54 protein-coding genes (1 of these 54 running past the window's edge) are annotated in these 55,889 nt (G+C 64.0%); 41 read left to right on the top strand and 13 right to left on the bottom strand.

From position 1 onward, the window contains the following. The first annotated feature begins 318 nt into the window (after positions 1 to 318). The gene (locus tag AKG11_RS16160) at positions 319 to 1,821 is read left to right on the top strand and encodes a glucosamine inositolphosphorylceramide transferase family protein (protein WP_156334106.1); all 1,503 of its coding nucleotides are present in this window, start codon (positions 319 to 321) and stop codon (positions 1,819 to 1,821) included. Positions 1,822 to 1,952: 131 nt separating this feature from the next. On the opposite strand, the gene AKG11_RS16165 is transcribed toward AKG11_RS16160, so the two are convergent. Then, on the bottom strand, positions 1,953 to 2,465 hold the full coding sequence (locus AKG11_RS16165; protein ID WP_050744610.1) for a cupin domain-containing protein: 513 nt from the start codon (positions 2,463 to 2,465) through the stop codon (positions 1,953 to 1,955). 156 nt (positions 2,466 to 2,621) lie between these two features. Between AKG11_RS16165 and AKG11_RS16170 the strand changes: the two genes are divergently transcribed. Genes AKG11_RS16170 through AKG11_RS16185 form a run of 4 tightly spaced genes read left to right on the top strand, consistent with a single transcriptional unit; the run spans position 2,622 to position 6,685 of the window. After that, positions 2,622 to 3,602: a hypothetical protein gene (locus AKG11_RS16170; protein WP_156334107.1), complete on the top strand. Its 981-nt coding sequence runs from the start codon at positions 2,622 to 2,624 to the stop codon at positions 3,600 to 3,602. A 32-nt stretch (positions 3,603 to 3,634) separates the two neighbouring features. Further along, positions 3,635 to 3,892, top strand: a complete 258-nt coding sequence (locus tag AKG11_RS16175) for an acyl carrier protein (RefSeq protein WP_023512103.1) — start codon at positions 3,635 to 3,637, stop codon at positions 3,890 to 3,892. Continuing rightward, positions 3,889 to 5,412, top strand: a complete 1,524-nt coding sequence (locus AKG11_RS16180) for an AMP-binding protein (protein ID WP_050744612.1) — start codon at positions 3,889 to 3,891, stop codon at positions 5,410 to 5,412. Before AKG11_RS16175 ends, AKG11_RS16180 begins: the two co-directional genes overlap by 4 nt. Next, positions 5,405 to 6,685: a type III PLP-dependent enzyme gene (locus tag AKG11_RS16185; RefSeq protein WP_050744613.1), complete on the top strand. Its 1,281-nt coding sequence runs from the start codon at positions 5,405 to 5,407 to the stop codon at positions 6,683 to 6,685. The genes AKG11_RS16180 and AKG11_RS16185 overlap by 8 nt, the downstream gene beginning before the upstream one ends. A 99-nt stretch (positions 6,686 to 6,784) precedes the next feature. On the opposite strand, the gene AKG11_RS16190 is transcribed toward AKG11_RS16185, so the two are convergent. Continuing rightward, entirely contained in the window at positions 6,785 to 7,627 is an 843-nt protein-coding gene (locus tag AKG11_RS16190) for a MurR/RpiR family transcriptional regulator (protein ID WP_023512100.1), read from the bottom strand. A 160-nt stretch (positions 7,628 to 7,787) separates the two neighbouring features. On the opposite strand from AKG11_RS16190, the gene AKG11_RS16195 reads away from it, so the two are divergent. Beyond that, on the top strand, positions 7,788 to 9,245 hold the full coding sequence (locus AKG11_RS16195; protein WP_050744614.1) for an MFS transporter: 1,458 nt from the start codon (positions 7,788 to 7,790) through the stop codon (positions 9,243 to 9,245). Between the two features lie 7 nt (positions 9,246 to 9,252). Beyond that, on the top strand, positions 9,253 to 9,936 hold the full coding sequence (locus tag AKG11_RS16200) for an aspartate/glutamate racemase family protein (protein ID WP_050744615.1): 684 nt from the start codon (positions 9,253 to 9,255) through the stop codon (positions 9,934 to 9,936). On the opposite strand, the gene pncB is transcribed toward AKG11_RS16200, so the two are convergent. The 7 genes from pncB to AKG11_RS16235 form a co-directional block, all read right to left on the bottom strand. After that, positions 9,933 to 11,237, bottom strand: coding sequence for a nicotinate phosphoribosyltransferase (gene pncB, locus AKG11_RS16205; protein ID WP_050744616.1), 1,305 nt, complete (start codon positions 11,235 to 11,237; stop codon positions 9,933 to 9,935). The genes AKG11_RS16200 and pncB overlap by 4 nt on opposite strands. Before the next feature lie 193 nt (positions 11,238 to 11,430). Next, positions 11,431 to 13,878 (bottom strand): beta-mannosidase, encoded by a 2,448-nt coding sequence (locus AKG11_RS16210; protein WP_050744617.1) that lies wholly within the window; start codon positions 13,876 to 13,878, stop codon positions 11,431 to 11,433. 11 nt (positions 13,879 to 13,889) lie between these two features. Beyond that, a complete protein-coding gene (locus tag AKG11_RS16215) occupies positions 13,890 to 14,858 on the bottom strand; it encodes a DUF1839 family protein (protein WP_050744618.1) in 969 nt (322 codons plus the stop codon). A gap of 2 nt (positions 14,859 to 14,860) precedes the next feature. Further along, positions 14,861 to 15,775 carry an amino acid--[acyl-carrier-protein] ligase gene (locus tag AKG11_RS16220; RefSeq protein WP_050744619.1) on the bottom strand — a complete coding sequence of 305 codons (915 nt, stop codon included), beginning with the start codon at positions 15,773 to 15,775 and terminating at the stop codon, positions 14,861 to 14,863. A gap of 4 nt (positions 15,776 to 15,779) precedes the next feature. Then, on the bottom strand, positions 15,780 to 16,952 hold the full coding sequence (locus AKG11_RS16225; protein WP_050744620.1) for an acyl-CoA dehydrogenase family protein: 1,173 nt from the start codon (positions 16,950 to 16,952) through the stop codon (positions 15,780 to 15,782). After that, positions 16,949 to 17,203 carry an acyl carrier protein gene (locus AKG11_RS16230; RefSeq protein ID WP_023512092.1) on the bottom strand — a complete coding sequence of 85 codons (255 nt, stop codon included), beginning with the start codon at positions 17,201 to 17,203 and terminating at the stop codon, positions 16,949 to 16,951. The genes AKG11_RS16225 and AKG11_RS16230 overlap by 4 nt, the downstream gene beginning before the upstream one ends. 542 nt (positions 17,204 to 17,745) lie before the next feature. Beyond that, positions 17,746 to 18,645, bottom strand: coding sequence for a LysR family transcriptional regulator (locus AKG11_RS16235; protein WP_050744621.1), 900 nt, complete (start codon positions 18,643 to 18,645; stop codon positions 17,746 to 17,748). Positions 18,646 to 18,785: 140 nt separating this feature from the next. On the opposite strand from AKG11_RS16235, the gene AKG11_RS16240 reads away from it, so the two are divergent. Further along, positions 18,786 to 19,559 carry an SDR family oxidoreductase gene (locus tag AKG11_RS16240; protein ID WP_050744622.1) on the top strand — a complete coding sequence of 258 codons (774 nt, stop codon included), beginning with the start codon at positions 18,786 to 18,788 and terminating at the stop codon, positions 19,557 to 19,559. Between the two features lie 84 nt (positions 19,560 to 19,643). Here the strand turns inward: AKG11_RS16240 and AKG11_RS16245 are convergent, their stop codons facing one another. Next, a complete protein-coding gene (locus AKG11_RS16245; protein ID WP_050744623.1) occupies positions 19,644 to 20,681 on the bottom strand; it encodes a LacI family DNA-binding transcriptional regulator in 1,038 nt (345 codons plus the stop codon). Positions 20,682 to 20,997: 316 nt separating this feature from the next. Here AKG11_RS16245 and AKG11_RS16250 point away from each other — a divergent pair, with 316 nt between their 5' ends. From AKG11_RS16250 to AKG11_RS16385, 27 genes are all read left to right on the top strand, one after another. Then, complete coding sequence (locus AKG11_RS16250) at positions 20,998 to 22,275, top strand: amino acid ABC transporter substrate-binding protein (protein ID WP_023512129.1); 1,278 nt, start codon at positions 20,998 to 21,000, stop codon at positions 22,273 to 22,275. Between the two features lie 86 nt (positions 22,276 to 22,361). Then, a complete protein-coding gene (locus tag AKG11_RS16255) occupies positions 22,362 to 23,108 on the top strand; it encodes an ABC transporter ATP-binding protein (protein ID WP_050744624.1) in 747 nt (248 codons plus the stop codon). Continuing rightward, positions 23,108 to 23,836: an ABC transporter ATP-binding protein gene (locus AKG11_RS16260; protein WP_050744625.1), complete on the top strand. Its 729-nt coding sequence runs from the start codon at positions 23,108 to 23,110 to the stop codon at positions 23,834 to 23,836. Before AKG11_RS16255 ends, AKG11_RS16260 begins: the two co-directional genes overlap by 1 nt. A 12-nt stretch (positions 23,837 to 23,848) precedes the next feature. Continuing rightward, complete coding sequence (locus AKG11_RS16265) at positions 23,849 to 24,727, top strand: branched-chain amino acid ABC transporter permease (protein WP_023512132.1); 879 nt, start codon at positions 23,849 to 23,851, stop codon at positions 24,725 to 24,727. Then, positions 24,724 to 25,770 carry a branched-chain amino acid ABC transporter permease gene (locus tag AKG11_RS16270; RefSeq protein ID WP_050744626.1) on the top strand — a complete coding sequence of 349 codons (1,047 nt, stop codon included), beginning with the start codon at positions 24,724 to 24,726 and terminating at the stop codon, positions 25,768 to 25,770. The genes AKG11_RS16265 and AKG11_RS16270 overlap by 4 nt, the downstream gene beginning before the upstream one ends. 63 nt (positions 25,771 to 25,833) lie before the next feature. Continuing rightward, positions 25,834 to 26,619, top strand: a complete 786-nt coding sequence (locus tag AKG11_RS16275; RefSeq protein WP_050744627.1) for a glutathione S-transferase family protein — start codon at positions 25,834 to 25,836, stop codon at positions 26,617 to 26,619. 18 nt (positions 26,620 to 26,637) lie between these two features. Then, complete coding sequence (locus tag AKG11_RS16280) at positions 26,638 to 27,564, top strand: dioxygenase family protein (protein ID WP_050744628.1); 927 nt, start codon at positions 26,638 to 26,640, stop codon at positions 27,562 to 27,564. 3 nt (positions 27,565 to 27,567) lie between these two features. Then, a complete protein-coding gene (locus tag AKG11_RS16285; protein ID WP_050744629.1) occupies positions 27,568 to 28,329 on the top strand; it encodes an SDR family NAD(P)-dependent oxidoreductase in 762 nt (253 codons plus the stop codon). Beyond that, positions 28,329 to 29,207, top strand: a complete 879-nt coding sequence (locus AKG11_RS16290) for a beta-keto acid cleavage family enzyme (protein WP_050744630.1) — start codon at positions 28,329 to 28,331, stop codon at positions 29,205 to 29,207. The genes AKG11_RS16285 and AKG11_RS16290 overlap by 1 nt, the downstream gene beginning before the upstream one ends. A gap of 31 nt (positions 29,208 to 29,238) precedes the next feature. Beyond that, the gene (locus AKG11_RS16295) at positions 29,239 to 30,243 is read left to right on the top strand and encodes a quinone oxidoreductase family protein (RefSeq protein ID WP_050744631.1); all 1,005 of its coding nucleotides are present in this window, start codon (positions 29,239 to 29,241) and stop codon (positions 30,241 to 30,243) included. Between the two features lie 8 nt (positions 30,244 to 30,251). Next, entirely contained in the window at positions 30,252 to 30,584 is a 333-nt protein-coding gene (locus tag AKG11_RS16300) for a cupin domain-containing protein (RefSeq protein WP_050744632.1), read from the top strand. A 24-nt stretch (positions 30,585 to 30,608) separates the two neighbouring features. Then, positions 30,609 to 31,151 carry a gamma carbonic anhydrase family protein gene (locus tag AKG11_RS16305; protein ID WP_050744633.1) on the top strand — a complete coding sequence of 181 codons (543 nt, stop codon included), beginning with the start codon at positions 30,609 to 30,611 and terminating at the stop codon, positions 31,149 to 31,151. Between the two features lie 37 nt (positions 31,152 to 31,188). Continuing rightward, positions 31,189 to 32,241 (top strand): alpha/beta hydrolase family protein, encoded by a 1,053-nt coding sequence (locus AKG11_RS16310; RefSeq protein ID WP_050744634.1) that lies wholly within the window; start codon positions 31,189 to 31,191, stop codon positions 32,239 to 32,241. Between the two features lie 236 nt (positions 32,242 to 32,477). Beyond that, on the top strand, positions 32,478 to 33,698 hold the full coding sequence (locus AKG11_RS16315; RefSeq protein ID WP_197283988.1) for an acyl-CoA dehydrogenase family protein: 1,221 nt from the start codon (positions 32,478 to 32,480) through the stop codon (positions 33,696 to 33,698). 64 nt (positions 33,699 to 33,762) lie between these two features. Then, the gene (locus AKG11_RS16320; protein ID WP_050744635.1) at positions 33,763 to 34,515 is read left to right on the top strand and encodes an electron transfer flavoprotein subunit beta/FixA family protein; all 753 of its coding nucleotides are present in this window, start codon (positions 33,763 to 33,765) and stop codon (positions 34,513 to 34,515) included. Then, the gene (locus AKG11_RS16325) at positions 34,512 to 35,462 is read left to right on the top strand and encodes an electron transfer flavoprotein subunit alpha/FixB family protein (protein ID WP_050744636.1); all 951 of its coding nucleotides are present in this window, start codon (positions 34,512 to 34,514) and stop codon (positions 35,460 to 35,462) included. The genes AKG11_RS16320 and AKG11_RS16325 overlap by 4 nt, the downstream gene beginning before the upstream one ends. Before the next feature lie 48 nt (positions 35,463 to 35,510). Further along, positions 35,511 to 36,497 carry a helix-turn-helix transcriptional regulator gene (locus AKG11_RS16330; protein ID WP_023516436.1) on the top strand — a complete coding sequence of 329 codons (987 nt, stop codon included), beginning with the start codon at positions 35,511 to 35,513 and terminating at the stop codon, positions 36,495 to 36,497. Beyond that, positions 36,494 to 36,970, top strand: coding sequence for a (2Fe-2S)-binding protein (locus AKG11_RS16335; protein WP_050744637.1), 477 nt, complete (start codon positions 36,494 to 36,496; stop codon positions 36,968 to 36,970). The genes AKG11_RS16330 and AKG11_RS16335 overlap by 4 nt, the downstream gene beginning before the upstream one ends. Then, positions 36,970 to 39,066 carry a molybdopterin cofactor-binding domain-containing protein gene (locus AKG11_RS16340; RefSeq protein ID WP_050744638.1) on the top strand — a complete coding sequence of 699 codons (2,097 nt, stop codon included), beginning with the start codon at positions 36,970 to 36,972 and terminating at the stop codon, positions 39,064 to 39,066. The genes AKG11_RS16335 and AKG11_RS16340 overlap by 1 nt, the downstream gene beginning before the upstream one ends. Positions 39,067 to 39,398: 332 nt before the next feature. Then, entirely contained in the window at positions 39,399 to 40,184 is a 786-nt protein-coding gene (locus AKG11_RS16350; protein WP_023516439.1) for an ABC transporter substrate-binding protein, read from the top strand. Between the two features lie 74 nt (positions 40,185 to 40,258). Next, entirely contained in the window at positions 40,259 to 40,909 is a 651-nt protein-coding gene (locus AKG11_RS16355) for an amino acid ABC transporter permease (protein WP_023516440.1), read from the top strand. Between the two features lie 2 nt (positions 40,910 to 40,911). Continuing rightward, a complete protein-coding gene (locus AKG11_RS16360; RefSeq protein WP_023516441.1) occupies positions 40,912 to 41,571 on the top strand; it encodes an amino acid ABC transporter permease in 660 nt (219 codons plus the stop codon). After that, positions 41,568 to 42,332, top strand: a complete 765-nt coding sequence (locus AKG11_RS16365; RefSeq protein ID WP_023516442.1) for an amino acid ABC transporter ATP-binding protein — start codon at positions 41,568 to 41,570, stop codon at positions 42,330 to 42,332. Before AKG11_RS16360 ends, AKG11_RS16365 begins: the two co-directional genes overlap by 4 nt. A gap of 45 nt (positions 42,333 to 42,377) precedes the next feature. Continuing rightward, positions 42,378 to 43,748: an aminotransferase family protein gene (locus AKG11_RS16370; protein ID WP_050744639.1), complete on the top strand. Its 1,371-nt coding sequence runs from the start codon at positions 42,378 to 42,380 to the stop codon at positions 43,746 to 43,748. Positions 43,749 to 43,757: 9 nt separating this feature from the next. Next, positions 43,758 to 44,687: a 3,5-dioxohexanoate:acetyl-CoA acetone transferase gene (locus AKG11_RS16375; RefSeq protein WP_050744640.1), complete on the top strand. Its 930-nt coding sequence runs from the start codon at positions 43,758 to 43,760 to the stop codon at positions 44,685 to 44,687. Between the two features lie 9 nt (positions 44,688 to 44,696). Next, complete coding sequence (locus tag AKG11_RS16380; RefSeq protein ID WP_050744641.1) at positions 44,697 to 45,191, top strand: GNAT family N-acetyltransferase; 495 nt, start codon at positions 44,697 to 44,699, stop codon at positions 45,189 to 45,191. Continuing rightward, positions 45,188 to 46,216, top strand: a complete 1,029-nt coding sequence (locus AKG11_RS16385) for a histone deacetylase family protein (RefSeq protein WP_050744642.1) — start codon at positions 45,188 to 45,190, stop codon at positions 46,214 to 46,216. The genes AKG11_RS16380 and AKG11_RS16385 overlap by 4 nt, the downstream gene beginning before the upstream one ends. Here AKG11_RS16385 and AKG11_RS16390 read toward each other — a convergent pair. After that, positions 46,213 to 47,169 (bottom strand): LysR family transcriptional regulator, encoded by a 957-nt coding sequence (locus AKG11_RS16390; RefSeq protein WP_082342459.1) that lies wholly within the window; start codon positions 47,167 to 47,169, stop codon positions 46,213 to 46,215. The genes AKG11_RS16385 and AKG11_RS16390 overlap by 4 nt on opposite strands. Before the next feature lie 88 nt (positions 47,170 to 47,257). On the opposite strand from AKG11_RS16390, the gene AKG11_RS16395 reads away from it, so the two are divergent. Further along, a complete protein-coding gene (locus AKG11_RS16395; RefSeq protein ID WP_197283989.1) occupies positions 47,258 to 47,695 on the top strand; it encodes an acyl-CoA thioesterase in 438 nt (145 codons plus the stop codon). A gap of 24 nt (positions 47,696 to 47,719) precedes the next feature. Here AKG11_RS16395 and AKG11_RS16400 read toward each other — a convergent pair whose 3' ends face one another. Continuing rightward, a complete protein-coding gene (locus tag AKG11_RS16400) occupies positions 47,720 to 48,694 on the bottom strand; it encodes a threonine ammonia-lyase (RefSeq protein ID WP_050744644.1) in 975 nt (324 codons plus the stop codon). Between the two features lie 108 nt (positions 48,695 to 48,802). After that, entirely contained in the window at positions 48,803 to 49,705 is a 903-nt protein-coding gene (locus AKG11_RS16405; RefSeq protein WP_023514497.1) for a LysR family transcriptional regulator, read from the bottom strand. A gap of 259 nt (positions 49,706 to 49,964) precedes the next feature. On the opposite strand from AKG11_RS16405, the gene AKG11_RS16410 reads away from it, so the two are divergent. The 5 genes in view from AKG11_RS16410 to AKG11_RS16430 are tightly spaced (at most 25 nt apart) and all read left to right on the top strand, a layout consistent with a single transcriptional unit that may run on beyond the window. Further along, positions 49,965 to 51,479: a leucyl aminopeptidase gene (locus AKG11_RS16410; RefSeq protein WP_050744645.1), complete on the top strand. Its 1,515-nt coding sequence runs from the start codon at positions 49,965 to 49,967 to the stop codon at positions 51,477 to 51,479. A gap of 21 nt (positions 51,480 to 51,500) precedes the next feature. Continuing rightward, complete coding sequence (locus AKG11_RS16415; RefSeq protein ID WP_050744646.1) at positions 51,501 to 52,406, top strand: proline iminopeptidase-family hydrolase; 906 nt, start codon at positions 51,501 to 51,503, stop codon at positions 52,404 to 52,406. Between the two features lie 25 nt (positions 52,407 to 52,431). Then, positions 52,432 to 54,093, top strand: a complete 1,662-nt coding sequence (locus AKG11_RS16420; protein WP_050744647.1) for an ABC transporter substrate-binding protein — start codon at positions 52,432 to 52,434, stop codon at positions 54,091 to 54,093. A 21-nt stretch (positions 54,094 to 54,114) separates the two neighbouring features. Then, positions 54,115 to 55,131, top strand: coding sequence for an ABC transporter permease (locus tag AKG11_RS16425; protein WP_023514501.1), 1,017 nt, complete (start codon positions 54,115 to 54,117; stop codon positions 55,129 to 55,131). Then, positions 55,131 to 55,889, top strand: partial view of an ABC transporter permease gene (locus AKG11_RS16430; RefSeq protein ID WP_050744648.1) — the 5' portion only. It continues 213 nt past the right edge of the window; only the first 759 of its 972 coding nucleotides appear in the window; the start codon lies at positions 55,131 to 55,133; its stop codon lies off the right edge, out of view. Before AKG11_RS16425 ends, AKG11_RS16430 begins: the two co-directional genes overlap by 1 nt.

Genomic DNA, 55,889 nt, shown 5'->3' on the forward strand with positions numbered 1-55,889 from the left:
GCCTGACAATCGCAATCGCAAAGGGCATCTGGCGCGAAATCAAAAACGACAAAAATAATACAAATATCGCAGGGAATATAAATTCCGGGAGCTTGGGCACAGCAACCTGAAAACTGGCTGCTCTCCTTTTCTGTTTGGCTAACGGATGCCGGAGTATTTTAGACACGGCTTGTCATGCGTTTGTCCCGATTTAAAAGAGTGCGCCGGTCTGATTGCACGGTGTATGCGGCTGGATCGGAGATTTCACTTGACCTGCCAAAGTTTGCAACTATCAAGTGTTATATCATTTTTTTCATCAGCCTGAGATAAAGGAATCGTGTGAGCACAATCGATATATTAGTGCCTGCAAATGACGTTCGGCGCATCCATCTTCTTGTTGCCGATCGCCTTGCCGAGAAGGGCCACGATATTGTGCTCGCAGGGGTGGAAACACCCGATGAACCCCGCATGCTCAGCAATATTCTTAGGGCAGAAAGAAGAACATTGCGGATTCGCGGCAACGATCTTTTCGATGTCGTGTCCACTGTCGGACTGTCCTCCTCCCGTGCCGAGGCAGCGCTGCGGATAGATCTGACGGCGAGCGGGCGGAGTTTCGCATCGCCGACACTTGAACCGCGCTTCAACGGTTGTGCTTCCGTCGCGTCCGCCGCGAAAGCGTTGATGCAGGGATGTTTGCCCAGGATCGATATCGTTCTCAACGACGATGAGGCCATTGGTCATGCTGCGCCCATGGTCGACAGTCGCCTGTCGCTCGTCCGGGGGCTGGACGATGTTCTGGCGCGCATGCTTACCCTTTTGGTGGATGCGGCGGATCGCTACCTCAGGAGCGGGGCGCCGGCAGAAACACCCTACAAGCGCGTCACGCGATCGCCTCAGCCGACGGCCGGGCAGTTGCTCAATGCCTATATGTTCTCGATGATGCCGCGCCAGCTGGCGGGCGCGGCTCAGCGGGCACTGTTCAACATACACCGCTGGGATACGTACTATCGGTTCCACAAGGGTGTGCAGGTGGGCAGCACGGGGTCGTTGACGGGCGAGCCCTGGGCGATCCTGCCGGATGGCGGCAATCGCTTCTATGCCGATCCGTTCCCGTTCGACTGGAACGGGCGGCACTTCATTTTCGTGGAGGATTTTGCCGACGGGGATACGAAGGCCGTCATCTCCGTGGCGGAAGTGTTTCCCGATGGCAGGGCGAGCGTTCCGCGTACGGTCATCGAGGAGCCGCATCATCTGTCTTACCCGCAGGTTTTCAGCCGCGACGGTGAAATCTGGATGCTGCCGGAGAGTGCGGCGGGCGGCGGTCTCGTTCTGTATCGTGCGGCATCGTTTCCGCACGGTTGGGTACGACACGCCGTCCTGATACCGGATCGTGCGCTTTTTGATGCGACGCTCCTGGAGCACGAAGGGCGCCTGTGGCTGTTCGCCAGTGAACGCGACACCTATGGGAGCGCTGCGGACACACTCGTGGTGTATTATGCGGACCGTCTGGATGGCGAATGGACGCCGCACCGCAGCAATCCGCTGCAGATAGACCGGGCCGCCGCCCGGCCCGGCGGGAGTTTTATCGGCGTCGGCAATCGCCTCGTATTGCCCTTGCAGGATGGAACGCAGGAATACGGCGCCGGCCTCGGGCTTGCCGATCTTCTCGAACTGAACGAGGAGAGGGTGCGCCTTGCGGCCCCCGTTCCCATTCCGTCCCGTGACAAAGCGATTTCAAGAATACACACGCTCAACAGCAGCGAGCATCTCGAGGTGATCGACTGCAAGGTTCCACGGTTTCGCTGGAGCCTCAAGAGCCCGAGGCGCCTTGCTTCCCAGTGAAGCAAGGCGTTTTGTCAATCCGGAGATGCATGGCATCCGCTAAAGGACTTGCGCTGCTCATGCCAGGGTGCCCGCTTCCGGGGTGAGGGGCTTTCTCTGCGCCTGTAATCTTCTGCGCCAGATTTTTGACGTTACAGGCCGCCACCCGACTGCGTGCCCTTGATGGCCGACCGGAGCCAGCCAAGCGTGCGATAGAGCAGCGAAACGGGCAGCGGGAAGGGCTTTCTCATCACGGCGGCCTTCTTGACATAGCGATCGATACGCCAGGTCGCCCAGGTGCCGGCCTTGAAATAGGCCATGTCGCCGCTGGTCAGGAGGCGCGCACTGCCGTCCTCGGCTGTCACGTGAACCTCACCCTCGAGGATGACCACCATCTCGTCCCATCCGAAGAACCAGCGGAACTGGCCGGCCGTGCAATCCCAGACCGCCATCGTGGCATAGGTGTCCGCCGGCCGGGAGTGAAGCGCGGCGCGGGCAACGGGATTGCCTGCCATGACCCAGTCGGGATTGATCGGGCGCAGCTCCATCGGCAATGCATTGGAGCTGGCCGCAACGAACACGTCCGGCTCGGCGCGGTCCAAAAACTGGCCTCTGTACATTCCTGCTGCAAGCGCTGCGGTGGCGGTGAAAATATGCCAGCTCATGGGGTCCCCTTCGTCTTACTTCGGCGGAGCATAACGAGGCCGGGTCAGCATGCCGTTTATGCGAAAGGTAAAGTTGTAATTGTTTTCACTTCAATGGCGAAAGCGCTGTCGCGGGCGGGCCAAAGTTGAAGAATTGGCAAAGACAAGGCGCGGTGAATGGCAAATGTCGCCACGTCCGTTCACGTTCTCGTCATTTGCCGCTCAAGCCTTAATTGCAAGAAGGTGTGTTTACGCTTTCAGAAGGTGTCATCCCTAGAACGGTTCGACAGGAACGGATTTTCGATTGAGGAAATGCTGAAGCTTTGCGCCATTGACGAGGCTCGCCTGGAAGCGGCCGAGACCCTGCTCTCGAAGGGGTTCCCCTCCCGCTCTCGTGCTTTCTGGCGCAAGGGACTGCGCAGGCTTGCCGATCAGAACAGGGCGGCCGGCCAACCGTCGGTTGGCTTCTTTCTTCTGGCGGGGGAGACCCCTGTCGGCGTCCTTCTGACGATCTCCCGATGGGATGCGCAGACAGGTCGAAGGATCGTGAATCTTTCGAGCTGGTACGTGGAAGAGAATCATCGCTGGTCCGCCACACGTCTGATCATGGCGGGTTTGGCCGACAAGGAAGCAATCTACACGGACCTGACGCCGACCCCCGCCGCCGTTGAAATAAACAACCGTTTCGGATTCCGATCGATAGGGTTCGATCTTTCCCTCGTCGTCCTTCCCTGGCTGGCGCTCGCTGGTCCAAGGCAGGGGCGGCTTCGACCGCTCGAAGCTGTTCCGGCAGGCGCGCTTGCCGAAACCCTGCTGCGGGATCTCAGAAACCATCTGGCCCTCGGATGCATCGTGGTCGCGGTCGAAGTCAACGGGCGTTACCATCCGATCGTGCTCAGCGTCACCTCGCGCAAGCGCATTCCGGTCGCGCGGGTTGTTTTTGCCGAAAACCAGGACATCGTCGCTGACAATCTCGGGGCGCTTGCACGCCTGCTTGTCCTGCGTGGGGTGCCGGTTCTCGCGCTCCAGGTCGAGGAAGGTCGCAACGTCCCGCATGCCTGGGTCTGGAAACGCGGCCTTTGCTACCAGGTGAAGGGCGATTGGGACGACAGATTGATCGATGAGCTCTATTCCGAGCGCGTACTTCTGAAGATGTAGCCGGTGAGAGGCAAAGGAAGAGGAGACGGACGATGCAGAGTGCAGCAGTCCCCACAGACGACATCAGCGCCGAGATCCACGCCTATATCGATCGGCGTTTTCCGGCACTCGCGCCCGTTGCGCCAGACACGGCACTGCTTGACGGCGCGATCGACTCCCTTGGCTTTCTCGAGCTGATCATGTTCCTCGGCGAGCGCTTCGGGGTCTCCATGGAGGATGACGGGTTCGATTTCCAGGAGCTGGCGACACCCGCAAGCCTTGTGCGCTTCGTCTCGCAGGTTCGGGCGTGACGGGATCACCGGTTCTTCTTCATCACCTTCTTGTCCCGCATGCCGAGAGCGGCAGGCGTGCGCTGGTTCATGGCGAGAGGGAACTCGACTATCGCGCCTTCCACGAGGCTGTCGAGCGCTTTGCCGCGGCGCTGTTGCAAGTGGGCGTCGAGCGCGGGGACCGCGTCGCGATCTTCCTGCCGCGCAGTATCGAAGAATGTGTCTCCATCTTTGCGGCCAGCCGGGCTGCCGCCGTTTTCGTGCCGATCAATGCGCTGCTGCGCGGTCCGCAGATCAGCCATATCGTCGCCGATTGCGCGGCGCGTGTCGTCGTTACCAGCCGCGAGCTTGCGCCGATGGTCGCCGAAAGCCTGCATGGCGTTGCCGAAGCGCATATCCTGACCGTCGAGGAAATGGCGGAAGCCGCGCCTGTGGCTGTCCGTGAAAATGCCATCGGCGAGGATCTTGCAGCGATCCTCTATACATCGGGCTCGACCGGGCGGCCAAAGGGCGTGATGGTGTCGCACCGCAACCTTCTGGCCGGCGCGCGTATCGTGCGCACCTATCTCGGCATCACGCCGGAGGAGCGCATTCTTTCCATCCTGCCGTTCAGTTTCGATTATGGCCTCAACCAGCTCCTGACCGCGGTGGAGCAGGGGGCGACGACCGTCATTCTGACGTTCCGCTTCGGCGACGAGATCGTTCGCGCGTTGCGTGACCACAAGATCACCGCCCTTGCCGGCGTGCCGACCATCTGGGCCATCCTGACGAAGGCTGCGCCCCTCCTGCACAAGACCGCCTTGCCGGATTTGCGCTACATCACCAACTCTGGCGGGGCAGTGCCTTCGCAGACGGTCGCGGATCTGCGCAGGATGCTGCCGCAGACGAACGTCTTTCTGATGTATGGCCTCACCGAGGCTTTCCGCTCGACCTACCTGCCACCGGAAGAGCTGGACCGCCGCCCGACCTCGATCGGCAAGGCGATACCGGAATGCGAGATCTTCATCGTGACCGAGGATGGCCGCCGCGCGAGGCCGGGCGAGCCCGGCATCCTCGTGCATCGTGGACCGACCGTTTCGCTTGGTTACTGGAACCGGCCTGAGGAGACGGCCCGGGTGCTGCGGCAGAATCCGTTCCGCCCGCGGGATGAGGGCGGTGACATCGTCTGTTACTCCGGCGATCTGGCCGTAGAGGACGAGAACGGCTTCTTCTCCTTCATCGGCCGCAACGATGCGATGATCAAATCCTCGGGCTACCGCATCAGCCCGTCGGAGGTCGAGGAGGCGATCATGAGCACCGGGCGCTTCCGCCAGGTTGCCGTCATCGGCCTGCCGGATGATTTTGCCGGGCAGAAGCTCCATGCCGTGGGCGTGGCGCTGGAGCCGGATGTCAACGCGGCGTCGGTGTTGCAGGCGGTCGCGGGCATGCTCGCGGCCTATATGGTGCCGCGAGGCCTCGAACTCGTCGAGGCTTTGCCGGTGACGCCGAACGGCAAGGTGGACTACCGGCAACTCGTCAGGGAGCGCACGGAAAATGGCTGATCCCGCGGTGAGGATGACGCGTCACGGCTACCCGCTTGCAACAGAGCTTTTCGAGGTGCGAGGCGACGACCTCCATGTCGGTGAGCTTTCGGTGCGCGAGATCGTCTCGCAGATGGGGTCGCCCGCCTATATCTATGACGGTGCGGTCATGCGCCGGGCCTATCGCCGGCTGGCCGCTGTGCTCGACGGTTTTGCCGCCATCTACTACTCGGCCAAGGCCAATCCGGCCCGCAGCGTCATCCGTCTCTTCATCGAGGAGGGGGCGGGCGTCGAGATTGCCTCAATCGGCGAGTACCACGCGGCCATTGCCGCCGGTGCAAAGCCGGAGCGGATCCTCTTCGCCGGGCCCGGCAAGCGCCATGCGGAGCTTGCGGCGGTTATCGACGGCGGGATTGGTGAAATCCACATCGAAGGGCATGACGAGATCGCGCGGCTCCGCGCGATCGGCCGGCCGGTCCGAGCCTCGCTGCGCATCAATCCGGTTCCAGCCGTTCAGGTGGGCGCCATGCGCATGGGCGGCAAGGCGACCGCCTTCGGCTTCGATGAGGAAGACCTGGATGCGGCGATCGCGGCCGTGCTTGCCGTGCCGAACATCGAACTCGTCGGCATCCATGTTTATGGCGGCACGCAGATCCTCGATGCGGCAGCGCTGATCGAAAGCTGGCGGCATGCCATCACGCTGGCCGCGCGTGTTGCCCGCACGAGCGGGAGACCGCTTGCCACGATCGATCTCGGCGGCGGCCTCGGCATTCCCTATTATGACGGGGACAGGCCGCTCGATCTTGATGCCGTTGCAGCGGCCATTCCCGATCTGATGGCGCTGATACGCTGCGAACCGCTGCTCGCTGGTGCGCGGGCCATCGTCGAGCCGGGGCGCTTCCTTGTTGGTACGGCGGGCCTCTATGTCAGTGAAATCAACGCCGTCAAGACGTCCCGCGGCGTGCGGTTCCTTGTCCTGGAAGGTGGCATGAACCACCATCTGGCGGCTTCCGGCAATCTCGGCCAGGTCATCAAGCGAAACTATCCTGTCGTCGCGCCTGCCCATATGGCGGCTGGACCGGATCTGCCCGCAACGGTGGTCGGCCCCCTTTGCACGCCACTCGATACGCTCGCGCGTGACACGGGGCTGCCGGCGCTTGCCGCCGGGGACCTCGTCGCCGTTCTGCAATCCGGCGCCTACGGCCTGACGGCGAGCCCGGGGCATTTCCTCTCCCATCCGGCGCCGGCGGAAGCGCTGGTGGAAAACGGCAGGATCGAACGCATCGCCCGCTAGAGTCCGTCAGATTGATACTGACGGCTCTAGCGTTCTTTGTTTTCGTTTGTCTTTTCGGGAAAGCCGGGTTCCACTTTTTCCTGACAAACTCTAGGGGCGCTACAGCTCTTCCAGCGTGTCGCCGAAGCGCTCGATTCCGCGCAGGCGCGTGCGGCCGGCGGGGCCGGCGCGCTCGATCGCGCGCGTCGTGATGAGGTGACAGACGGCCATGACCGAGACGTGGTTGAACAGCGGTCCCGGCGCGAGCGTGTGACAGCGAAAATGCCAGGTGGCACTCGCCCGATGGGTGACGCCTTCATCGGTGAGGTAGAGCAGCTTGGCGCCGCTCTTTTCGATCGCGGTCAGGATGCTGTCCATCTGCGCCACGCGGCGACGCAGGCCGAAGACGATGGCGACATCCTTCTCCGTCACGCTGACGAGATGCTCGCCGAGCGTCTGGCCGGCGCCGGGGATGGCGACGATGTTTTCCACCACCTGCGTCATCTGCCATTGCAGGTAATCGGCAAAGGCATGGCTGCTGCGAAAGCCGACCACCCAGGTCTTGCGCGCGGCCAGGATCGCGTCGGCGACGGCGTCCACCTGCGCATCGGTAATGCTCGAGAAGGTGCCTTCGAGATTGGCGATGCCCTGGGCGACATGAGCGCCAAGCGACTGCGCGCCTGCAGCATCCGTCGAGGTGGCGAGGAACAGGCGCGATCCGGTCTCGCGCTCGTCGCGCGCATGGCGGCGGGCTTCCTCGTAGTTCTCGTAGCCGAGCCGGCGGACGAATCGTGTCACGGTTGCATTCGAGACCTGGGCCAGCTTTGCGAGCTCCGATGCCGAATAGCTGGCAAGCTCTCCTGGAAAGTCACAGACGAAGTCGCCGAGTCGCCGCTCTGCCGGATGCAGGTCGTCAAGCGCATCACGCACGCGAAACAGGAACGAACGATCCGTAGAGCCCATCGGAGCCACCGCCTTTCACTTCGAAATCAAGCTTGTAACGGACTTGCAGGACTACGCAAGAATGCCGCTGGGGCCGGGACACAAAGTTTCTTGAAAAAATGATTTCTCACGTGTATTATGAGAAAATTGATTTTCATGCTGATGCCAAGAGGAGGAGACTATGGCAGCAGAAGGTATGGTGCAGTCCGGCAAATCATCGCCGGCCATTCGGCAACTGGAGGGCGCGCTCACCCGTATCGGAGTGACGCGTGCGCACAAGCAGATCATCGCGCTGGTGCTGATCGGCTGCCTGTTCGACAGTTTCGAACAGAACACGATCGGCGTATCCGGCCCGCTCCTGAAGGAGCATTGGGGGCTGACGGGTACGGATATCGGCTTCCTGAACACGATTACTTTTGGCAGCGCCGCCATCGGCCGCTTGCTTTCCGGTATCCTCGGCGATCGCTACGGCCGCCGTGTCATGCTCACTGTCAATCTTTTGCTGTTTTCGCTCGGCTCCCTAGCCTGCGCGCTGGCGCCGGATTTCATGTTCCTGTGCATCGCCCGGGCCATCGTCGGCTTCGGCGTCGGTGGCGAGATTTCCACCGCCGTCACCATGCTGTCGGAATTCTGCTCGCCGAAATTCCGCGGAACGGCGGCCGGGCTCGTCAATGTGGGCGCGGGCGGCTTCGGCAATTTCCTTGCCCCCGTTTATGGTCTGATGATCTTCAGCATCTTCCCGGGTGAGGATAGCTGGCGCTGGCTCTTCGCCTCGCTTGCGCTGCCGGCCCTGCTGGTCGTCTTCTACCGCCGCTATGTGCCGGAAACGCCGCGCTTCCTCGCCTCGCAAGGGCGGATAGACGAGGCGAACAAGGTGCTCTCGGTGCTGGAATCCGGTTCGCTCCGGCCGAAGAACCTCGTGGTCCGCGAATATCTCTCGAAGGACAACGAGCAGGATGCGCCGCGCGCCAAGGGCGCCTGGAAGGAACTGTTCCGTGCACCCTTCCTCGGCCGCATCGTGCCCGTGTCCATCGCCATCCTGATGAGCTATGGCGCCCAGCTTTCCGTTCTGACCCTGATGCCCGTCATCTTCGTCTCGATGGGCTATACGCTGCAGGGCAGCCTGCTCTACAGCATGATCATCCAGAGCGGCAGCGTCCTTGGTGCCATCGCGGCCTCGATGTTCGGCTACTACTTCCCGCGCAAGCGCGTCCTGACCGTCGGTGCGATCTGCGCCTGCCTTGCCGCGCTTTCCATCATGCAGTTCGGCACCACCATCTATCTGGTGCTGTTCTTCGGCGCGCTGTTCCAGTTCTTCGTGCTTCTCCTGAACACGTCCATCTGGATCTATGCGCCGGAACTCTTCCCGACCCGCATCCGCGCCTTCGGCGTCGCCTTCATCCTGGCGGCAGGCTCGGCTGCCGGATCCTTCGTGCCGACCATCTCGGGTGCGCTGTTCGACAGCTACGGCATGGGTGGGGTCTTCGGCCTCGCCGCCGCCATGTACGCCATCTTCGCCATCTGCATCCGCCTCGGACCGGAAACCTATGGCATGTCGATGGAAGACATCACGCAGCGGGCGGACGCCACCACGGCAAGCGACAACCTCGTCGCAGAGCCCGCAAAAGCAGGAGCCTGACAAGAGCATGACCCCGCACATCCTGTTGATCAATCCCAACAGCTCCGAGCCCACCAGCGAGATGATGCACGCCATCGCGCTGGCCTCTTCGGCGGGCCGGCTGGTGGTGAAGACCGTCACCGCGCGCCGCGCGCCGGGCATGATCGTCACCCCCGAGCAACTGGCCGCCTCCGCCGCTGAAGTGGTGGAACTCGGCACCGCGCACGGGCGGGATTGTGCGGGGATCATCGTCAGCGCCTTCGGCGATCCCGGCCTTGCGGAGCTTCGTCGCAAGGTCGCGGTCCCGGTGGTGGGCATCTGCGAGGCCTCGATGATCGAGGCGTCGCGGGGCGGCCGGGCCTTCTCCGTCGCCACTTCGACGCCTGACCTGATCGAGGCCATCGGCCAGCGGGCGCACGATCTCGGTCTTGCCCATCTCTACAGGGGTATCCGCTGTACCGAGGGCGACCCCGTCGCGCTTGCATCCGATCCGGGCTTGCTCACCGAGGCGCTCTCCGGCGCGGTGCATGCGTGCATCTTCGAGGACGGAGCCGAAGCCGTCATCATCGGCGGTGGCCCGCTCGGCCAGGCGGCAGAAAAGCTGCGTCCGCGCTTCGATCAGCCCGTGCTCGGCCCGATCCCCTGTGCGGTCGAGCGCATCATCGGCCTCGTCAACGTGGCCAGCGATGCGCCGCAGGCGGCAGAGAGCTAAACTTCGACTGGCCGGGCATGCTCGGCCTTCGTGCCGAACACCCGGCGATACCGTTCGATTTCGGCGGGATCGCCGGTTGCTTTCAGCGGATTGTCCGAAAGCTTGACCGCCGGCCGGCCGTTGGCACTCGTCACCTTGCAGACGAGCGAGATCGGATCGAGCCCGCTGCCGCCATCCGGATCGCAGCCGCGGAAATCGTTGGTGAGATTGGTGCCCCAGCCAAAGCTCATGCGCACCCGCCCATGGAAATGCCGATAGGTTTCCTCGATCGTATCGACATCCATGCCATCGGAGAAGATCAGCAGCTTTTCCCGCGGATCGCGCCCCTTCTCCTGCCACCAGCGGATGATCTGCTCGCCGCCGGCGATCGGCGGGGCGCTGTCCGGCCGGAAACCGGTCCAGTCCGCCACCCAGTCCGGCGCCTCGGCCAGGAAGGCAGTGGTGCCGAAGGCGTCCGGCAGGGCGATGAGGAGATTGCCGTTGTAGTGCTGCCGCCACTCCTCCAGCACCTGGTAGGGCGCGGCGGCAAGCGCCTTATCATTCTCGGCCAGTGCGGCTGCGACCATCGGCAGTTCATGCGCATTGGTGCCGATGGCCTCGAGGTCCGCATCCATCGCGAGCAACACGTTGGATGTGCCGATGAAGCGCTCGCCAAGCCCTTCCTTCAGGGCCTCCACGCACCAGCGCTGCCATAGAAAACCGTGCCGGCGGCGCGTGCCGAAGTCGGAGATGACGAGATCCGGCAGATGCCGCAACCGCTCGACCTTCTCCCAGAGCCGGGCCTTGGCGCGGGCATAGAGCACGTCGAGCGCAAAAAGCCCCTTGTCGCGCATCGCCGCCCGGGATTTCAGCTCGTTGATGATGACGAGTGCCGGGATCTCCCACATGCTGGTATGGGTCCACGGCCCTTCGAAATGCAACTCGTACTGCCCGTCCACCTTGCGCAGCTCGTAGTCGGGCAGGCGGAAGGCGGCGAGCCAGGCGATGAAGTCCGGGCCGAACATGCGGGCCTTGCCGTAAAAACTGTTGCCCGCCAGCCAGATCAGTTCCTTCTTGGTGAAACGAAGCTGCCGGGCATGGTCAAGCTGTGCCCGCAGTTCCCCTTCGTCGATGACTTCGGCAAGCCGCACGGTTTTCGTCCGGTTGATCAGTGAAAAGGTCGCTTGGACATCCGGATGCAGCTGGCGGATCATCTGGAGCATCAGCAGCTTGTAGAAATCCGTGTCGAGCAGGCTGCGCACGATCGGGTCGAGCCGGAAATTGTGGTTGTAGGTGCGGGTCGCGAAATCGGTGACGGCCATCCGGCTCCTCCTGAACGATGCTCGAGAGGGGTATAGCGCACCGCCAAACGCTTCGGAATGCTTCTCTGGCTTCAAGAGCAGTACGGGCAGCATCCGGGCTGATGTTTGGGGTCGGGAGTCTTGCGCACTCTCTTGGGGCATGGGTGACCTCGACACGAGGCCGCCACCCATATCGCCTGTAAATCCCCGATGCTCAGATGGAGATGACGGCTTCGGCACCGATGCCGCGGATCGTGCCGTGCGGTGTTGTCTCGGGGGACGTGCCGGCAGACGGAAGAAGGCGGATGCTTTTCACGTTGCCGGGGGCCAGATGGAACCAGTTGTCGGAAGGCCGGAAGCCGTCGATCTCGATGGCGACCGACTGGGCGAAACGATCGGCCGAGAGGTCGAGCAGCCAGCCATCCGTGTCCTGCCGGAGCGTCGCCGTCAGGCTGGCGGAAAAGAACGCCTCTGCCCGGCCGAGCGGAAAATGGAAGGCTTCCGCGGCCACCGTCCCGTCCGTATCGATGAGCCGGCCGACCGTGACGTCATGGGAGGGCGGGCCGAAGCGGTACGCGTAGGTCGTGTCGAAGAAGGCGCCGAAGAGCGCGGTTGCCGGCAGCGTTTCGGCGGAATGCGGGGCGAGCGCGATGTCTCTGCGACCGGAGACCACCGGCTGCCGTCCATGGCGCAGGCAGGAAAGCTCCAGCATCAGCCGCCGCTCCTCCGGGCCGTCGTTCCTTACATGGATGTCGAGGCCGTTGGTGCCTTCGTCACAAAGCGTGATCTGCACGGGCCGGAAGGCGCGGCGCAGCGCATGCCAGGCGGATTTCGGCAGGCCGGTCGCATCGATGATACCCCAGCCGGCGCCGGGCAATAGATCCTGGAACGTCCAGACGAGCGCGCCATTGCAGGTGGATTGCTCCCGCCGCCATTCGGCGAAGATCGCCTCCATCACTTCGCCGACGACGGCGCGGGAGAGATCGAGATAGCGGGCCGGGTCTTCGCGCCGCAGACGCGCCGGCTCGTGTCCGTAAAGTTGGGTGAGGTAATGGTCGCGCACATCCTCGAAATCCCAGGAGGCGCCGCGGTCGCGCGGCACGCGGGCCTTCCAGCGCGGATCGTGCACGGCGGGCACGGGCAGATGCGCGTCGAGCGTTGCTTGTTCCGGCACATTGGCGAAGGCGAGGCATTCGGCGGAAAAACGCACGTTTGCGCGGCGCGCATCTTCCAGCGGCCGGCAATAGGCACCGACGCCGTAATAATGCGTGACGCCGGCACCGGGTGAAAAGGGCATTGCCCCGCCGCTCGGCGAATTCTCGACATAGGGCACATCGGGACGATGAGCGGCAACGAGCGCGGGCAGGATATCGAGCGTCAGCGGCCCCGCCCAGGCCGTTTCCGGCAGGCCGAGCATCGCCGCCTGCTGGTCGATCTCGCTGCCGCCGCAGAGCACGGCGAGCGACGGCGAGGCGGCGGTGGCATCGAGGAACTGCGCGACTTCGGCCCTGACATTCTCGAGGAAGGCCGGATCGTTTGCCGGGTAATCGAAATTGGCGAACTGGAAATCCTGCCAGACGAGAAGGCCGAGTTCGTCGCACAGCGCGAAGAAATCCGGCGTCTCGTAGGCCATGGTGCCGCCGATGCGCAGCATGTTCATGTTGGCCTCGGCTGCAAGCGTCAGCAGCGGTTCGTAGCGCGCGCGCGTGCCCGGCAGATCGACGATATCGGCATTGGTCCAGACCGCGCCGCGGCAGAAGATTTTGACGCCGTTGACATGGAGGGCGAAGTCGCGGCCATCGGCGCCGCGATCGATCTCGATGCGGCGAAAGCCGGTGCGGCCGAGTTTTTGGCGCGCGCCGTCGACAACGAGGGTGATGTCGTGCAGAGCCGGCTTGCCATGGCTGCGCGGCCACCAGGCTTCGACATCGGGAATGCTGAGGCTGGCGCTAAAACTGTGCGCGCCGTTCGGGATCGCTTCGACGGCAACGCCCGCACATTCCACGATCGGCGCGACTGCACCCGGGAACGTGAAGCCGATTTCGAGCTGGCCCTTGCCGTTCTCGTGCAGGCGCGCGGAGAGGCGGATTTCCGAGGCAACGGCCGGGCTCGGCCGTGTGAGGTGCACGGGGCGCCAGGGGCCGGCGGCGTGGACCTCCGGGCACCAGCCGGGCATGCGGCCGAGCAGAGTGGTGCGCACGAGGCGCAGGCCCTGCGGCGTAATCATCTGCGGCCGCCAGCGGGCGCGGGGGCCGCGTTTTTCCAGATGCGGTTTCAGTGCGCGGAAGCAGAGGGCCAGGCGGTCGTTGCCGGTTAGGGTGACGGGCAGGCTGTGGCGCACGAACATGCTGTCGGAGGAGAGAACCAGCGTGCCGTTCCACCAGACCTCGGCGATCGTCGCGAGGCCGTCGAACTGCAGCAGGGCCTCCCCCGGTGCTTCGCCGGAGAGGTCGCGCACGTACCAGGCGTCCAGATGGTCGAGCGGCTGCGGGGCGGCGCGGTCGAAACGGCCGGCCCGTTCAAGCGCGCCGGCGACAGTGCCGGGCACGGGGGCGTCGAGGAAATCGGAAAGGCTGTCCAGCGCCACCGGATCAGCCGCAGCGTCGGCCACTGTCAGCGCCATGCGCCAGCCGGTGGAAAGCGCCTTTCCGGTTTCGGGCATTCCGTCTTCCTTCAGTCGATGCGGGTGGCCAGTTGAGCCATCAGACTATCCCACGCTTCGATCGCCGGATCGAGTGCCGTTGCCAGCGGATCGAACTTCCTGCGCGTCACGGCACGGGCAAGCTGGAACTGCACGGACTTCGCCGTTTCCGAAATTTTGCGCGCGGCCTCGGCCGCCTCGTTCAGGCTGCCATCCGGCGCGAGCCAGTCGAGATGGCTGCCGGCGAGCTCGAAATTCGCGCCGAGCTGGCGCAGCGTGTTGAAGGCGTATTTGTGGAAGAAGCCGAAGGGGCGATCGGCCACCGCTTCCACCTGGCCCGGAAAGGCCTTTGCGAAGGCCGCCACCGGGTTTTCGGCGGGGCGGCGGGCGAAATGCACGGCGGCGAGGCGTTTTGCCTCGCGGCGCAGATGGGCCTCGTCCGGCCGCTTTTCCGGGAATTTGGCGAATTCCGTGTAGGGCAGGAAGGGCAGGTCGTCGGGGCCGTCGTTCAAGTGGAACAGGCCGTCGAAATCCGCGCCTTCCAGCCGGAAGAAACCGGCATTGTGGAAGTAATCGAGCCGCTTTGCCTGAACGTCCAGCCGGTTGATCGCGACCGTCGTCTTGCCGTGCTCCTGGCCGTAGGCGACGCCGCGGGTATCCGGCATGTAGAAACTGTCCATCTCAACGAGGCAGAGGCGACCGCGCGCGATCTGGGTCGCGACATGGCTCTCCACTTTGTCGAAAATGGCAAGTTCCGTACAGCGGATGCCGTAGAGGCTTTCCAGGTCTTCCAGCGGCACCTTGAAGAAGGTGAACTGGTCGCCCTCGAAATCCTGGGTCAGGGAGAAGCCGAGCATCGCCTCGGGCGAACTCCCGAAGGCGTTCAGCACCTCGATCCAGAGATCGACGTAGCAGTTCGTCTCCGGCCACATGCGCTCCGCATCGTGCAGCGCATGGGGCTGGTAGGTCTCGGGGTCGGCCCCGGGGAAGACGGCAGCCATGCTCAGTCCTGATATCCGAGCGTCTTGCGAACGTCTTGCGGCCAGGCGGCGATATCCATGCCGTGGCGGGCGAAGAGCGCGAGCGCGATGCGCTCCAGGCCGAAACCGACGCAGGCGGTGTGCGCGACATCGCCGTTTTCGAGGTTGAGGCCCCATTTCGCGCCAAAGGCGTCCTGGTGATAGTTGAAGCTCATGCAGGCCGTCGGCTTGGCGGCCGAGGTCACGGGGATGAGCAGCTCGAACTTCAGGTTCTGGTCGCGCTGATTGTTGGCCAGCATGCGGCCGGCGCGGCCGAAGAACGGGTCGTTGGCCACGTCCATCGTCACGTCGAGGCCGACTTTCGCCATCATCTCCAGGCCGCGGTCCATCCAGGTCTGGCGGAAGGTCGTCACATGCTCCTGCGTGCCCATGCAGACATATTCGCGCATGCGGAAAAGCTGCTGGCGGGCCGGGTCGTTGGAGGGCTCGTGGCGGAAGCAGTAGGACTGCAGATCGTAGAGGCCGCCCTTGGCCGGCAGGCGGCCGCGCTTGGCAATCGTCGGATAGAGCGGATAGCAGGCCGCCGGCGTCAGCACGATGTCGGTCGCCTTCTGGTCCTTGGTCCAGTCGCCGCCGACCTCCATGCATTGCAGGAGGCTCATATGGTCGAGTTCGCCGCCGCAAAAACTGTGCACGGTGCCGGCGAGCTGCGGAAAGCTCTTCATGTAGCCGCTGCTCTCGAAATGGGCGCGGTTCATGCCGGGCGGAAAGCGCATGGCTTCCGCGCCGTCGGCGCCGCCATAGGCGTCGATCAGCCGCTCGAAGCGGGCGATGACATCCTCGAAGGCGCCGCTGCGGCCGTAAAGGCCTTCGACGCCGGTGTCGATGAGGAGGCCCGAATCGAAGAGCCGGTCGAGAAGGGAGGTCTGCATGTCCATGGTGTCACCCGATCAGGCTGGTGTCCTGCTTGTGCACAAGCAGGAGGTTCGACGTGTTGCCGAGGATGCGGTCGTTGGAGATCATGAGCTGGGCGGAATGCGCATCGCGCAGATGCCGGCCGAGGCTGAAGGGTGTGCCGTTCTTGTAGCCCATGATGCCGCAGATCAGCATGGCCTGGTTGATGATGGTGAGGATCGTTTCGGAGGAGGCGATCTTCACATTGTTCATCGCCACGGCAAAGCCCATGGAGGAGAGGCGGTCCGGATCGGCCTTGGCCGCTTCATATTCCTTGAGGCCCGCAATCGTATTCGACTTGACGAGCTGGAGAAGATTCGAGGCTTCCGCAAGCCGCAACGCGCCGGGTGGTGTCACGCCGGGGCTTTTGCGCGCGGCGGCGCGCACGAAGGCCTGTGCGCGGGCGACGGCGTTGACGGCGATGCCGTACCACACCGCGCTCCAGAGCAGGTGCGAGGTTGCGAGCATCGATTGGGCGGCGATCTCGGCAAAGGGTTTTGGAAGGATCTGCGCCTTCGGCGCTTCGCCCTTGAACAGCCAGCCGTCCGAGCAGGTGCCGCGCATGCCGAGCGTATCCCAGACATGGGTTTGCTCGAGCGTATACTGGTCCCTGGTGAAGACGGTCATCACCTGGTCGGTCGAGGCGGCATCCGCATGGGCGCGCGAGGTGATGAGGATTGCGTCGGCATGGGCACCGTAGGAGATGACGGTGGCGTCCTTGGTGAGGCGGCAGGTGTCGTCGGTTATCTCGATGGCGCAGATGCTGTTGCGCAGGTTGCCGCCGATACCGCCCTCGGTCGTTGCCGAGGCGAGGAGAAGCTGTTCGTCGGAAACGCGGCGCATGAAGCCCGAGTGCCAGGCATCGCCGGCGCCGTGTGAGACGAGGCTCGACAGCTTGATATGGTGCATGGCGAAGACCATGGCGGCGGCCGAGCAGGTCTGGCCGAGCACCGAGCAGATTTCGGCGATTTCAGAGACGGAGGCGTCCTCGCCGCCGAGCGCGGCGGGAATCTGAATGGAAAGCAGCCGTTCGGCGATCATCGCGTCGACGGCTTCCCGCGGGAAGCGGCCCTTGACGTCCACGTCGTCGGCATGCGCTGCCGCCACGGCGGAGACGCGCTCGGCGCGTTCCGTCAGCCCCTTTCCGACGGTGAGTGTCATTCGGCGGCCTCCGTGCTCCCGACAAGGCCCGACACCGCCTTCGTGATCGCGTCGATGCTTTGGAAGGACTTGCGGTTGAGCAGGTTGTCGGGGAATTCGACGTCGAAGGCGTCTTCGATGCCGAGCATCACCTGCACGGAAGCAAAGGAGGAGAGGCCGGCTGCATAGAGATCGGCATCGTCCGCGAGCTGATCGACCGGCGTCGGCAGGCCACCGTGTTTCGCCAGGATATCACGAATCTTCTGCTTCATGGTCTTCTCCGTCGTTTTCATTGCCGGCCGGACAGCGGGCTCTTGGCTTATCGTTCCTCAAAGGCATAACCGACGGTTGATAAGATCGGCTGAAAGGACATGGATAAGATTTCGTGAAGCGGGTGGGATTGTTGGATTGAACCGAGGCGTACCATTGCGGTGCTTAGTGAAGAAGGTGGTAACAGTCCTGGTTTTTCAGGGCGTTGAGGGAAGTGTGCGATGTCCTGAAATGGTGCGTCCCGTCGGCGTAAAAACTCCGTTAGCCATAAACGTAGGACGTGTAGGATTGAATGACAAAGAGGGTTGAAGTGGCCGTTTCCGGCGGTTCGGGGAGAGCGGTTTGCGGTTGCCAACGACGATGCGACCCTTCGGTATCTGGATCGACATCGCCTTTCAGCGCCTGCGCCTGAAGCCGACGGCAGCCTTGAGCAGCCGGTCGTGGCGCTCCGGTTGAACTCTTGCCGGAGGTGCTCTTTCGGGATTGCGAGACGGGATACGGGCGACCTCTGCCTCGTACAGGGAAGAAAAACCGTTTCGGAGGACTACAAAAGTTGTCGCCTGAGCAGCGCCTCGAGCCAGTCGGCGAAGACCTGCAACCGACGGGAGAGGTGCTGGCGGTGCGGGTAGAGCAGGGCCATCGGCATCGGCTCGGCGCGGTGATGGGGCATGATCTCGACCAGTTCTCCGGCTTCCAGGTGTCCTCTGACGTCATAGGCCGGTATCTGGATCAGTCCGAGGCCGGCGAGACAGCAGGCGATATAGGCCTCCGCACTGTTGACGGTGACGCGTCCCTGCATCTGCATCCTGTGCAGCGTCCCGTTTTCAAGCCATTCCCAGTCCTCGACCCGACCGCTGGAAGGCGAGGCGTAGTTGATCGCCCGGTGATCCCGGAGATCGTCTGGCGTGTGCGGCGTTCCGTGAAGCGCCAGATAGGCCGGGCTGACGACGTTGATGAGCGGCAGTCTGCCGATCGGGCGTGCGATCAGGCCGGAATCACCGAGCGAACCGACGCGCAGAACACAATCGACGCTGTCTTCGACGAGATTTACCGCGCGGTCGGTGACGCCGAGATCGATGTCGATCTCGGGATAGTCGTCAAGGAAGCCGGGCAGGGCCGGCGCGACGATCAGGCGTCCGATCCGGCCGGGCACGTCGATCCGCAGCTTTCCCGATGGCCGTGCGGATGTCTGGCGGAACAGGTTTTCCGTGTCCTCGACATCGGCGATGACACGCTGGCAGCGCTCGTAGAAGGCGACGCCGTCCTGGGTCGGGGAGACCTTGCGCGTGGTGCGATAGAGCAGCCGCGCGCCGACGCGGCCCTCCAGTTCCTGAACGGCCGCCGATACGGAAGAACGGGCAATCCCCAGCGTATCGGCGGCGCGGGTGAAGCTTGCCTGCTCGACGACACGCGCGAAAATGCGGAACAGATCGATACGGTCCACGTGTTCTACCCACTCGATTGCACGGAATTTCTGACAAGTGATGTCAGAATGGCCGTCTTTATCGGCTGATCCTAGACGATATGTTCTTCCCAAGAAAGCGATCGCTCATGTGATCGCGGAACCGGCAAAGGAGGCCGCCCATGACCGACCACAGCATCAAAGGCAAAACCGTCATCATCGCCGGAGGCGCGAAGAACCTCGGCGGGCTGGTCGCCCGTGACCTCGCGGCGCATGGCGCGAAGGCGATCGCAATCCACTACAACAGCGCCGCCAGCAGGGCGGAGGCCGACGCCACCGTGGCCGCCGTCAAGGCCGCGGGCGCCGAGGCCGTCGCCTTCCAGGCCGACCTGACGACGGCCGGTGCCGTCGAAAAACTGTTCGCCGATGCGGTCGCTGCCATTGGCCGGCCGGATATCGCCATCAACACGGTCGGAAAGGTGCTGAAGAAGCCCATGCTCGAGATCAGCGAAGCCGAATATGACGAGATGAGCGCCGTCAACGCCAAAACGGCCTTCTTCTTCATCAAGGAAGCAGGCCGGCATCTCAACGACAATGGCAAGCTGGTGACGCTCGTCACGTCCCTGCTCGGCGCCTTCACGCCCTTTTATGCGAGCTATGCCGGCACCAAGGCGCCGGTCGAGCATTTCACGCGGGCCGCGTCCAAGGAGTTCGGTGAGCGCGGCATCTCGGTAACGGCGATCGGGCCGGGCCCGATGGATACACCCTTCTTCTATCCGGCCGAGGGAGCCGATGCGGTTGCCTATCACAAGACCGCCGCAGCCCTGTCGGGGTTTTCGAAAACCGGCCTCACCGATATCGAGGATATCGTCCCCTATATCCGCTTCATGGTTTCCGATGGCTGGTGGATGACCGGCCAGACCATCCTCGTCAACGGCGGCTACACGACGAAGTAGGGGCGAGGGGCGGCCTTCCTCCCACGGGATAGGCCGCCTTCTGTCCGCCGGGATGGTCGTGGCGGCGCATTCCGGTTTTCGGGATCACACGAGGTTGCTGACGGGAGCGGTGCTCTCGCGGACGATGATCTCGACCGGCAGGATCGTCTCCGCGGGGATGTCCTCCGCCTTTTCGCCATTCATGAGTTGCAGCAGCACGGTGGCCGCGGTCTGGCCGGCACTGTGCTGGAGGATGCGGACGGTCGTCAACCGGGGGCGGATGAGGTCGAGAAACGGCATGTCGTTGAAGCCGGTGACGGAAACCTCACGCGGGCAGTCGATGCCGCGCTCGCGCAACTCGTCGATCGCGCCCAGTGCAAGACGGTCGTTGGCGCACAGGACGGCCGTGAATTTCCGGCCCGGTACCAGGAGATCCCGGATGCAGCGTGCGCCTTCCTGCTCGTCGAAGCGCCGGGCGGTTGCCACGAGGTCGGGGCGGAACTCCAGTGAAAGGGCAGCAGCGGCGTTGCGGAAGGCGGCAAGGCGAAGCTGGCCGGTCGACAGGTCCTGTGGACCGGCGAGATGGGCAATGTCGCGATGGCCGAGATCGCGCAGGTGGCGCAGCATCTCGCAGATGCCGGCGTCCTCGTCGTTGATGATATAGGGAATCTGCGAGTTCTCGACCATGCGGTTCAGCGTCACCACCGGCAGGCCTTCGGCTGCGGCCCGCGCGATGGACGGATCGCTTCTCAACACGGCCGCGTGAATGATGCCATCGACGCCGCGGTCCCGCAGCACGTCGACAAGACGGCTTTCCCGATCCCGTTCGCTATCGGTGTTGACGATGATCGATGCGTAGCCCAGCGGCTCGAGAACGCTCTCGATACCGCGCAGGATAGGCGGAAAGATCACGTTGGTGATGTCGGGAATCATCACGCCGACGGTCATCGTGCGATTGGTCCGAAGCCCGGCGGCGATGCGGTTCGGCCGATATCCCAGGGCATCCGCCGCAGCCTGGATGCGGCTAGCAACCTCTTCCGTGATCGACTTGCGCTCCACAGGATCAAGCGCCCGGGAGACGGTGGATACGTGTACGCCTGTCTCCCGGGCGATATCCTTCAGCGTAACCCGTTTCTGCCGCATCTGATCCCCTCTGATTTTTCCATATTAGCAGATGACGGATGGCGCACGCAATCGTTTGCGAAAATCCTTGACCAAACGCAAGTGCCATGATACCTCATCTTCGCAATCGATTGCATGAGCACTTGGAGGAGAGCTCCTGCATCGGGCAGATACCGGTTCGTCGTGGAGGGCGGCCGGGAAAATACCCCTAATGATCCCGGACGGGGAATGCGGCAGCGTCCGCTGGGCTTCCTTTACCGGGCACGAAATTCAGCCGGGCTCCCCGCGGTGGGCGCCCGGTCGCGGATACAATCGATCGCTAACGGGAGGAAGGCGTATGAGATTGAATACATTGCTCGCGGCAACGGCCGCTGTGGCGATTACGGCCAGTGCGGCCCATGCGGAAAATCTGAGGATAGGCGCTTCGCTGCCGATTACCGGGGGACTCTCGGTCAGTGGCGAAAAACACAAGCGGGGCTACGAACTCTGCACGAAACTGATCAACGAAGCCGGCGGCATTCTCGGCCGGCAGGTCGAGCTGATCGTCAGCGACAACCGGTCCGACACGGCGACCGCGATCAACCAGTACGAACGTTTCATCAATGTCGACAAGGTCGAGGCGGTATATGGCACGTTTTCGAGCCGCCTGACCTTCCCGGTCGCCAGCATCCTTTCGAAATACAACATGGTGCACGCCATTCCCTCGGGCGGGGCGCTGCGCATCTACGAGCAGGGCTACAAGAACCTGTTCTACTTCCAGGTCAACGCCGCCGAATATACCGGCAAGGACGTGGCCGCGGTGATCAAGCAGCTCATTCCGGCCGGCGAAGCGCCGAAGAGCGTGGCCGTGGTTTCAGCGGACGACTTCTTCGCCAATGCCATCGAGGCGGGTCTGCTCGGGCAGAAGGTGAAGGACCCGGCGACCGACAAGGAGATCGCCGATCTGGCACCCGGCTACCTCGCGGATGCGGGTATCGAGGTCCTGATGAAGGAGAAGTGGCCGGAGGAAGGCTTCAACGACTGGCTGAACCTTGCCAATTCGGTCAAGCGCTCCGGTGCCGAGATGGTCATCGGCCTCACGGCCTCGGCGGAAGAAGCGGTACAGTTGACCCGCAGCCTCAAGACCGTCGGCGCCACCCCCAAGCTGGTCTATCTCAGCCAGGGAGCGCAGACGGAGTTCATCGAGGGCGTCGGCAAGGAAGCGGCCGATGGCGTGCTGATCCACACCACCTGGCACAAGGACGTGCCGTTCGAGAGCACGCTGGCCGGCAAGCCGTTCAACAACGCTGACTTCGTCAAGGCCTTCACCGCCGAATACAGTGTCGAACCGGACGAGGACAGCGCCATTCCGTTCGCAGTCTGCCAGGGTATCGAGCAGGCGATCCTCGGAGCGGGGACCACCGACAATGCCAAGATGGGCGAATGGCTGCATGCGCGCACCAAGGAGGACCCGGTCCGCACGGTGCTCGGCCGCTTCTCCTGGGATGACGTCGGCCTGCCGGTGGAGAAGTCCCACATCATGACGCAGTGGCAGGATGGCAGCCTGAAGTTCGTCTACCCCACGGGCGAATTCGAGGGCGTATCGCCGTTCAGCTATCCCAAGAACGGGTTCTGAGAAGACAGGCAGTGGAGGGGTGCCCGTCCCGGGCATCCTTCCCGTCGCCGGCCATTGTCAGCGCAACTGCGAAAGGTAGATGGCGCATGCTGGAAGTGAAGAACCTCTGTAAGCATTTCGGCGGCATCAAGGCTGTCGACGGTGCGACGTTCACGGTTGAGAAAGGTGCGATCACCGCCCTGATCGGACCGAACGGCGCCGGAAAGACGACGGCGTTCAACTGCATCAGCCGGACGGCGGCGCCGACATCCGGCGAGGTCTGGCTCGATGGCGAGCGGATCGACCACCTCCGGCCGCACAAGATCACGGCCAAGGGCCTCAGCCGGACGTTCCAGATCTCGCGCAACCTCGGCGACATGACGGTAATCGAGAATGTCATCGTTCAATCCCGGGTCGAGGGCCTGCGCGGCCTGTTCCGCCCCGCCATGTCGCGGGAGGAGAAGGACAAGGCGATGTCGATCCTCGATTTTCTCGGCATCACCCGCATCGCCCACGAGGATGGTCACAATCTCTCCTACGGGCAGAAGAAGCTCATGGACCTCGCCGCACTTTTGATGTCCGACCCGAAGATCATCCTGCTCGACGAGCCGGCCGGCGGGGTTAACCCGTCGCTGATGGAAGAGATCGTCGGCCATATCCGCGCGCTTAACGACAAGGGCCTGACGGTGCTGATCGTGGAGCACAACATGGACCTGATCATGCGCCTCTCGCACAAGGTCGTGGTCATGGCGCACGGCAAGGTCATCTGCGCCGGCACGCCCGACGTCGTGCGCAGGGATCCCCACGTGCTGGATGCCTATCTCGGCGGCGTCCTGGAAGATGAGGCCGCCTGATGACGAAACTTCTTGAGGTCACCAACATCACCGCCGGCTACGGCGACGGCCCCGCCATCATCGATGGGGCGCATCTGACCGTCGAGCCCGGCAAGGTCCATTGCATCATCGGCCCCAACGGTGCCGGCAAGTCGACGCTGCTCAAGGCGATCTGCGGCATGCTGTCGATCCGCAAGGGCGACGTTCTGTTCAAGGGCGAGCGGCTGAACGGGCTGCGCCCAGACCAGATCCTGCGCAAGGGCATCTGTTTCGTGCCGCAGGAGCGGGCGCTGTTTGCGAAGATGACCGTGCGGGAGAACCTGCGCATGGGCGGTTTCATCCTTGACGACAAGAAGGAGCTGGAGCGCCGCATCGAAGGCATTCTCGAACGTTTCCCGATCCTTCGCGAGCGTGCCGACCAGCATGCCGGCACGATGTCCGGCGGCCAGCAGCAGACGCTCGCCATGGCCCGCACGCTCATCATCAAGCCGGACATCGTCATGCTGGACGAGCCGTCCCTCGGTCTTGCGCCGAAGGTCGTCCAGGAGATGTTCGACATCATGAAGATGATGTCGGCGGAAGGCGTCACCGTCCTCCTCGTCGAACAGAACGCGCTGATGGGGCTCAGGAACGCCGACTGGGGCGTGGTGCTCGATCTCGGCCGGACACTGTTCGAAGGCCCGGCCGCCACGGTGCTGGCCGATCCGCGCATCCAGGAACTCTACCTCGGCGGCAAGAAGGCCGCCTGACGAGGAACAGACATGGCAGAGATATTGCAGATACTGATCCTGGGCCTGGCGCTTGGCGGCGTCATCGCTCTCATGGGCTCCGGCCTGTCGCTTGTCTTCGGCGTGATGCGCATCGTCAATCTCGCCCATCCCGCGCTGATCATCGGCGGCGCCTACATCACCTACCTGGCGTTCAAGACGTTCGGTATCGACCCGATCGCCATGCTGCCCGTCGCGGCCGTTGCGATGGCGGCCGTCGGCGTGGTGCTCTACCGGCTGCTGTTCCAGCGAGAGACCAAGAGCGCCAAATACTCCGAGATGACCGTGCTGCTCACCTTCGCGCTGGCGATGATGGTGGAGGGGCTGCTTGGTGGCCTGTTCACAAACACGCAGCGGGTGACGTCGCCCGACTACGCCACCGCGGCGTTCTTCATCGGCGACGTCTTCATCCCCAAGGGGCAGCTCTATGCCGGCCTCGTCTCGCTGGCGATTATCGCGGCGCTGTCCCTGTTCCTCAAATATTCGCGGCTCGGTTATGCCATCCGTGCCACGACGCAGAATCGCGAGGCGGCCGAACTCCTCGGCGTCAACGTACAGTTCATCAGCGTGCTTGCCTTTGCCATCGGCATCGGTCTTGCGGGCGCTGCAGGATCGCTGGTCAGCTTCGTGTTCAGCTTCTTTCCGGCCAAGCACTGGGAGTGGATCGCCATGCTGATGTCGGTGGTCGTTCTCGGCGGCATGGGCAGCATTCTCGGCACGGTGGTCGGCGCGCTGGTCTTGTCCGTCATCGCCGCCTTTGTCGGCACCTGGATCGGGGCGACCTGGTCGACGCTGACCTTCTTCCTCGCCCTTTTCATCATTCTGCTGGTTCGGCCACAGGGCCTGTTCGGCGAAAAACCGGAGATGGCATGATGGCCGTTACCCTTCAGGATTCCAGCGCCAGCGCTGTCATCGAGGCGCGCCGCGCCCACAACGAGAAACTGTCGCGCAAGGCGGACCAGACCCGCGCGACCTGGTTCCCGCTCACCTTGCTTGCGCTGCTCGCCGCACTGCCGCTGCTGCAATTTACCGGGAACTACAATTACGTCTTGCACCTGGTGCTGTTCACCGCCTCCTACGTCGCCATGGCCTCGGGCTGGAACATCCTCGGCGGCTTTGCCGGTTACGTCTCGCTCGGCCACGCGGTGTTCTTCGGCGTCGGGGGGTATTTCTCCGGCATGCTTCTGGCGCGCTACGGCATTTCCACGCTGATCACCGCGCCGATTGCCGGCCTCGTTGCCGCAGCCCTCGGCTATGCCGTCGGCATGGTCACGCTCAAGGTACGCGGCCCGAGCTTCATCATCTCGTCGATCGCCCTTTTGATGATCGCCCGTATCCTGTTCGACAACTGGCACTTCATCGGTGGTGCCAACGGTCTCACCCTGCCGCCGAACGACCTGTCGGTGCAGTGGGCGAAGGTACCGTACTACTATGCCATGCTGGCGATCGCGGCCTTCACCGTATGGTCGGCCTACAAGATCAAGCACTCCAAGTTCGGCCTTGGTCTGCGGGCTCTCTCCAAGGACGAGATCAAGGCGGAAAGCGCCGGCATCGACACGCGCTTCTACAAGGTTTCGGCTTTCGCACTCTCGGCCTTCTTCGTCGGCATGGCGGGTGCGGTATGGGGCGAGTACCTCACCTATCTCCGGCCGAACATTTTCCTGCTCATCCTGATCTCGGCCAACATGGTGCTGATGTGCATCCTCGGCGGCAAGGGCACGATCGCCGGACCGGTGATCGGCGCGGTCCTCATCGTCGCGCTCAACGAGCTCTTCGTCGCCACCATGGGGGCATCCGAAATCAACATCCTCGGCACCGGCCTGGTGATGGCGCTCGGCCTGATCTTCTTCCCGCTTGGACTGGTCGGGACCCTCGCCAGAAGCGGAAGGCTGCCGCGCGTCCTCAACTGGGACTAGCCGGGCACCGCACGGCCCGACATCAGAGAAGACGGCTCGTATCATCAACGAGAGGAAACCGACATGCCCGAATTCGTGCTTTACAACGCGCCGCAGTCCACATGCAGCCAGCGGGTTCGCTATGTCCTTCACGCCAAGGGCAAGGCCTTCGAGGAACACAAGCTCGATCTCTTCAAAGGGGATCAGCTGAAGCCGGAATATCTCGCGATCAACCCCAATGGCGTGGTCCCGACCCTGCTGCATGACGGTGCCCCGGTCACCGATTCCGCCGTCATCATGGAGTATCTGGAGGATATCCTCGGCGGCTTGGCACCGCTGAGGCCCGGCGATCCGCTCAAGGTGGCGGAGATGCGCGCGATGATGCGTTTCATCGACGAGGTGCCGACACCGGCGATCCGCGTGCCGTCGTACAATCTGGCTTTCCTGCCGCACTTCCAGGCGATGGGCGATGAAGAGTTCCAGGCGTTGTGCGACAGCAAACCCCTGCGCCGCGAGTTCCTCATGAAGATGGGGCGCACGGGGTTCCCGAAAGCCGAGATGGACGAGGCCCTGGCACGTCTGCAGCGCGGCATCGACCGCATGGCGGCCTGGCTTGCAGCCAGCGGCGGGCCCTGGCTGATGGGCGCGGACCTCAGCCTTGCCGATATCGCGATCATGCCCGTCATCGTGCGGATGGACGATATCCGGCTTTCCGGCACATGGCATGGCGCCCCGGCGATTGGCCGCTGGCTCGAGAGGATCCGGGAAACGCCCGCCTTTTCAGCGACCTATTACCACGGGTCGTTGTTGACCGAAAAATACCCACACCTCAAGGCCGGCGCGAAGCAGCCCGAGCCCGTGAATGCCTGAACGCAGTGGAGGATCATCATGGACTATATCAGCAGCCCCCCCAAGCTCATCACGAAGGAAGCGGATGTCACACCCACGGTGCTTGCGGCGATGGCGAACACCGACAATCCGCGGCTGAAGGAAGTCATGACCGTGCTGGTGGAACACCTTCACCAGTTCATTCTCAAAACCCGCCCGACCGAGGAGGAGTTCGAATATGCGCTGCGTTGGATCGTCGAGATCGGTCAGCTGACGAACGAGTTCCACAACGAGGTGGTGCTTGCCGCCGACGTGGTCGGCGCATCGACGCTGATCGACCTCATCAACAATGATGGCATGCAGGGCGAGACGATGTCGGCGCTGCTCGGTCCGTTCTACCGCGGCGGCGCGCCAATCTGCACCAATGGCGACTGCATCGCGCGCTCGCAAACGCCCGGCGCCACGCTCTTCTTCTCCGGCAGGGTGATCGGGGTCGACGGCGCGCCGGTCGCCGGTGCCGTGCTCGATGTGTGGCAGGCGTCCCCCGTGGGTCTCTACGAGAACCAGGACGAGACCCAGGAGGACTGCAACCTTCGCGGCAAGTTCACGAGCGAGGCCGATGGGCGGTATCATTTCCGCTCGGTGAAGCCGGCAGGCTATCCGGTGCCGACGGACGGTCCCGTCGGTGTGCTGCTGCGAGCCCAGAAGCGCGAGCCGATGCGGCCGGCGCACGTTCATTTCATCGTTTCAGCGCCGGGGCACAAGACCCTGATCACGCAGATCTTTTCCGACACGCCCGAGGCACTGGCAGCCGATGTCGTGTTCGGTGCCAAGCAGCAGATCGTCGGCAACTTCGTCATGCATACCGAGCCGCATCCCGATTATCCTGACGCGAGCCTGCCCTTCTACACCTGCGAATACGATTTCAAGCTGGTGCCCGGTAAATCGACAATGCCTGTGCCGCCGATTTCGGGAAAGAAGAGCTGATCCATGGCCGCGCACAATTCCCATCAACCGCTTGAGGGCAAGGTGGCCGTCGTCGTCGGGGGCTCCGGTGGTATCGGCCGCGAGGCCTGCCGGATGCTCGCCGCCGCCGGTGCGGCCGTTGTCGTCGGCTACCGTTCGGGTAGGCAGAAGGCAGAGGAAATCGTCGCTGGACTTGCCGGCGAAGGCCATGTCGCGCTGCCGGTCTCGATCGAAGAGACCACGACGATCGAGGCGTTCCGGAATGCGGTGCTGGAGAGGCTTGGCCGAGCGGACATCCTCGTCAACACGGCAGGTGTCACGGAACCGGTGGCGCATGGCGATCTCGATGCCCTGACGGACGCGATGATCGACCGTATCTTCGTCAACAACTGGCGCGGCGTCTTCGCCACGATCCGCGCCTTCGCGCCGGCGCTGAAGGCGAGCGGTGACGGCCTGATCGTCAACGTCTCGTCGATCGCCGCCTTCACCGGCATCGGCTCGAATGTCGCCTATTGCGGCGCCAAGGCGGGCGTCGACATCATGGCGAATTCGCTCGGCCGGGCGCTTGCCCCCGAAATCCGCGTCATGGTGGTGTCGCCCGGCGCCGTCGACACGCAGTTCGTCCCGGGCCGCGGCAAGGAGTTTGCCGACAAGGTCGCCGCGACCACTCCGCTCAAGCGGATCACCAGCCCGGCGGACGTCGCCGAGGCGATCGTCTCCTGCGCCACGCATTTGAAGTTCTCGACCGGCAGCCGGATCGTCGTCGATGGAGGAAGGCACCTGTAATGCAGCCGAAAGTCATCATCACCTGTGCCGTGACCGGCAATCTGACGACCCGGGATAACCATCCCGGCCTGCCGGTGACGCCGGAGGAGATTGCGAACGCCTGTCTCGAGGCGGCGGATGCCGGGGCGGCCATCGCCCACATCCATGTCCGCGATCCCGAAACGGCAAAACCGTCGATGGAGCTGAAGCACTACCGCGAGGTGGTCGAGCGGATCAGGGCGAAGAACAACGCGCTGATCCTCAACGTGACCACGGGACCGGGCGGGCGCTACCACCCGAGCGACGAGAACCCGGCGGTGGCCGGTCCGCGCACGACGCTGATGCGGCCGGAAAAGCGTGTCGAGCACATCACCGCGCTGAAGCCCGACATTGCCACGCTCGACCTCAACACCATGACCTTCGGCAACGAGGTGGTGATCAACACTCCCGCCAACGTCAAGATCATGGCCGAGATCATCAACGCGGCCGGCTCCAAGCCGGAGCTCGAAGTCTTCGACACCGGCCACATCGTGCTTGCGCAGGATCTGATGAAGGCGGGCGTGCTGACGTCGCCTGCAATGTTCACCATCGTCACCGGCGTCAAATACGGCTTCCCCTCCACGACAGACGTGATGGCCACCGCCGCGCGCATGCTGCCGCGCGATGCCGTCTGGACGGGCTTCGGCGTCGGCCGGATGTCGTTCCCGATGGCGATGCAGGCCTATCTGCTCGGCGGGCACGTCCGCGTCGGCCTCGAGGACAATTCCTACATCGCCAAGGGCGTGCTGGCGAAAGGCAATGGCGAGCTGGTGGAGCGCGCCCGCGATCTGATCGAGAAACTCGGCGGGCAGTTTGCCGATCCGTCGGAAGCCAGGGAAATCTTGGGGCTTGCGGCCTGAGCGGCGCAGCTGGAGCAAAGGAGACGAAGACATGAACATTCAAGCAAGCGCCAAAGCCGGCAATGCCCTCAGGGTTTCCCAGAAATCGCCGGATCTCGATAATCTTCTGATCGATGTCGTCGAGGTGGCCGTACCGCGCCCGGGCCCCGGCCAGGTTCTGGTCGAGATCATCGCGGCGGGTGTCAATCCCAGTGACGTCAAGGCTTCGCTCGGCCACATGCCGCACGCCATCTGGCCGCGCATACCCGGGCGCGACTTCGGCGGCATCGTGCGCGAGGGGCCGTCGCAGATGATCGGCATGGAGGTCTGGGGCGGCGGCGGCGAGCTCGGCATCAGCCAGGATGGCAGCCACGGCAAATGGATGGTGCTCGACCAGAAGGCCGTGCGCGCCAAGCCGAAGACCTTTTCGATGGAGGAGGCGGGCTCGGTCGGCGTGCCCTTCATCACCGCCTATGAGGGCCTGCGCGAGGCGGGCGGCGCCCAGCCGACCGATGTCGTGCTCGTCTGCGGCGGCAATGGCAAGGTCGGGCAGGCCGCAATCCAGCTCGCCACCATGGCCGGGGCGAAGGTCTTCGCCGTCGAGTACAACGAACAGCCCTTGATGGGCCACACCAACGGCCCGGTCACGATGCTGAACAGCGCCGTCGACGATGTCGCGGCCATCGTTCGCGACATGACGGGCGGTCACGGCGCCGATATCGTCTTCAACACCGTCGGCAGCCCCTATTTCGAGATCGCCAACAAGGCGATGGCCAAACAGGCGCGGCAGATCTTCATCTCGACCTTCGACCGCGCCGTGCCCTTCGACATCTTCAACTTCTTCCGCGGCCGCCACAAATATATAGGCATCGACACGCTGGCGCTTTCCTCCGTCGATGGCGCGCGGATATTCGACCGGCTGAAGCTGAAGTTCGAGGAGGGCCTGCTCAAGCCGTTCCCGATCAATCCTGACTGCTGCTACGACCTCAAGGACGCCGCGAAGGCCTACGCCTCAGTGCTGCGCGGGACGCCCGAGCGGGTCCTGCTCAAGCCGTAGGACGCATCATGCAGGTCACGCGCTACAGCGAGGCGAAGCCCTATGAGGCGGCCGAGCACTACGACATGCACTGCCTGCGCCTGCAGGGCAAGGAGGCGACGGCGACGGACTCGATCTGGATCGGCCTGTCGCATCTCCTGCCGGGCGGACGCACCTCGCTCAAGGCGGCGGCAGTGGAGAAGATCTACATCGTCGTTGCCGGCGAGGTCACGGTCGAAACCGCCGATACCGCCGTTACGCTCGGTGTGCTCGACAGCTGCCGGCTGGCGCCGGGCGAAGCGCGCGCACTCGTCAACCGCACCAATGCGCCGGCATCGATCCTTCTCGCAATGCCGACCTGAAGCCGAAGGGATAGGCCGGAAATCATGCACAATCCGACACTGTTCCGGCTGGGCGACCGGGCGCCCAGCCTGCCGGCAGACGGCGAATTCTACATTGCCCCGGGCGCCGCCGTCATCGGCGACGTGCGCATCGCCCCGGGCGTCAGCATCTGGTTCAACGCTGTCCTGCGCGGCGACAACGAACCGATAACCCTCGGTGCCGGCTCGAATGTCCAGGACGGCTGCGTCATCCATACGGATCCGGGGTTTCCAGTCGCGATCGGCGAGGACGTCACCGTCGGCCACAATGCGATCGTGCACGGCTGCAGCATCGGCAGAGGCAGCCTGATCGGCATGGGTGCGACCATCCTCAACGGCGCCCGCATAGGCGAGCGGTGCCTGGTCGGGGCGAATTCGCTCGTTCGCGAAGGCATGGTGGTGCCGGACGGATCGCTCGTCATCGGTGTTCCGGCCAAAATCGTCAGGACGCTCGATGGGGATGCGGCGGAGAACCTGTCACGCGGCGCGGAACGATACCGTGCGAAGGCAGACTCTTATTCCCGTGACCTTGAAATGTTCGACCCCTGAAAACGAATATGTTCGGCAACGCTGGAAGGACGAGAGAATGAGCGAGACGGAAAACAGGTTGCTGAGTGTGGTGGAACATTGGCTGCCGCGCATGGAGGTCGCCGGCATACCGTCGGCAACGGCGAGGGCGGTGATCGACAGCGCGGGCGTCTGGGAGAACTGGCTCACCGCCTGGAGCGCCGAAGGCGACCGCCATGCCGCGATGGGCGAGGCGGCCCTTGCGCAGGGCCGCGAAGTCACTGCAGGCGAAGCCTTCGCCCGCGCCAGCCTGTTCTACCACTTCGGTCAGTTCATGGCTTTCGACGACCTTGATGCGAAGGAGCGCGTCGCGGCGCTGAAGGTGGCAACCTTCCGCAGGTCCGCACCGCTGCTGGAGTACCCCGGAGAACTGGTCGAGATGCCGTTCGAGGGCGGTGTGCTGCGCAGCTATCTCCGCCGGCCGGCCGGAGCGGGGCCACATCCGCTGGCGCTGATCATCCCCGGATCGGATTCGACCAAGGAGGAGTTCCCGGCCTTCGAACGGCACTTCCTCCTTCGCGGCGTGGCGACGCTGTCGCTTGACGGTCCGGGACAGGGCGAGGGGCGGTCCCACGGCCACCTGCGCGCCGACATCGCGCCGGCGGTCACTGCTACGATCAAGACGCTCGAGGGGCGGCTCGGCCTGACGGGTGCCGTCGGCCTCGTCGGCATGGCCTTTGGCGGCTTCCTCGCGTTGCGGGCGGCGGCCGCGCTGGAGGGGCTTGCCGCCGTCGTCTCCATCAACGGTTTTTACGATCTCGGGGCGCTCTGGCCAACGCTGCCGAAGGTCTATCAGGACAATATGACCTTTGCGCTGGGGGGCGGTGACGTCGTCGAAAGCGCACGTTGCTTCACCCTGTCGGGCATCAGGGGACCGGCAGTTCCCGCGCTCATCCTGCATGGCGGTCGCGACAGGATCTTTCCGCCGTCGGAAGCGCAAAAATGTGCCGACATCTGCAGGGCGGGTGCGGAACTACACGTCTTTCCGACCGGAAACCATGTCTGCAACAACATTCCCTGGATGTATCGGCCCCTCGTTGCCGATTGGCTCGCGGAGCGGCTGAAAGTCTAGCGCTGCCGATTATGGCAGCGCTTGCGCGAAGCTGACGGCTTCGGGTGACAAGTCGATCGGACGGGGTGAGGTAGAAAATGTCCACTTGAAGCTGGACGATTGTCCACCACAAGCGGACACCACCGCCTGATCAGATATCCAGGGTGCTGATACCAATTGAGGCGCAGCGGAAGACCAAGCAGCCGACCGCTTAGCACTCAAGGGGAGCGACGATGATACACGCCGATGACGGGATCTTGTCCCAGGAACAGCGCCTGATGCGCGACAGCTGCCGATCGTTTGTCGACGATGTGGTGACGCCCTTCATCCGGTCGAACTGGCAACGCGAATGGGACATGAGTCCCGGCGAACGGTTGCCGGGCGCGATCCTCGAAGGCGCCGAGGCGATCGGCATCCGTACCCTTGGCGTGCCGGAGGCGTTCGGCGGCATCGATCTTGAGCGGGAGACCGAGGTACGGACCTTCGCCCTGATCTCCGAGGAAATCGCCCGCGGCGATTCCGGCCTCGCCGACAAGTTGGTGCAGAACTGGAAGGTTTCGATCGTCATCCGACAATTCGCTGCCAAGCACCTGCAGGAGAAGTGGTTTCCGCGCCTGCTGGAGGATCCGAAGTTCCTTCTGGCGCACTGCCTCACCGAACCGAGGGGCGCCTCCGACCGCTGGCTGCCCTACAATGTGCCGGAAGCCTCGATGCACACCAAGGCGGTGCTGGACGGTGACCACTGGGTCATCAATGGTCGCAAGCAGTTCATCTCGAACGGTTTCGACGCCAGTCTCTATGTCGTCTATGCCAACACCGATCCCTCCGTCGGCATGCTGCAGGGCACGTCGAGCTTCCTGGTTCCCCGCGAAACGCCGGGCCTGACCGTCACCAAGTGCAACGAAACCATGGGCTGCCGGTTCATGAACAACGGCGAGCTGGTTTTCGAGGATTGCCGCATTCCGGCTGACCATCTGCTCGTCAAGAGCACGGCGCTGGCCTCTGCCGGCCAGTATTTCCGTGCCGGCAAGATCATCCAGGCCGCCAAGAACCTTGGGGTCGGCGTTGCCTGTTTCGAGCGCACAGCGGACTATGTCCAGAACTACGTCCAGGGCGGGCGCATCCTCATCAAACACCAGGCCGTGGCGTTGCGGCTTGCCGACATGGCAACGCGCATCGAAGCCGTCCGGTCACTGGTCGAGCGGGCGTCGAAGGCGGTGGACGAGGCGCATCCCGATGCCGACGTTCTCTGCAACATGGCCAAGGTCTATGCTTCGGAGGAGATCATGAAAGTCGCGACCCATGCGCTGGAGCTTCATGGCGGTAACGGTGCCATGCTGGAATTCGGCATTGAAAAGCTGTTCCGGGATGCAGCGATCTTCCTGCACATGGATGCGACGGTGGATGTCAGCCGCATGAAGATCATCAAGAACATGTTCCCCGCCACCGCCGGCAAATATGCCGGCCCGGAAACCTGAAGCGAAGCGGGCGCTGGGGCAGGACGGTTCGCCTGCCCCAGCGCCTGTCAAAGGAGGAACGGAGATGAAGATACTGGTTGCCGTAAAGCGGGTCGCCGATCCCAACGTGAAGGTGCGTGCCCTGGCGGACGGCTCGGGCGTCGACCTTGCGAATGTCAAGATGACGATGAACCCGTTCGATGAGATTGCCGTCGAGGAGGCGGTCCGGTTGAAGGAGGCGGGTCAGGCGAGCGACGTCGTCGTCGTGTCGATCGGATCGGAAAAATCAGCCGAAACGCTGCGCACGGCCCTCGCGATGGGCGCGGATCGCGGCCTCCTGATCCGCACGGAGGCGGTGGTCGAACCGCTCGCCGTCGCCAAGATCCTGAAAGGCGTCGTGGAGGCCGAACAGCCGGATATCATCATCACCGGCAAGCAGGCGATCGACGACGACGCCAACCAGACCGGCCAGATGCTGTCGGCATTGCTGGGATGGGGGCAGGGAACATTTGCCTCGAAGATCGTCGTCGGCGACGGGACCATCGAGGTCACCCGCGAGGTCGATGGCGGCCTGCAGACGGTCAGCCTGCTGCTGCCGGCGCTCGTCACCGCCGATCTCCGGCTGAACGAGCCGCGCTACGCCTCGCTGCCCAACATCATGAAAGCCAAGAAAAAGCCGATCGATGAACGCACGCCCGCGGATTATGGTGTGGCGATCGAGCCGCGCCTGACGGTCGTGCGGGTCCACGAGCCGGCAACCCGCAAGGCCGGCATCAAGGTTGGATCGGTGGGTGAACTTGTTGCGCGCTTGCGCACGGAAGCAGGAGTTCTCGCATGACCATTCTCGTACTTGCAGAGCATCACGACACGCTGCTTGACGAAGCGACCGGCAAGGCGGTCTCCGCCGCGGGAAGAATGGGGGGCGATGTCCACGTCCTGGTCGCAGGTGAGGGGTGCGGCGCGGCCGCCGAAGCAGCGGCCCGGCTGACCGGCGTCGCCAGGGTGCTCGTCGCGGACCACGCTGCCCTGTCGAACCGGCTTGCCGAGCCGGTGGCAGCGCTGATCGTCGGTCTCGCCGCCGGCTATGACGCCATCCTCGCCCCCTCCACCACCAGCGGCAAGAACATCCTGCCGCGCGTCGCTGCGCTGCTCGACGTGATGCAGATATCCGACGTCATTGCGGTCGACGGGCCGGACCTGTTCCAGCGCCCGATCTATGCGGGCAACGTCATCCAGACCGTTCGCTCCACGGACGCGAAGACGGTGCTGACCGTTCGTGCGTCGTCCTTTCCTGCTGCATCCATTGCAGCTGCGGCGGTACCGATCGAAGCCGTTGCCATTCCGGCAAATCCGGGGCGGTCGTCGTTCGTCCGAAGCGAACTGTCGCGATCCGAGCGCCCGGAACTGGCGGGCGCGCGGACCGTCGTGTCGGGCGGGCGGGCGTTGGCGTCCGCTGAAAACTTCGAAACGGTGCTGGCCCCGCTGGCCGATGCGCTGGGGGCGGCGATCGGCGCGAGCCGCGCGGCCGTCGATGCCGGCTATGTCTCGAACGATCTCCAGGTCGGGCAGACGGGCAAGATCATCGCGCCCGACCTCTACATTGCCTGCGGCATTTCCGGTGCAATCCAGCACCTCGCCGGCATGAAGGATTCCAGGGTGATCGTTGCGATCAACAAGGACCCGGACGCGCCAATCTTCCAGGTTGCCGACTACGGTCTGGTCGCGGATCTGTTCGAAGCCGTGCCGGAGTTTCATGCCGCGGTTGCCGAGGGTGCAAAAACCTAGGCGATCGGAGACCACGTTTCTTGAGAGGATTGCAGGACAGGAGCGCACATGGCCAAGGGAAGCGGCAGGACGGAGCCACCGCAAGTGGACCCGGACGACGATCGGCAGGATCGGGGCGAGGTCGCCCCCTTCCGTTCCTATGCGCTCGACCGATCCGGCAGCCCGCGTTTCCACATCAGGCTCGTGGAGAACACCCAGCGGCTCTACCCCGCCCACAAGCACGATTATTTTCAGATTCTTTACTTCCTATCGGATGCGCCGGCGATCCGGATCGGCCTGACGTCGCACAAGCCCAGAGCCGGTTCCATCTACTTCATCGCACCGATGGTGCCGCACCAGATCCGTTTCGACTATGCGACGCGCTGCGTCGTTGCCTATTTCGATCTCGATTTCCTGCGCCCCAACATCACGCGCTCCTACCCCGTGGCGGAGCTGGTGCGGCTGGCGCCGGAACTGACTCCCTTTGCGTGGCAGAACCATGTGAACTTCGATCTCGATACCGCACAGAGCGAACGAGCGGAGCGCGCAATCAGGTCGATGATCGACCAGCACGGGTCCGAGCGCATCGGCGCAGCGGAGATTGTGCGTGCCGAGCTGACGCTGATGCTTGCCACGCTGTGCCAGGATCACGAGGCCGAATTCGCCGAACTGTCGAGGACGCTGCCGGTGGTCGGTCGCGACAGCGGGCACATGCGCCGCATCGCCGAGTTCATAGGCGAAAACTATACACGTGGCCCGAGCCTCGATGAAGCGGCGGCCGCCGCACGTCTCTCCAAGAGCCGGCTGTGCGCTCTGATCCGCCAGTATACCGGCACCAGTTTCCAGGTGCTGATCCGCGAAATGCGGATCGAGGACGCCCGGGAGCGTCTGGTCCTCACCGACGATACGATCGGTCAGATCGCCTACCGCGTCGGGTACAACGACGAGAAGTATTTCCTTCGGGCGTTCAAGAGTTCGGCGGGGATGACGCCGACGGCCTACCGGCTGAAGCGGGCGAAGGAAGACCGCGCCGCGACTGCGGAGCGCAAACCATGAGCGCGCCCGTCTCCTTCCGACTCAACGGATCGCCGGCGCAGATTGATGAAACCGGTGAGGCGCCGTTCCTCTTCGTGCTGCGCAACCAGCTCGATCTCAAGGCGACCCATTTCGGCTGTGGCCTGGAGCAGTGCGGGGCATGCGTGCTCAGCATTGACGGGCAGGCCCGTTATTCCTGCACGCTGCCTGTGTCTGCCCTGGCTGGGGCTGACGTGACGACGCCCGAAGGATTGGCGAACGACCGTGTCGGCGCGATCCTGCTCGCGTCCTTCGAGGTGGAACAGGCCGGCCAGTGCGGATACTGCATCTCCGGCATCCTGATGTGTCTCCATGCGCTGCTCAAAACGGAGCGCCGGCCGAGCCGGGACATGATCCTCGCGGCGCTCGACAAGCACCTGTGCCGCTGCGGAGCGCATGGCAGTATCCTGCGCGCGACGGAGCGTGCCGTGGCCCGTCTCGGCGAGGCGGTGTGATGGCGGACAACGCGCTTCCCAAAAGCCTCCAGGACAATCCCGAACTGGGTCGCTGGGTCTCCTTCGATGAGCCGGGTGTTGTTGCCATCCGCTCGGGCAAGGTCGAACTCGGCCAGGGCATCCTCACGGCGCTTGCGCAGATTGCTGCCGATGAACTGGGTCTCCATCCAGGGCTGGTGAGGTTGGCCCCGTGCGATACCGATTGCTCGCCGGACGAGGGCATCACCGCCGGCAGCCAGTCTGTCGAGGTCTCGGGCGCCTCCATCCGCATCGCCATGGCGCAGGCGCGTGCAGCGCTGATCGATGCCGCTGCCGCCCGCCTTGGTGCGGATACCGCCCGTCTCTCGTGTCACGATGGTGTCGTGCTTCTCGAGGGTGCACCGACGGGCCTCGATTTCTGGTCGGTCGCCGCCCTGGTTGATTGGAGGCAGCCCGTCAGTGGCAATGTGCCTGTCCAGCCCATTGCCGCGCGCTGCGCCGTGGGCGCCGACCACGCGCGCATCGATATGGCGGCAAAGCGCGGTGGTGCCGGCTTCATCCATGATCTTTCCCTGCCGGGGCTGCTGCATGCCAGGGTCATCCGGCAACCGTTCCGGCTCGCTCGCCTCGCCGATGTCGATGAGGCATGGCTGCAGCGCCGCTATCCCGGCATCGCGGTTCTGCGAAGGAACGACCTTTTCGCCCTCATCGGACCGGACGAATATGGTGTTCATGCCGCACATGCCGATGCGAGCAGGTTCACCACATGGGAAGAGGTGCCCGGCCGCTGGCGGCCGGCGGAAACCGCCGGGGAGGTTGTCACCCGGGTTGGATCGGCCCCGTCTTCTCGCGGGGCGGCGAGGCTTGACGAACGGTACTCGCGGGCACATGTGGCGCATGCATCGATCGGCCCGTCCTGCGCCCTTGCCCTGTTCGATGCCGGCCGGCTGACGGTGTGGAGCCATTCGCAGGGTATTTTTCCGCTTCGCGCGCAGATAGCCAGATGCCTCGGGCTCGCGCTGCCGGCGGTTCGGGTCGTCCATGCGCACGGCTCCGGCTGCTACGGTCACAACGGTGCCGACGACGCCGCGCTCGATGCGGCCATCATCGCACTGGAACGGCCGGGCCGGCCGGTGCGTATCCAGTGGTCACGGGAGGATGAGCTCGGACGCGGTCCGTTGGGGGCTGCCATGTCCGCGGCCGTCGAGGCGGAGATCGATGCCGCCGGCAGGGTTATGTCCTGGAACCTCTCGGTGGTGAGCGAACCGCATGCCCAGCGCCCGGGCTTCGGCGGCCATGTCAATCTCAGTTCGGCCGAGGCGCTCGACAGCGCCCATTTGCCGGGCAAGGTTGCGGACCTTCCCGCCGCTGCCGGTGGCGGTGCCGCGCGCAATGCCGTGGCGATCTATGACTTCCCGGGCCAGACCGTGACAGTCCGGCTCGATACGCGCAGCCGCATCCGCACCTCTTCGCTGCGTTCGCTCGGCGCCCATCTCAACGTCTTTGCCATCGAATCGGCGATGGACGAACTGGCGGATCTCGCCGGTGCCGACCCGCTGGATTTTCGGCTTCGCCATCTCAGCGACGAGCGCTGTCGCGCCGTGCTCGAAGGGGCGGCCGAAATGAGCGGCTGGCCCGGCAGCCATGGGGCCAGTGAGGGGCGGTCGCTTGGGATTGCCGCCGCCCGCTACAAGAACAAGGGCGCCTGGCTTGCTGCGGTTGCCGAGGTCTCGGTGGAAGAGGAGGTCAGGCTGGAGCGGTTGTGGCTTTGCGCCGATGTGGGGTTTGTGATCAACCCGGAGGGCGCGCGCAGCCAGATCGAGGGCGGCGCGATCCAGGCGGCGAGCTGGACCCTCAAGGAAGAGGTCAAGGTTGAGGGCGACCGGGTGCCGGCCTTGGACTGGAATGCCTATCCGATCCTGAAATTCTCGGAAGTTCCAGAGATCGAGACACGGTTCATCATCGATCCGATGCACCCGCCGCTCGGCGCGGGCGAGGCCGCACAGGGGCCGGTGGCCGCGGCCATCGGAAACGCGGCGTCCCGCGCGCTCGGGCTGAGGATGCGCGACCTGCCGCTGACGCGGGACCGACTGATCGAGGCGCTTATGAATGCCTGACCGCCAGCCGATGCGTTCCAGTTTTCCAGAACCCTGCAAAGCGAGTTGATCAGGCGAAGAGCGTGCGAAGGCACGGAGTTCGGCAGTTTCACCGCCGATCCGGCCCAGGAGCTTGTCATGGTGATCCGGCCCGAGCAAACCAACTCGGATCTGCCGCCGGTGGCGCTTGAAGGAAGCACAGTGGGCGATAGCAGGCATCAAGTATATCATTTCCTGAAGCTATGAACTGCATTTCATATATCTATTTGCGAAATGCATGGGCTTGGCGACATATCGTCCCCCAAGGGCGTCATTGCTCCGGCGGTGATCCTGCACCAACAAGGGGAACAATCATGTTGAAGTCCATTCTGTCCTATGCCGTGGCCGCAGGCCTTGCCTTCTCCGTTCTCGGAGCGCCGCTTGCCGCGCGTGCCGACGACCTTGAGACCATCAAGGCCGCGGGAGAGTTCAAGTTCGCCAACAGTGGCGCCTATCCGCCCTTCAGCTTCGTTGACGACAGCAACCAGACCGTTGGCTTCGACGTCGATATCGGCAACGAGATCGCCAAGCGCCTCGGCGTGAAGGGTGCCGGCGTCAGCACCGCCTGGGACGGCATCATCGCGGGCCTGCTTGCCGGTAAATACGACACCATCATCGGCAGCATGACCATTACCCCGGAGCGCGAGAAGGCCGTCGATTTCGTCGGCCCCTACTACAAGTCGGGGCGCGGCGTCTTCGTTTCGGACGGGTCCGAGATCAAGTCGATCGACGATCTCAAGGACAAGACGATCGGCGTGACGCTCGGCGAAACCCACGAGAAATGGGCACGCGAGCGCGGCGGCTGGGAAATCCGCACCTATAAGGGGCTGCCGGAGCTCTTCCTCGAACTCAAGGCCGGCCGCATTCAGGCGATGATCGTCGATGCGGTGCCGGTATCGATCGCGGTCAAGCAGACGGGCGACAAGGTCGTCAAGCTCGACGTGCCCGAGTTTGCCGGTACCGAGGACAAGATCGGCATCGCCATCCGCAAGGGCAATCCGGAGCTGAAGGCCGCCATGCAGAAGGCGCTGGACGACATGATGGCCGACGGTACCTATGAGGCCATCGCCATGAAGTGGATCGGCTCGGACATCCGCTGACCTCTTTCTGCCCGTCACAGGGCCGGTGCGGCAGGAAACTGCCGGCCGGCTGACCGATCGTCGAGGATCCGGCAATGGATATCGCTCTCATCGGCCGCATTGTCCCAGTCTTCGTCCAGGCGGCCTGGACGACCGTCGAGCTTTCCCTGCTGTCGCTTGCCATCGGGCTTACGGTGGCGGCGCTGATCGCGATGCTCCGCCTCTCGCATGTCGCGGCATTGCGTTTCGTCGGTGCGGCCTATGTCAGCGTGTTCAGGGGCACGCCGGCGCTCATCCAGATCTTTTTGCTCTATTTCGGCGGGCCCCAGGTCGGGATCCAGCTTGAACCTTTCGCGGCAGGGGCGATTGCGCTCGGGCTCAACATCGCAGCCTACATGGCGGAATCGATCCGCGGCGGCGTGCTGTCGGTCGATCGGGGACAGATGGAGGCGGCACGCTCGCTGGGTTTCGGCGAAGGGCAGTCCATGCGCTGGATCGTGTTGCCGCAGGCCGCCAAACTGATGATCCGCCCGCTTGGCGTCAATGCCGTGGCGCTGGTCAAGGGCACGGCGCTCGTCGCCACCATCTCGGTGGTGGAACTCACCTACACGGCGCAACGCTTCATCGGCTCCACCTACAAACCCTTTGAGATCTTCGCGGTGACGGCGGTTCTCTACATGATCATGGTCTACGGCCTGACGCTCGTCATCGACCGTCTCGACCGCGCCTATGCCGGGGAGGCGTGAAGATGCAGGGTCTCGATTTCAGTATCGTTCCTGAATATTGGCCGCTGATCGGCAAGGGCCTGTGGTGGACCGTCGTCATCTCCACCGCCTCCGCCGTGCTCAGCGTTCTCGCCGGCATCGGCTTCGCCCTTCTCGTGCTCTATGCCTCGCCGGTCGTTCGTTATCCCGTACGTCTCTTCATGTGGCTCTTCATGGGGACGCCGCTGCTGTTGCAGCTCTTCCTCATCTATTTCGGCCTCGTGCAAATCGGCATCGACATTCCCGCCATCTGGTCGGGCATCATCGCTCTCAGCCTGCATTTCGCCGTCTACAATGCCGACATCTTTCGCGCCGGCATCGTATCCCTCGACAAGGGGCAGACGGAGGCGGCGCGCTCGCTCGGCTTCGGGGCCTGGCGGACGCGGATCTACATCGTCGTGCCGCAGGCGGTGCGCAACACGGTGCCGGCGGTCGGCAACATGATGATCGCGCTCTTGAAGGAGTCGTCGATCGTCTCGATGATCGGTATCGCCGAACTGGTGCACAGCGCCCAGCTCGTCATCAGCGAGACCTATCGGCCCTTCGAATTCTACCTGACGGCCGCCGCCCTCTACTACGGCCTCAATCTCATCCTCGAAGCGGTCCTGCGCGGGATCGAACGGAAAGTGGAGCTTTCGCGATGAACGATACCCGTCCGATGATCGAGGTGCGTGGCGCCCAAAAATTCTTCGGGCCGCTGGAGGTGCTGAAGGGCATCGATTTCAGCGTGGCGCGCGGCCAGATCGTCGCTGTCATAGGCCCGAGCGGTTCGGGCAAGAGCACGCTGCTCCGCTCGATCAACCATCTCGAAACGCTCGATGGCGGGGAGGTCTGGCTTGATGGTGTTCAGGTAAATCAAAAGCTTGATCGCCGTTCCTTCGAACGCCACATCAACAATGTGCGCCAGCAGATGGGCATGGTTTTCCAGCACTTCAATCTGTTCCCGCATCTGAGCGTTGCGGAGAACATCACCATCGCCCCGACCAAGCTGAAGGGCATGGCGAAAGCGGAGGCGAGGGCGCTTGCTCTGAAGATGCTCGACAAGGTCGGCCTTGCCGACAAGATCGATGCCTTTCCGGCACGCCTCTCGGGCGGGCAGAAACAGCGTGTGGCGATTGCCCGGGCGCTTGCCATGCAGCCGAAGGTCATGCTGTTCGACGAAGCGACCTCGGCGCTCGATCCGGAACTGGTGGACGAGGTCAACCTCGTCATGAAGCAGCTGGCGAGCGAGCACATGACCATGGTGATCGTCACCCACGAGATGCGTTTTGCCGCCGAAGTCGCCGACCGGGTGATCTTCATGGCCGATGGCGCGGTCGTGGAGGAGGACAGCCCGGCCGAGCTCTTCCGCAATCCGAAGCAGGAGCGCACCCGCAGCTTCCTGAAGAAATTCCTGGGCGGCTAGAGTTTTCCGGCCGCTGAAACCGCTTCCTTCTTTCATGGATCGATCATGAGCCAGCATCAGAATGCATCCGGCGAACGCCCGGCCTCCCACCTCTTCTACCAATCCCGCATGCGTCGGCCGCTCGCCGACCGGGCGGAGGGCATCTACATCTGGGATGAACACGGCCGAAAGGTCATCGACGGCTCGAGCGGCGCGATGGTCGTCAATATCGGCCATTCCAACCGCAACGTGCTCGATGCCATGAAGCGGCAGATGGACAAGGCGACCTTTGCCTACCGCCTGCATTTCGAGAACCAGCCGGCGGAAGATCTGGCGCGGCGCCTTTCCGGTTACATGCCCGAGGGGCTCGATCGGGTGTTCTTCGTCTCCGGCGGCTCGGAGGCGGTGGAATCCTGCCTGAAGCTCGCCCGGCAATGGGCGCTCGCCACCGACCAGCCGGAGCGCTGGAAAGTCATCTCGCGCTTCCCTTCCTATCACGGCTCGACCCTCGGTGCGCTCGCCGTCACCGGCTATGATGCGCTGAAGAAACCCTTCCTGCCGATGCTGCGCGACATGCCGCACATCAAGGCACCGACCGCCTATCTCGACCGCGACAACTTTTCCATGGAGGAGCGCGGCATCCGTTATGCGGACATGCTAGAGGAAAAGATCCTCGAGGAGGGGGCGGAAAGCGTTCTCGCCTTCATCATGGAGCCGATCGGCGGTGCTTCCACCGGCGCGCTCGTCGCGCCCGACAGCTATTATCCGCGCATCCGCGAGATCTGCGACAAGTACGGCATCCTCCTGATCCACGACGAAGTGATGAGCGGAGCCGGCCGTACCGGCCGCTATCTCGGTGGTGACCACTGGAACTGCCGGCCGGACATCGTCGCGCTTTCCAAGGGACTAGGGGCCGGCTATTGCCCGCTCGGTGCGATGATCGCCCATTCGAAGCTGGTGAAGCCGGTGCTTGATCGCGGCGGTTTTGCCCATGGCTACACCTATGCCGGCAATCCGCTCGCCTGCGCGGCGGGGCTTGCCGTGCTCGACGAGATCGAGCGGCAGGATCTGCTCGGCAACGCCACCCGCATCGGCGCTCTTCTCAAGGCCGAGCTGGAGGGTCTTGCCGAACGTTACCCGTTCATCGGCGACGTGCGCGGCAAGGGCCTGCTGCTCGCCGCCGAATTCGTGTCCGACCGTGCGACCATGACACCGCTGCCCAAGGCGCTCGATGCGCATCAGCGCGTCGTCGACATTGCCTATGAGCGCGGCCTCATCATCTATTCGCGCCGCACGCGCGGCGGCGTCGAGGGCGATCATTTCCTCGTCTGCCCGCCGATGATCACCACCGAGGCGCAGGTCGGCGAGATCGTGACGATCCTCGATGCGACGCTGGCGCAACTTGCCTGCGAGCTTTCGCTGCCGGTTACGAAGTAGGAGCCGGTCATGAAATCGGACAAGGTCATCATCACCTGCGCGGTGACGGGGTCGGTACACACGCCGTCCATGTCGCCGCATCTGCCCTACAGGCCGGAGGACATCGCCGCCGAAGCCATCGCAGCCGCAGAAGCGGGAGCATCGATCCTGCACCTGCACGCCCGCGACCCGGATGACGGCCGTCCGACGGCCGATCCCAAGGTCTTCATGCGCTTCCTGCCGGTCATCAGGCAGGCGAGCGATGCGGTCATCAACATCACCACCGGCGGTTCCTCCGTCATGGCGCTGGAGGACCGGTTGGCTGCAGCGCTCGCCGCCGAGCCGGAGATGTGCTCGCTCAACATGGGCTCGATGAATTTCGGCCTCTTCTCGATGCTCGACCGGCCGCGGGAGTGGAAACACGCCTGGGAGCCCGCGCTTCTGGAAGCGACGCGCGGCACGATCTTCCGTAACACTTTCGCCGATATCGAGACGGTCCTCAAACGTCTCGGGGAGGGGTGCGGCACGCGCTTCGAGTTCGAATGCTACGATGTCGGGCATCTCTACACGCTCGCCCATTTCCGCGATCGCGGGCTCATCCCCGGCACACCCTTCATGCAGTTCGTCTTCGGCGTGCTTGGCGGTATCGGCGCGGATCCGGAAAACCTCGTCCATATGAAGCGTATCGCCGACAAGCTGTTCGGCGATGACTACCGTTTCTCGGTGCTCGCCGCCGGGCGCAGGCAGATGCCGATGATAACGATGGCGGCGACCATGGGCGGCAGCGTGCGTGTCGGCCTGGAGGACAGTCTTTTCGATGGCCGTGCGCTTGCGACCTCGAACGCGGATCAGGTACGACGCATCCGCGCGATCCTCGAAGGTCTTTCGCTGGAGGTCGCAACGCCCGACGAGGCGCGCGCCATACTCGGTCTCAAGGGTGGCGACCGCGTCGCATTCTGAGGAGAAAACATGCAGGACGACATCACGATCCGGTTCGCGGTCGCCGATGACGCTGCGACCATCCACGCGGCGCTGAGGACCATGGCCATCGACATGGGCGCGGAGACGAAGTTCGTCTCGACGGTCGAGGACGTGTGCCGCCACGGTTTCGGCGAGGCGCCGGCCTTCGAGGTGCTGATCGCCGAGGTGGGGACGACGTTCGCCGGCCTGTGCCTGAGCTTCGCGAGCTTTTCCACCTGGATGGGCGAGCCCGGCCTCTATGTGCAGGACCTCTTCGTCGCGGATGCCTTTCGCGGACGGCGGATCGGCGAACGGCTTCTGCGCGCCACCGCGCAGAATGGCCGGGCGCACGGTGCGCGCTACATGCGCCTGTCGGTCGATGTGGACAATGTGCGTGCGCAGGCCGTCTACGATCGCCTCGGGATCCGCCATTCCCGCAGCGAGCAGATCCACATGATCAAGGGCGCGGATTTCGACAATTTCGCCGGTGAGGGAGATCCATGAAGACCTTTTTTGCGGAAGAACAGAAACGCCACGATCCGAGCTTCTTCCTCTCCAGCGGCGCGCCGCAGCCGAACCCGGAGCAACCGGAACGCGTCGAGCGCCTGCTCGCCGGCGCGCGGGCGGCAGGCACGGAGATCGTGCGGCCTGGGGATCATGGCCTCGCACCCGTTTCTGCTGTGCACACGCCGGAATATATCGACTTCCTGAGCCGCATCTACGAGCGCTGGCAGCGGATCGAGGGGGCTTCCGCGGAGGTCATCCCCAACATTCACCCGATCGCCCGCACGGGCAGCTATCCCGCCTCAGCGGTCGGGCAGGCCGGCTATCACATGGCCGATACGTCCTGCCCGATCTCCGAACACACCTTCGAGAGTGCGCGCTGGAGTGCGTCTACGGCCGTTTCCGCCGCCGAAGCGGTGATGGCCGGCGAGAGATGGTCCTACGCCCTCTGCCGCCCGCCGGGCCACCACGCCTTCCGGGATGTCGCCGGCGGATTCTGTTTCTTCAACAATTCCGGCATCGCCGCGCAGCACCTGCTGCGGCAAGCTAAACGCGTCGCCATCCTCGACGTGGACCTGCACCACGGCAACGGCACGCAGGGCATGTTCTACGAGCGCGCCGACGTGCTGACGGTCTCGATCCACGCCGATCCGGTGCGTTTCTACCCCTTCTTCTGGGGGCATGCCGACGAGCGGGGCGAAGGGCTAGGTCTCGGCTACAATTTCAACCTGCCGCTGCCGCGCAAGTCCGGCGACGACGTCTATCTGGAGGCGCTGGCCGCCGCCATCCGCCGCATCGGGGCCTTCGCGCCGGATGCGCTTGTCGTGGCGCTCGGTCTCGATGCCTTCGAAAAGGATCCGTTCGGTGGCCTCTCGGTCTCGACGCCGGGCTTTGCGCGCATCGCGGAGGCAATCGGGGCGCTGCATCTGCCGACCGTCGTCGTACAGGAGGGCGGCTATCTCTGCGACGCCCTTGGCGACAACCTGACGGCCTTTCTCACCGGTTTGGGTACGAAGAACGGTTAGGCGGGATAGGTTCGTTGCGCGAAGGGTATCGTGGCGATCGCCTGGCGCAGTTCGGCAAGCAGGATCGTCTCGGCCCGGCTGCGGCGGGCCGCGCCGTCATAGACGAGGTGAACGTCGATGACTGGCGGGTCCTGATAGGGCGGCAGGCGCCAGAGGCGGCCGACGCGCACATCTTCCTCCACCACATGGATCGGCAGAGGACCGAAGCCGAATCCGGCGATGATGAGCCGCTTGACCTCTTCCAGATGCGAGGAGGTGCCGACGGTCTGGCCCTCGAACCCTTCCTGCTGGCGCAGGAGCGCGACGGGCCAGAGCGCGCCGGACATCTGGTCCGTCTTGAAGGAGACGTAGGGCTCCTGGCGCAGCGCCTGCAACGGCAGGTTCTTGACGCCGAACAGCGGATGCCGCGCGCCGCAGAAATAACCGAAACTCTCCCGGTAGAGCACGTCATATTCGAGTTTCGGATGCCGCTCCTGCATCAGGCAGATGCCGAAGCCGGCGTCCCGGTTGAGCACCGCCGTCGTCACTTCCTGGCTGGAGGCGACGGAGAGCGACAGCGTGACCTGGGGAAATGTGGTGTGAAAACCGGCCAGCACCTCGTCGAGGAATGGGCAGACGACATGGCTCGCCAGCGCGATCTCGATATGACCGGTCAGGTCGCCGGGCTGCTCCTCCATGTGCTGCGGCAGGCCGGAGACGATCTCGAACAGAGCGATGCATTCGCTGAACAGCCGCTGTCCGGCGGGCGTGACGGCGAAGTGCGAAGCGTTCCGCTCCACCAGCCGGCAGCCCATATGGGTTTCCAGCCGCTTGAGCGCGTTGCTGACGGTCGGCTGCTTGAGGGAGAGTTTTTCGCCCGCCGCGGTCAGGCCGCGTTCCTGCACGATGACCATGAAGGTCCTGAGCAGGTTCCAGTCGATTTCCCAGACGAAACGCCGTCTTTGCCGCGCCATGTGCATTCCCTGAAATTATGCTTCGGGGCGCGACTATTGCATGTGCCCATCGGGCGTCAAAGGTTTCAACGGACAAAGGAGATCCGCCGTGCCGCTTCTCACCTATCAGGGTGTCGTCTATCCCGCGCAATGCGATGCGATGGGGCACATGAACGTGCAATATTATATCGCCGCCTTCGACCAGGCGTTCTGGCATCTGATCGCCGCGGCCGGCTACTCGGCAACCTGGATCGCCGAGCGGCAGGAGGGCTGGGCGGACCGCCGCTACGAGATCGATTTCCGGCGGGAGCTGCCGGTCGGCAGCCTGTTCGAAATCCGCAGCGCCGTCGTCAAGGTCGGGCGCACCTCGCTCACCACCCGTCATAGGCTGCTGGACAAGGCGGACGGCCACCTTTGCGCCGAATTGCTGGCCGTCTCCGTCTATTTCGACCTTGCGCGCCGGGAATCGCGCATCCTGCCGGAAACCATCGTGAGCGGCGTCCGCGGTCTTTTGGAGACGGACATGGATAGCACAGACGCCCTATGACGGCCTTGATGGAAGGCCGTGTCTTCAGCCGAAGCGCTGGAGCGCTGCGGTGAACAGATCCGTATCGACATTGCCGCCGGAGGTAACGGCAATCACGGTATCGCCCTTGACCGCAGCACCGTGGAAGAGCGCCGCCGCAAGGGCGACGGCCCCGCCGGGCTCCACGATGATCTTCAGCCGTTTGAAGGCGAGTGCCATCGCGCGAAGGACCTCCTCTTCCGTCACGGCAATGCCGGCCCCGGCGAGACGCTTCAGAATGGGGAAGGTGATCCTGCCGGGCTCCGGGGTGACGATCGCATCGCAGATCGAGCCCGACAGCGTGGCGTTCCGCACGACCTCTCCGGCCGCCAGCGAGCGTGCGGTGTCATCGAAATTCTCCGGTTCGCAGGTACGCACGGTAAAGCCCGGCGCGGTGGCCTCGAGCGCGAGGGCGATGCCTGAACTCAACCCGCCGCCGCCGCAGGGCACCAGCACATCGGCTGCCGTTATACCTTCCTCTTCCGCCTGTTCCGCGATTTCCAGGCCCGTCGTGCCCTGGCCGGCAATGACCAGCGGCTCGTCGAAGGGCCGGATCAGCGTCAGGCCGCGCTCCGCGGAAAGCCGCGCACCGATGGCGTCCCGGTCTTCCCTGTCGCGGTCGTAGAGAACGACCTCTGCCCCGAAGGCGCGGGTGTTGTCGATCTTCAGCCTCGGGGCATCCGAGGGCATGATGATGACGGACGGAACGCCGTGCCGCGTGGCGGCGAGAGCGACGCCCTGGGCATGATTTCCCGACGAGAAGGCGATCACCCCGCGCTTGCGCACGTCCGGCTCCAGCCCCGAAAGGGCGGACCAGCCGCCGCGAAACTTGAAGGAGCCGGTGTGCTGCAGGCATTCCGCCTTCACGAAGACACGTCGTCCGGCCATCTCATCCAGGAAGGGAGAGGATAGCAGGGGCGTCCGCCGGGCATGGCCCTGCAGGCGGGATCTGGCGGCGACGATCATTTCGATGGATGTCATTGAAGCAAGCCTTCAGCTGATGCGGTGCCTGTTTCATAGAGGGCCGCCGCGGCGTTGAGAACGCTCGTTCTTGTCATGGTGACAGGACCGGCCGGCGCCCGGTTGTTTCTATTCGATGCCCATTGCGCGCTTGTGTTCCGCGACCTCGGCCAACAACCAGTCCTGGAAAAGGCGCGTGCCGGGTTTGTTGCCGATGCTGCGCCGTTGCTGCAGGTAGTAGCCGGCCGGATAGGCATGGCGGGCGGCGAACGGGGCGACCAGCTTGCCCTGGCGCAAGAGATCCTGCGCCATGATCGTGTCGGCGAGCGCGATGCCCGCGCCGTTCATCGCCTCGCGCATGATCAGCGTGCAGTCATGCAGCGTCGAGCCTGACGGGGGACGGGCATCGGCGATACCCTCCCGCTCCAGCCATTGCTTCCAGCGCGTGGTCTCGCATTCGTGGATCAGGTGATGGTGCACCAGATCGGCGGGTGAGCGCAGCGGGATCGGGCCTTCGAGCACGGAGGGTGCACAGACCGGCGTCAGCAGCAGCGGCACCATCATCGTCAGGGCCGGGCCGGCCTTGTAGACGAACTCGTCGACGATGGCGAAATCGACATTGGTCCGCTTGCCGGAGGTGGAGATTTCGAGATCGACGGTCGGATGCTGGCGCCGGAAGACCGGCAGGCGATCCGCCAGCCAGAGATTGAGGAAGGTCGGCTCGCACATCAGCTTGACGCGCCGGGCCTTGCTGCCGCGCGGCTCGTCGTAGAAGCTGACATCCTCCGTCGCTCGCCAGATCGCCTCGAAGGCCTCCGAGAGGCTGCGCGCATAGTAGGACCCGCGCATGGTCGGCGTCACCTGCCGGAAGCCGCGCTCGAAGAGGTCCTGGCCAAGGGTCTTTTCCAGCGTGCGGATGTGCCGGCTGACGGCCGAGGGCGTCAGATGCAGTTCTTCCGCTGCATCCTTGATGCTGCCGAGGCGGGCGGCGGCCTCGAATGCGCGCATGCCGTTGAGGGAGGGTAAAGCCATAAAATCAGCATGGATTATCACCTGAGTTTTTGTCAATCGATGTGGACGAAATTGACGCTTGAACCTTCACCCGTACCGATTTGAGATAGGGTCCTAAGTCGCCATGGGGAAACGGTTATTCGGCCTCTGGCACCATCTCGCCTTCAGCGGTGGTCGGCTTGTGGCGTAACCGTCATGGTTCGGGTCGGCAGCAAGCCGTTCCCGGGCAGGCGGTGTCGGCTGCGGCGATCACCGGCGCTGCAACAGGAAGTACGCCCAGATGCCCCAATCGCCCGCACCGGTCTTCGAAGCGGCAGACGATATATCCGTCGAAAGCTCCGTCATCGTGATCCTGCACGCAGCCGGGCAGGCACTCGGCGCGCGTGCAGCCGTGCTGGATGCGGCCATGGGCGGCATTCTCTCGCGGGCCTGTTCTGCTGAACCGGCGCTTTGCGAAAGCGGTGCCGTCGTCGATCTCGTTCCGCCACCCACTGTATCGACGCGGCGTGTCATCGTCCTGTCCCTCGGCAAGGCGGAGAGCCTGACGGCGCTTGCCCTTTCGGCAGCCGGCGGGAAGCTTGCCGCGCATCTGGAAGAGAAGGACGAGGCCGAGGCGACGATCCTCCTCGACCGGATCGACGGCGCGCCGCTTTCAGCGGCGGAGATCCTGGCGCGCATCGCCCTCGGGCTGCGGCTGCGGCGCTACCGTTTCGACCTTCGCAACAGGAAGCCGGTGGCCGAGGTTGACACTGTCTGGCGGCTGCGGCTGGTCGGCGCACAGAAAGCTGCCCTGGATGCGGCGCTTGTCCGTGCCAATGCCGTGGCTGATGGCGTCGAATATGCCCGCACGCTGGTCAATCTGCCGCCGAACCATCTGCATCCCGACAGTTTTGCCGCGCATCTGGAGCCGCTGCGCGAGGCCGGCATCGACGTCGAAGTGCTCGATGCCGCCGCGCTGAAGGAACTTGGCGCAGACGCGCTGCTTGCGGTCGGCGCGGGGTCGGTGCGGCCACCGCGGCTCGCGGTGCTGCGCTATCGCGGCGAAGGCTCGGGCGACCAGCCGCTCGCCTTCGTCGGCAAGGGCGTCTGTTTCGATTCCGGCGGGCTCTGCATCAAGGGCGGCGCGCAGATGTTCGACATGAAGGCCGACATGGCCGGGGCGGCGGCGGTCGTCGGCCTGCTCCTGTCGCTCGCCCGGCAGAAGAGCCCGGTGCATGCCGTCGGTGTGCTCGGCATTGCCGAAAACCTCCCGTCCGGCCATTCGCTAAAGCCGCGCGAGATCATTCCCACTCTCTCCGGCCAGACTGTCGAAGTCTTCGACACGGACGCGGAGGGGCGCCTGATCCTCGCCGACTGTCTCTATTATACGGCGACGCGTTTCGAGCCCTCCGTCATCGTCGATCTCGCGACGCTGACCTATTCGGTGATGCGCGGCCTCGGCTCGATCTTTGCCGGCCTGTTCAGCGCCGACGACACGGTTGCCGCCGAAATGATCGCTGCCGGCGAAACGGTCGGCGAGCGTTTCTGGCGCATGCCGCTCGACCGGGCCTATGACGAGGGTCTTAAATCGCCATTGGCGGACCTGCGCCATCACGCCAAGGACATGGAAGATGGCGACGCGCCCTATGCTGCGGCTTTCCTGCGCCATTTCACCGAGGATCGCCCCTGGGTGCATCTCGACATCGCCGGCAAGGAACTGGCGGGCGAGGACCGGCCGCTCGGCCGGCAAGGGGCGACGGCCTTTGGCGTGCAGATGCTGGAAGAGTGGGTTCAGGCCAGTCGGAAAGGCGCTTGAATGTCCGGGAAAGGAATGGGAATGTCGGCGACGATCAACAGCACCGAGGGGCGGGCGCAGTTCAGGGGGTACGAAACCTGGTATCGCATCAGCGGTGACCTCGCTGGCGACAAGCTGCCAGTGGTGATCCTGCACGGCGGGCCGGGCGTTGCGCACAACTATGTCGACGCCTACAAGCTGCTTGCCCGTGACGGCCGGGCCGTCATCCACTACGACCAACTCGGATGCGGCAACTCCACCCTCCTGCCGGGGAAGGGCGCGGACTTCTGGACGCCGCAGCTCTTCATCGACGAACTGGAAAACCTCGTCGACCACCTCGGCATCCGGGGTGGGTTCCATGTGCTCGGCCAGAGCTGGGGCGGCATGCTGGGCGCCGAATACGCAGTGCTGCGCCCGAAGGGACTTGCCTCGCTGACCATCGCCAATTCACCCGCCTCCATGACGCTCTGGGTCGCGGAGGCGAACCGGCTGCGCGCCGACCTGCCTGCGGACGTGCAGGACACGTTGACGCGGCACGAGGCGGCGGGCACGACGGACCATCCTGATTACCAGGCGGCAACGATGGCCTTCTACGAACGGCATGTCTGTCGCGTGGTGCCGTTCCCGCCGGAGGTGACGGCGAGCTTCGAGCAGGCCGCGCGCAACCCGACCGTCTACACGCTGATGAACGGGCCGAACGAATTCCACGTCATCGGCACGCTGAAGACCTGGAGCATCATCGACCGCCTGCCGGCCATCGACACGCCGACGCTGATCCTCTCCGGGCGCCATGACGAAGCCACGCCTGCGACCGTGCAGCCCTTCAAGGACGGTATCAAGGGTGCGCGGTGGGAGATATTCGAGCATTCCAGCCACATGCCGCATGTCGAGGAACAGGACGACTGCATGCGGGTGGTGGGAGATTTTCTCAATCAGCATGACAGGTAGAAACAGAGAGAAAAGGGGATCGAACATGAAGAAACTGCTTCTGACGGCATCGGCCGTCGCACTCATCGCCGGCGCATCGCTGGCCCCGGCCAAGGCCGAATACCTTCAGGAACACCGCGGTGGCACCATGCGGCTGCTCGCCCGCTCGGCGGCCGGTACGCTCGACCCGCACATCAACTACACCTCCCAGGGCTGGCAGATGTACCAGCCGATCTATGACGGCCTCGTCACCTTCCGCAAGGCCGAGGGCATGGACGGCTTCACCGTCGTTGCCGATCTCGCCGAGGCGCTGCCGGAGGTGAGCAACGACGGCAAGACCTTCGCCTTCAAGCTGCGCAAGGGCATCAAGTTCTCCACCGGCCAGGAAGTCGGCGTGAAGGATGTGGTCGCCTCGTTCCAGCGCATCTTCAAGGTCTCCGGCCCGACATCCGGCACCTTCTACGCAGGCATCGTCGGCGCCGACAAATGCCTTGCCGACACCAAGAGCTGCACGCTGGAAGGCGGCGTGGTGGGGGACGAAGCCGCCGGCACGATCACCATCAACCTGACGAAGCCGGACGCCGAATTCCTCTACAAGCTCGCCCTGCCGCATGCCGTGACGTTGCCGGCGGATACGCCCGCCGAGGACATGGGTTCCGTGCCGATCCCGAGCACCGGTCCCTATACGATCTCCGCCTTCGACCCCAACAAGGGCATGACCGTCACGCGCAACCCGCACTTCAAGCAGTGGAGCGAGGACGCCCAGCCCGACGGTTATCCCGACGTGGTGCAGTACGATTTCGGCCTTTCCGAGGAGGCGGCGGTGACGGCGATCCAGAACGGCGAGGCCGACTGGATGTTCGATTCCCTGCCGAGCGACCGTCTTGCCGAAGTCGGCACCAAATATATGGAGCAGCTGCACATCGCGCCGCTTTCGGCCTGGTGGTACGCGCCGCTCAACACACGCCTTGCTCCCTTCGACAATCTGAAGGCCCGCCAGGCCGTTTCCTTCGCGATCGACCGCAACACGTTGGTAAAACTCTTCGGCGGCAAGGTCCTCGCTTCGCCGGTCTGCCAGATCCTGCCGCCGGACTTCCCCGGCCATGTGGACTACTGCCCCTACACGAAGGATCCGGGCGCGAAGTGGTCGGCACCTGATGTCGAGAAGGCCAAGCAGCTTGTCGAGGAGTCGGGCACCAAGGGCCAGAAGGTCACCGTCATCGTCGAGGACACGGCCGTTTCGCGCTCCATCGGCGTCTATCTGCAGAGCGTCCTGACCAGCATCGGTTACGTTGCCGACGTCAAACCGATCTCCGCCAACATCCAGTTCACCTATATCCAGAACACCAACAACAAGGTGCAGATGTCGGTGAGCCAGTGGTATAAGGACTACCCGGCGGCATCCAACTTCCTGAACATCCTGTTCGGCTGCGCCTCCTTCCGCGAAGGCTCGGATGCCTCGATCAATATCGCGGGCTTCTGCAACAAGGATATCGATGCCAAGATGCAGAAGGCGATGGACCTCGGCGTCACCGACCAGGCGGCCGCCGATGCGCTGTGGAGCGAGATCGACAAGGAGGTCACCGACCAGGCGCCAGCCATCGGTCTCTTCACGCCGAAGCGGCTCGATTTCGTCAGCAAGCGCGTTGGTAACTTCAAGTTCAACCGCCAGTTCGACTGGATGATCACCCAGTCTTGGGTACAGTAAGACCCGGCGGAGGAAAGCTGCGTGTCGAATGAAGTCGTTGCCGTGCAGCGCGGGACGCGAGGGCCTTGGGCCCTCGCTTTCGTGCGTTTGAGGCGCAACAGGGCCGCCATCGCGTCCCTGACGGTGTTTCTGCTCATCGTCCTTTCCTGTCTCAGCGCGCCGCTCTATGCGCGCTGGGCGGGCGTGGATCCGTTCACCTCGACGCTCGATGCCGTCATCATGGTCGACGGCGTCGAGGTTCCGGTCATGGAGGCCTCGACGGAGGGGCTCGGGCTCGGCTATACGCCGATCGGCCCCACCTGGGAGCTCGGCAACTACTTCCTTGGCGCGGACAGCCAGGGCCGTGACGTCATGGCGCGCCTGCTCTACGGCGGGCTCAACTCGCTGATGATCGCGGCGGCCGCCACGGTCTTCACGCTGATCGTCGGAACGGCAGCCGGGCTCGTTGCCGGCTATTTCGGTGGCGTCACCGACACGATCCTGTCGCGCCTGCTCGACATCCTCTGGGCCTTCCCGATCTATCTGCTGGCGATCTCTCTTTCCATCGTGACCATCACCGCCGGCATCTCGATCGGGCCGATCCTCATTGAGTCCGGCTCGCTGTGGCTGCCGGTCATCATCATCGGCATCGTCTATGTGCCCTATGTGGCCCGTCCCATCCGCGGCCAGGTGCTTTCGCTGCGCAACAGCGAATTCGTGCTTGCCGCCATCAATCTCGGCGTGCCCGGCTGGCGCATCCTGCTGCGCGACATCCAGCCGAACATCACGACCACGCTCATCGTCTTCGTGCCGCTGATGATGGCGCTGAACATGCTGACGGAATCGGCGCTCTCGTTCCTGTCGATCGGCGTGCAGCCGCCAGCGGCAAGCTGGGGCACCATCATCCAGGACGGGCAGGCGCTGCTCTATACCCGCCCGCTCGTGGCGCTTGCGCCGGGCCTTACGATTGCCCTGTCCGTCATGGTTCTCAACGTTTTCGGCGACGGCCTGCGCGATGCGCTGGATCCGCGCTCGAAGGTCCGGCTGGGGCGCACCTGATGATCTACGCCATCCTTCGCCGCTTCGGTCAGATGCTGTTCGTGATGTTCGGCATCTCGGTCATCGTCTTCCTGATCTTCTTCGCCACGCCCGGTTCCGATCCCGCTGCACGCATTGCCGGCCGTAATGCCTCACCCGAGGTGCTGGAAGCGGTGCGCCATTCCTTCGGTTTCGACCGGCCGCTCTACGTGCAGTACGGCCTGATGATGCAGAAGATCTTCATCACCGGCGACCTTACCTCCTTCGTCAACCGCGGCTGGAAGGTCGTTCCCGCCGTCTTCGACGCCATCCCCGTCACGCTGTCGCTGGTCTTCGGCGCGGCCTTCCTCTGGGTGGTCGTCTCCGTCGCCATCGGCATCATCGCCGCGGCGACACGCGACAGCTGGCTCGACAAGCTCCTGATGGCGCTCGGTCTCATCGGCATCTCCATGCCGGTGTACTGGCTGGGCGAGGTGATGAACCTCATCACCCAGAGCCGCTATCACGATACCTGGCTGTTCTCCTGGGTGCCGCCGCTCGGCTACAAGCCGCTGACGAGCGATCCGAAGGGCTGGTTCCTCACCCTCGTCATTCCGTGGATCACGCTCGCCGTGCTCTATATCGGTATCTACGGGCGCGTGCTGCGCGCGGCGATCATCGAATCCATGCAGGAGGATTTCGTCCGCACCGCCCGGGCCAAGGGTCTGTCGGAGACGCGCATCCTGCTGCGCCACGGGCTGCGGACATCGCTGATCTCCTTCGTCACCCTGTTCGGCCTC

Source organism: Shinella sp. SUS2 (assembly GCF_001262505.1).
Taxonomy (GTDB): domain Bacteria; phylum Pseudomonadota; class Alphaproteobacteria; order Rhizobiales; family Rhizobiaceae; genus Shinella.

What these genes read in the sequence shown, in the direction of transcription:
- AKG11_RS16200 (WP_050744615.1), top strand. Translation starts at nt 9,253, where the DNA reads ATGACCCCGCACATCCTGTTGATCAATCCCAACAGCTCCGAGCCCACC.
- AKG11_RS16420 (WP_050744647.1), top strand. Translation starts at nt 52,432, where the DNA reads ATGAAGAAACTGCTTCTGACGGCATCGGCCGTCGCACTCATCGCCGGC.
- AKG11_RS16340 (WP_050744638.1), top strand. Translation starts at nt 36,970, where the DNA reads ATGGCGGACAACGCGCTTCCCAAAAGCCTCCAGGACAATCCCGAACTG.
- AKG11_RS16405 (WP_023514497.1), bottom strand. Translation starts at nt 49,705, where the DNA reads ATGGCTTTACCCTCCCTCAACGGCATGCGCGCATTCGAGGCCGCCGCC.
- AKG11_RS16170 (WP_156334107.1), top strand. Translation starts at nt 2,622, where the DNA reads ATGGCAAATGTCGCCACGTCCGTTCACGTTCTCGTCATTTGCCGCTCA.
- AKG11_RS16265 (WP_023512132.1), top strand. Translation starts at nt 23,849, where the DNA reads ATGGCAGAGATATTGCAGATACTGATCCTGGGCCTGGCGCTTGGCGGC.
- AKG11_RS16300 (WP_050744632.1), top strand. Translation starts at nt 30,252, where the DNA reads ATGCAGGTCACGCGCTACAGCGAGGCGAAGCCCTATGAGGCGGCCGAG.
- AKG11_RS16355 (WP_023516440.1), top strand. Translation starts at nt 40,259, where the DNA reads ATGGATATCGCTCTCATCGGCCGCATTGTCCCAGTCTTCGTCCAGGCG.
- AKG11_RS16325 (WP_050744636.1), top strand. Translation starts at nt 34,512, where the DNA reads ATGACCATTCTCGTACTTGCAGAGCATCACGACACGCTGCTTGACGAA.
- AKG11_RS16250 (WP_023512129.1), top strand. Translation starts at nt 20,998, where the DNA reads ATGAGATTGAATACATTGCTCGCGGCAACGGCCGCTGTGGCGATTACG.
- AKG11_RS16270 (WP_050744626.1), top strand. Translation starts at nt 24,724, where the DNA reads ATGATGGCCGTTACCCTTCAGGATTCCAGCGCCAGCGCTGTCATCGAG.
- AKG11_RS16195 (WP_050744614.1), top strand. Translation starts at nt 7,788, where the DNA reads ATGGCAGCAGAAGGTATGGTGCAGTCCGGCAAATCATCGCCGGCCATT.
- AKG11_RS16185 (WP_050744613.1), top strand. Translation starts at nt 5,405, where the DNA reads ATGGCTGATCCCGCGGTGAGGATGACGCGTCACGGCTACCCGCTTGCA.
- AKG11_RS16260 (WP_050744625.1), top strand. Translation starts at nt 23,108, where the DNA reads ATGACGAAACTTCTTGAGGTCACCAACATCACCGCCGGCTACGGCGAC.
- AKG11_RS16280 (WP_050744628.1), top strand. Translation starts at nt 26,638, where the DNA reads ATGGACTATATCAGCAGCCCCCCCAAGCTCATCACGAAGGAAGCGGAT.
- AKG11_RS16295 (WP_050744631.1), top strand. Translation starts at nt 29,239, where the DNA reads ATGAACATTCAAGCAAGCGCCAAAGCCGGCAATGCCCTCAGGGTTTCC.
- AKG11_RS16365 (WP_023516442.1), top strand. Translation starts at nt 41,568, where the DNA reads ATGAACGATACCCGTCCGATGATCGAGGTGCGTGGCGCCCAAAAATTC.
- AKG11_RS16220 (WP_050744619.1), bottom strand. Translation starts at nt 15,775, where the DNA reads ATGGACATGCAGACCTCCCTTCTCGACCGGCTCTTCGATTCGGGCCTC.
- AKG11_RS16350 (WP_023516439.1), top strand. Translation starts at nt 39,399, where the DNA reads ATGTTGAAGTCCATTCTGTCCTATGCCGTGGCCGCAGGCCTTGCCTTC.
- AKG11_RS16275 (WP_050744627.1), top strand. Translation starts at nt 25,834, where the DNA reads ATGCCCGAATTCGTGCTTTACAACGCGCCGCAGTCCACATGCAGCCAG.
- AKG11_RS16240 (WP_050744622.1), top strand. Translation starts at nt 18,786, where the DNA reads ATGACCGACCACAGCATCAAAGGCAAAACCGTCATCATCGCCGGAGGC.
- AKG11_RS16375 (WP_050744640.1), top strand. Translation starts at nt 43,758, where the DNA reads ATGAAATCGGACAAGGTCATCATCACCTGCGCGGTGACGGGGTCGGTA.
- AKG11_RS16360 (WP_023516441.1), top strand. Translation starts at nt 40,912, where the DNA reads ATGCAGGGTCTCGATTTCAGTATCGTTCCTGAATATTGGCCGCTGATC.
- AKG11_RS16310 (WP_050744634.1), top strand. Translation starts at nt 31,189, where the DNA reads ATGAGCGAGACGGAAAACAGGTTGCTGAGTGTGGTGGAACATTGGCTG.
- AKG11_RS16245 (WP_050744623.1), bottom strand. Translation starts at nt 20,681, where the DNA reads ATGCGGCAGAAACGGGTTACGCTGAAGGATATCGCCCGGGAGACAGGC.
- AKG11_RS16290 (WP_050744630.1), top strand. Translation starts at nt 28,329, where the DNA reads ATGCAGCCGAAAGTCATCATCACCTGTGCCGTGACCGGCAATCTGACG.
- AKG11_RS16285 (WP_050744629.1), top strand. Translation starts at nt 27,568, where the DNA reads ATGGCCGCGCACAATTCCCATCAACCGCTTGAGGGCAAGGTGGCCGTC.
- AKG11_RS16400 (WP_050744644.1), bottom strand. Translation starts at nt 48,694, where the DNA reads ATGACATCCATCGAAATGATCGTCGCCGCCAGATCCCGCCTGCAGGGC.
- AKG11_RS16335 (WP_050744637.1), top strand. Translation starts at nt 36,494, where the DNA reads ATGAGCGCGCCCGTCTCCTTCCGACTCAACGGATCGCCGGCGCAGATT.
- AKG11_RS16390 (WP_082342459.1), bottom strand. Translation starts at nt 47,169, where the DNA reads ATGGCGCGGCAAAGACGGCGTTTCGTCTGGGAAATCGACTGGAACCTG.
- AKG11_RS16320 (WP_050744635.1), top strand. Translation starts at nt 33,763, where the DNA reads ATGAAGATACTGGTTGCCGTAAAGCGGGTCGCCGATCCCAACGTGAAG.
- AKG11_RS16370 (WP_050744639.1), top strand. Translation starts at nt 42,378, where the DNA reads ATGAGCCAGCATCAGAATGCATCCGGCGAACGCCCGGCCTCCCACCTC.
- AKG11_RS16230 (WP_023512092.1), bottom strand. Translation starts at nt 17,203, where the DNA reads ATGAAGCAGAAGATTCGTGATATCCTGGCGAAACACGGTGGCCTGCCG.
- AKG11_RS16330 (WP_023516436.1), top strand. Translation starts at nt 35,511, where the DNA reads ATGGCCAAGGGAAGCGGCAGGACGGAGCCACCGCAAGTGGACCCGGAC.
- AKG11_RS16190 (WP_023512100.1), bottom strand. Translation starts at nt 7,627, where the DNA reads ATGGGCTCTACGGATCGTTCGTTCCTGTTTCGCGTGCGTGATGCGCTT.
- AKG11_RS16380 (WP_050744641.1), top strand. Translation starts at nt 44,697, where the DNA reads ATGCAGGACGACATCACGATCCGGTTCGCGGTCGCCGATGACGCTGCG.
- AKG11_RS16410 (WP_050744645.1), top strand. Translation starts at nt 49,965, where the DNA reads ATGCCCCAATCGCCCGCACCGGTCTTCGAAGCGGCAGACGATATATCC.
- AKG11_RS16225 (WP_050744620.1), bottom strand. Translation starts at nt 16,952, where the DNA reads ATGACACTCACCGTCGGAAAGGGGCTGACGGAACGCGCCGAGCGCGTC.
- pncB (WP_050744616.1), bottom strand. Translation starts at nt 11,237, where the DNA reads ATGGCCGTCACCGATTTCGCGACCCGCACCTACAACCACAATTTCCGG.
- AKG11_RS16165 (WP_050744610.1), bottom strand. Translation starts at nt 2,465, where the DNA reads ATGAGCTGGCATATTTTCACCGCCACCGCAGCGCTTGCAGCAGGAATG.
- AKG11_RS16175 (WP_023512103.1), top strand. Translation starts at nt 3,635, where the DNA reads ATGCAGAGTGCAGCAGTCCCCACAGACGACATCAGCGCCGAGATCCAC.
- AKG11_RS16215 (WP_050744618.1), bottom strand. Translation starts at nt 14,858, where the DNA reads ATGGCTGCCGTCTTCCCCGGGGCCGACCCCGAGACCTACCAGCCCCAT.
- AKG11_RS16305 (WP_050744633.1), top strand. Translation starts at nt 30,609, where the DNA reads ATGCACAATCCGACACTGTTCCGGCTGGGCGACCGGGCGCCCAGCCTG.
- AKG11_RS16210 (WP_050744617.1), bottom strand. Translation starts at nt 13,878, where the DNA reads ATGCCCGAAACCGGAAAGGCGCTTTCCACCGGCTGGCGCATGGCGCTG.
- AKG11_RS16255 (WP_050744624.1), top strand. Translation starts at nt 22,362, where the DNA reads ATGCTGGAAGTGAAGAACCTCTGTAAGCATTTCGGCGGCATCAAGGCT.
- AKG11_RS16415 (WP_050744646.1), top strand. Translation starts at nt 51,501, where the DNA reads ATGTCGGCGACGATCAACAGCACCGAGGGGCGGGCGCAGTTCAGGGGG.
- AKG11_RS16385 (WP_050744642.1), top strand. Translation starts at nt 45,188, where the DNA reads ATGAAGACCTTTTTTGCGGAAGAACAGAAACGCCACGATCCGAGCTTC.